Consider the following 55,829-nt stretch of genomic DNA (forward strand, 5'->3'; position numbering starts at 1 on the left):
TCACGGCTCGAGAACTCGCCGGCAGCCAAGGCTGCGGCAAGTTCCGTCAATGTCTTGTCATGCATGGGCGATGGTGCTCCTGAATTACGTGGCCAACGGCGTGTCGCTCGAGTGCTTATTCGACGACCCGGGGAACCAGATAAAGACCGTTTTCGACGGCCGGCGCACAACGCTGGAAACGTTCGCGCTGGTTGGCTTCGGTGACCTCGTCGGCACGCAGGCGCTGGGTGGCGTCCAGCGGGTGGGCTAGTGGCGCGACGCCCTGAGTGTCGACGGCCTGCAGGCGATCCGCCATCTCCAGAATTCGGCTCAAGTCGTCCACATAACGTTCGGCTTCATCATCATTCAGGCCCAGGCGAGCGAGGTGGGCGGCACGCCGCACGTCTTCCTGTTCAAGCGCCATAGCGTCAACTTCCTATATTTGCGTCAACGTTCGGAGTCGCGAAAGCCAACCATGACGAGCGCTGGCGAGGTGTTTGCCCTGTCGGCTCTCATGGCGATACGCGGAAAAAAACGCGTTTCCAGGCGTTGCAGATAGTTTGATGGATCATTCAGTTGCGTATGATGTCCTATCTTCTCTGCGTCGCATGTCTTCAGCGTCGCCTCGTTCGACATGATTGATCAGCGACTCCGGAGGAGGCCGGGCGACCGTCAAGGCTCCGCCCGAGATAAATAGGTGCAAAAGGTATCATAACTTACGGCTGACAGGCATCTTGCTTGCCGCGTCCTGCCCGCGATGATACCGTTTGCCTCCGCACAGGGTTCCGGTCTGGACTAGGTGAAAGACTTCCATGTTTAAACGTTTGAGGGGGCTGTTCTCCAGCGATCTGTCGATCGATCTGGGTACCGCCAACACACTGATCTACGTACGCGGTCGCGGTATCGTCCTGGACGAGCCCTCGGTAGTGGCCATCCGACAGTCGGGCAACATGCGTTCCGTGGCTGCGGTGGGGCTCGATGCCAAGCGTATGCTGGGGCGTACGCCGGGCAACATTACTGCGATCCGACCCATGAAGGATGGCGTGATTGCCGACTTCACCGTCACCGAGCAGATGTTGCAACACTTCATCCGCAAGGTTCACCAGAGCACCTTCCTGACCCCGAGCCCTCGTGTGCTGGTGTGTGTGCCTTGCATGTCGACCCAAGTCGAGCGGCGCGCCATCAAAGAGTCCGCCGAAGGGGCCGGCGCGCGTGAAGTGTTCTTGATCGAAGAGCCAATGGCTGCTGCGATCGGTGCGGGCCTGCCCGTCGAGGAAGCACAAGGTTCGATGGTTGTCGATGTGGGTGGCGGCACGTCAGAGATCGCCATCATTTCGCTAAACGGCGTGGTTTATTCCGAGTCCATCCGTGTGGGTGGCGACCGCTTCGACGAAGCCATCACCGCCTATGTGCGCCGCCACTACGGCAGCCTGATCGGTGAAGCGACTGCCGAGCGAATCAAGGAAGAAATCGGTTGTGCCTATCCTGGGGGAGAACTGCGCGAGATCGACGTGCGTGGACGCAACCTGGCTGAGGGCATTCCGCGCAGCTTTACGCTTAATTCCCATGAAATCCTCGATGCCTTGCAGGATCCCCTGGCCTCGATCGTTGCGGCGGTCAAGAGCGCCCTGGAACAGTCGCCTCCCGAACTGGCGTCGGACATTGCCGAGCGTGGCCTGGTATTGACCGGTGGTGGCGCACTGCTCCGTGATCTCGACAAGTTGATCGCCGAAGAAACCGGCCTGCCGGTTATCGTCGCTGAGGACCCCCTGACCTGCGTAGCGCGGGGCGGTGGCAAGGCCCTCGAGATGATTGACCAGCATACCTTCGAGCTGCTTTCCAGCGACTGATCGACCGTAGTCGCCACGCAGGCCGCCAAGGCTGCGTCGCGGCTGTCGGCCTGCGGGGGGAAGGCCTATCAAACCGCTGTTTTCGCATGGGCCGGTGCCCGGCTATCGCATGCTGTTATGCGCCATCATCGCGTTTGCGTTGATGTTCGCCGAGCAGCGCGTGCCGCGCATGACAGAGTACCGTGCTCATCTCTCTACGCTGGTGGCTCCTGTGCAGTGGGTTGTCAGTCTGCCCAGCGAGGGCCTCACTTGGGGAGCGCTGGTACTTTCCGACCAAGGCGAACTCATCGAAGAGAACCGGCATCTGCGTGAGCAATTGCTGAAGCTGTCCCATCGTGTACAGCGCATGGCCAGCCTCACGGCAGAGAATGTGCGTCTGCGTGAGCTTCTCGGTGCGGCACGGCGTAGCGGCATGCCATATATCACCGCCGAGCTATTGTCGCTGGATTCCGACCCCTTCACCTACCAAATGGTCATCGACCGGGGGCGCAGCGACGGCGTCTATGCCGGGCAGCCGGTCATGGACGCGTCCGGCCTGATCGGTCAAGTCACTTCCGTCTCCGCGTATACCAGCCGCGTGCTGATGCTGGCCGATGCCAGTCATGCCGTACCGGTGAAGATAAATCGCAATGGCTTGCGCTTCATCGTCCAAGGCTCGGGGCGCTATGACTCCCTGGATGTACTGCATGTACCGGATACCGCTGATATACGTGAAGGGGACCTACTGGTTACCTCCGGCTTGGCCGGGCGATTTCCCGAAGGCTATCCGGTCGCTCGCGTTGTCGAGGTCGTCCATGATCCGGGCGAACCTTTTGCGCAGGTCAGGGCCGAACCGGTATCGCAGCCCGAGCGCTCCCGTCATTTCCTGTTGCTATTCCCGCCACCGCCTGCCGAAGTGGCCGACCAGGCACTCGACGCTGCCATCCGACTCGGTAATGAAGCCAACGCGGCCAGTGCGAGTGAGGAGAGTGAGTGATGGCAGCGCATACCTTTCGTGGTCTGTTGATGATCTGGTTGAGCCTGCTACTGGCATTGTGCCTGCAGGTCATGCCGTTACCTGATGCCTGGCTGGTCTGGCGTCCCGATTGGCTGGGGCTGATTCTGGTTTACTGGTGTGTGGTAGCGCCCCAGCGGGCGGGCGTGTTCTATGGCTTCGTACTGGGCTTGCTGCTCGATCTGATTGAAGGATCACCGCTAGGTCAGAATGCCCTGGTGTTTTCATTGCTCGCCTACCTTGCCCTGTTGCTGTATCAGCGCATGAGAGCCTATGCCTTGGTACAGCAGGCCGTAATGGTCTTTATCTTGCTGGGCATCGTACAGCTCGTAGAGCAGTGGCTGCGTACCATTTTCGGGCCGTTTTCCATTAACTTGGCATTTTTGCTATCGGCGTTGATTGGCGCAGTTCTGTGGCCTTGGTTCTTTACGCTGCTACAGGCCGTGCGTCGCCGACTAAGCATCATTTAACGACAAGGAGCGATACGTGTCGTCTGCGCTGCTACGCCTCGCATCGGCGTCGCCACGGCGCCTCGAATTGTTGTCCTCGATAGGCTTCGACGCCGAGCGCGATATAGAAGTCATGCCGGTCGATATCGACGAGACACCGCATGAGGGCGAGTCGCCCGAGGCCTATGTCTTGCGCCTGGCACTAGCCAAAGCGTCAGCGGGCGCTGAGACAACCACATTGCCGACGTTGGGGTCGGATACCGCGGTGGTAGTGGCGGATCGGATTCTCGGCAAACCGACCAGCCGTGACCATGCTCTCGACATGTTGTCGCTTTTGTCGGGCCGTAGCCATGAGGTCATGACTGCCGTGGCAATTAGTGGCCCAGAAGGGCTGCTGACAACCCGTGTCACCACGCGCGTCTTCATGCGCCATATCGAAGCGCACGAAATGGCGGCCTATTGGGCCAGTGGCGAACCTGTCGACAAGGCGGGGGGCTATGCCATTCAAGGGCGAGCGGCGCTCTTTATTGAGCGTGTCGAGGGCAGTCATTCGGCTGTTGTCGGCTTGCCTTTGTTCGAGACGGCAAAATTGCTGGCTCGCCAAGGCGTGTCTCTATGGCGATAGCCTGGATCGTTATCGCCGCCTTCTCTGTGTCATAATCGGATCAACCCCTAGCGGCAAGCCCTAGCGTAACGATAAGGAACCTGCATGAGCGGTGAAGTATTGATCAATCTTACGCCGATGGAAACCCGCGTTGCCGTGGTCGAGAACGGGGTTCTGCAGGAAGCATTTATCGAACGTAGCCGACGTCGAGGCATCGTTGGCAATATCTATAAGGGCAAAGTGGCACGTGTACTGCCGGGCATGCAGGCGGCCTTCATCGATATCGGTCTCGAGCGTGCCGCATTCATCCATGCTCATGAGGTGATGCCGCCCAACACGCCTTCCGATGAGCAGGTGTCCATCAGTCAGTTATTGCACGAAGGGCAGCCATTGGTCGTCCAGGTTACCAAGGATCCGATCGGTTCCAAGGGGGCGCGCTTGACGACCCACCTATCGGTGCCGTCGCGCTATCTGGTCTACATGCCCGACTCGGCACATACCGGGGTCTCGCAACGCATCGAGGACGAAGGCGAGCGTGAGCGGCTCCGTCAGCTAGTCGAAGAGTGCCTGGAAGAGATCGATCACGAGGCGGCAGGTGGCTTCATCATACGCACAGCGGCCGAGGGCGTGGGCAGGGAAGAGCTGCTCACCGATATGCAGTTTCTGCTAAGACTATGGCGCAAGGTCGGCGAACGTAAGCTAAACGCACCTGCGCCGAGCCGTATCTACGATGACCTGCCATTGTTCATCCGCACCCTGCGAGATGTCATGCGCGACGATATCGAGAAGGTGCGTATCGATTCTCGGGAGAATTACCTCAAGTTGATGGAGTTCGCCCAGGAGTTCATGCCTGGCGTAGCCGAGCGCATCGAATACTATCCCGGTGAGCGACCGATCTTCGACCTGTTCAGTGTCGAGGATGAGATCCACAAGGCGTTGGGCCGCAAGGTCCAGCTCAAGTCGGGCGGCTATCTGGTCATCGACCAGACCGAGGCGATGACCACCATCGACGTCAATACCGGTGGGTACGTCGGGCATCGCAACCTTGAGGAAACCATCTTCAAGACCAATCTCGAGGCGGCGACGGCAATTGCCAGGCAGCTTCGCCTGCGCAACCTCGGCGGTATTATCATCATTGATTTCATCGACATGGAGGACCCGGAACATCAGCGCCAGGTCCTGCGTGTACTCGAGAAGGCACTCGAGCGCGACCACGCCAAGAACAAGATGACCGGCGTGACCGAGCTCGGCCTGGTGCAGTTGACGCGTAAACGGACTCGGGAGAGCCTGGAGCAGACCCTGTGCGAATCCTGTCCGACCTGTCAGGGACGCGGCACCCTCAAGACGCCCGAGACGATTTGCTACGAAATCTTCCGTGAAATACTCCGTGAAGAGCGGGCCTATAGCCCTGAAACTTACATGGTGCTGGCCTCGCAATCCGTGGTCGACAGACTTCTCGATGAGGAGTCCGCCGCCGTGGCCGATCTGGAGATTTTCATCGGCAAGACAATCCGCTTCCAGGTCGAGGCTCATTACTCCCAAGAGCAGTACGATATCGTATTGATGTGAGCCGCTCGCGTTATGCCTGCCGGTTCGAGGGCGTCTTGGCGCGGGTCTGCAGAACTTGCGTAGCGTCAACAGGTCTGTCGATCGATTGAGGGGGCAAGGAAGCTGCAGCATGGACCAGGGGGCAGGTAATTGATATGGCAACGCCACGCATCGTGCTGCGGTGGGTACTGACTTTGCTGGCTATCGTTCTGGCGGTGGCAGCAATGCTGATAGGCGGAGTGCGTGTTGCCATGCATCAGAGCGACACGCTGCGCGAAGAACTTGGCGCTTGGTTGACCGGCCAGTTCAGCGCTAGCATGCAACTGGGCCAGCTCAACACCTCCATGCATGGGCTCGATCCTTCCGTGTCGATCGATGACCTGCAACTGATCTCGCATGCCAGCGTCGATCCCTATTCCCTTCTCGATATCAAGCAGTTAAGCCTGCGCCTCGATATTCTGTCCTCGCTGCGTGCTGGCTATCCTGTGCTGGCCGGGGCCCGGGTTGAGGATGCCACGCTACACCTTTATCAAGACCGTCAGGGCAAGTGGTCCTGGCCTGCGCCTGCCAGATTACCGAACGAGATCGTTCCCGATAGCGGTTTTGCGATTGCCGACATCGATCAGGTGACCGAGCTGTTGTTACGCCAGCGGTTGCAGGCCAAGAACCTCCAGGTCGTGCTGCACGGCATTGACGATACTGTGACGATGACGGCGCCACGTGTGGTAATGGCAGGCAGCGACCAGGGCGCCCGCTTGGAAGGAAAAGTCTTCCTCGAGGGGGAAAACCGCTACGCGCTGGAGTTCATTCTGGAAACGGCACCCAGCGACAGGACGCCGGAAGAGTATCAGGCGTCGCTGCAGGTTAGAGCGGACTTGAATAGCCTGTCGCGGCTGGGGCGCTTGGTTACGCAGCCTACGCCGCTCAACTTCGAGGCCGTGCAGGGCTCGGCTGTCTTATGGGGATTCTGGCGTAACGGGCGCCTGCAGGATGCCCGTGCCGAGCTGGACATTATCGAACTCGGTTTCGGCGATCCAGGAGCAGGCGGGTCATTACAGGGCGTCGGTGCTCAAGCGCAGTGGCTGCGCGGCGAGCAGGATAACTGGCAGGCTTGGATTACACCTACCTCATCGGCCTCCGAGACGCCCGGTGCCTGGCCCATGCCTCGGCATCTTTACGCTGAAGGCAACGACCAGAGTTGGACATTACGCAGTTCCTCCTTCGATATTGGTGAACTGGCAGCCTGGAGCCAGCGGTTGGCAGTGTCGACTGGACTGTCTGAAGCTATTGGTGGTCTGGATCCCACTGGTCGGGTAGAAGGTCTGTCGGTGGGCTGGCGCCAAGGGCAATGGCAGTCACATGCCTTACTCGAAAACTTCTCGGTGGATACCTGGCAGGGCGCGCCGGGAGGAGGCCCTTTCGATGCTTGGGTAGAGACAACAGGAAAGCGTGGGCAGGTCACGTTCACCGGTGCACCCGGCATGGCCTTGAACCTTCCCGAGACCTTTGAGGCGCCACTTGAGGTCGACGCCATTGCAGGAGAGGTTTCTTGGATTTATGGCGGTGATGCCTGGCGCATTGGCGGAAAGGATTTGGAGGCGGTCTGGCGAGGCGCCAAGCTTAATGGCGAGTTCGGGTTGGTAACGTCCGGCGAAAGTCCCGGTGAGTTCGAGCTTCGCCTGGATATGGCCAATATCGATGCCATTGAGACGCCGCTCATGGCATGGCTTCCTGCCAAGGTGCTCGGCCCCGACCTGCGTGACTGGTTGGGGCAAGGCATTGCCGGAAGGGTTCCTCAAGGCAATCTCTATGTTCAGCACACGCTAGATGACGACCTCGACACGAGTGAGGCCAGGGAAGATGAGGAATTCGATGGCAAGCTGCGCCTGAATCTCCAGGTTGAAGACGGCCGCCTGCCTTTTGACCCTTTATGGCCAGCGTTGGAACATGTCAGCGGGGAATTGACGGTCAACGGAGAAACCCTTCATGCCGATGTCGCGCACGCCGAAGTCAGCGGTCTGATCAGCGAGGGCGCAAAAGTGACACTACAAGATGATCTGTTGCGCATCGAGGGGCCGGTGAGCGGCTCGAGCCAATCGCTTCTGGATTTTCTGGTGGCCAGTCCACTGGAGGGCATGGACACGTTTGCGAAGTGGCGCAGCGAAGGTCAGGTTAAGGGACAGCTGTCGCTGACGGCGCCGATGGTAGAGGGCAATGAGGTCGAAAATAGTGAGGCGTTGGAGGTCGACGTCAAAGCCAGTCTCGATGTGCCGAGCGTGACCTTGCCACAGTCGGAGCTGACACTGGGTAACCTCAACGGCCAGTTGCATTATCAACATGTAAGGAATGAGGATACGCTGACCGGCGAACTCGGCGCCCGGGTTTTCGAAGGACCGGTGTTGGCGCGCTTCGACGTCGGTGGCAAAGGGGTGACCCTGGAAGGGCGAGCTTTGGCCCGCGGGCTGCTGGAATGGGCCGGCACGCCGGAGCTGGACCACCTGCTGGTAGGCTACTTTCCCTATACTGCGCATCTCGATCTGCAAGGCGAGCAGCCTAATCTGACCCTCGACAGTGATTTGCAAGGATTGGCCATCCTGCTACCCGCGCCATTCGGCAAGCAACTCGACGAGCGGGTGCCCTTGCATGTCGAATCGACGTTGGGCGAACTCATGCGTGTGGACGTAGCCGATCGGCTCAGGGCACGTTGGCGTACGCGTGGAGAGCAAGTCTCGCAGGGGCAGGTTTGGCTGGAGCGTTGGCCGGCGTCGCCGGATTGGCCGAGCGGTCCTGGCTGGGAAGTCATCTGGCGGTCGTCAGGTCTGCCACTGGCACGTTGGAAGAATGCGTTGGCGAGCGTGTCGCTAACCGATACGGCGGAAACGTCGCCTCAGGGCCCATCGGCACTGCGTCGGATCGTGGTCGACACCAACTGCCTGCGATGGGAGCAACGCTGCCTGGGGTCGCTGAATGCCTCACTGGCTCCGGTAGGCGGCGGTTGGCATATCGGCCTGGCCGGCAGCTTGGCGCAAGGCGAAGCAGAATATTTTCCGCAACGCGCGAGGCCGCTGGACATTGCGCTTTCGAGCCTGTCGCTGGACGCTCTGCTGCCTGAGGCGCCCTCACCGGAATCCACCGGGCTGCTTGGCCAAGTCGCGACCCCACCCGAGTCGGCCGCGTTACCGGCGATGTTGGCCCGGCTTCCCTCAGGTCAGGTCAATATTGATTCTCTCCAGTATCAAGGGCGGCAGGTAGGACCGTTCGCGGCCAGTTGGAATGCGACGGCAGAGCGCTTGAGCATCAAGCCGCTGTCGCTGACGCTGGGAGAGGTCATTGCCAAAGGTGAATTGATCTGGGAAAAGTCAGGGATTGAGAGCAGCCTGACCCGCTTGAGGATCGCCTTGTCGGGTGGTGACTTGGGCTCGCTGATCGAGGCGTTGGGGCAGCCTGCCCCCTTGCGTAGTGAGTCGACCCAGGTCCAGACTCAATTGGCATGGCCCGGGGCGCCTTGGCAGTTTGCTCTGGAACGTTCGCGCGGCAGCATCGAGGCGGAACTCGAGGATGGGCGGTTCCTGACGTTGGAATCCCCCTCTGCACGCCTGGTCGGCCTGCTCAATGTCGATAATCTGTTGCGCCGGCTACGCCTGGACTTCTCCGACGTAACAGGGCAGGGCACGGCGTTCGACAGCGTGACCGGGAGTGCGACATTGTATGATGGTCGCCTTGAGACGCGAGGTCCGGTTGAAATCGATGGCCCATCCACTCAGTTTACGCTGAAAGGCAGTGTCAACCTTGCTGCAAGGCAGCTCGACCTGCTTCTGGGAATTACATTACCGGTCAGCCAGAACCTGCCGCTGGCCGCGGTACTTATTGGAGCGCCTTACGTCGGTGGCGCGCTTTTCCTGGCCGACAAGGTATTTGGTGGCTGGATCGACAAGGTCACACGAATTCACTACCGCGTGCAGGGTCCATGGACCTCGCCGCAGATCACACTGGAAAATGCCGAATGACGCAATTGACCGAATCTCCGCTTGACGAGGCCATTGCCACGCTGCTGGCACCGGGAGGCCTGGATGCCGAGGCACTTGAGCCTGGATTGAGCCATGCGCTGGGGCCGGGTATCGATTACGCGGATCTTTACTTCCAGCGCAGTTGGCATGAGAGTTGGGTGCTTGAAGATGGTGAGGTCAAGGATGCCAGCTACAGCATCGATGGCGGCGTGGGGGTAAGGGCGCTAGCTGGCGAGAAGACTGGCTTTGCCTATTCCAATCAGATCACTGCCGAGGCGCTGGCCGAAACCGGCAGAACCGCTTCGGGTATCGCCCGCAGCGGGGCACGCCTAGATCGTGCCCCGGCCAGAATGGTCACAGCGCCGCTGCATTATACCGGCGTTGACCCCCTCTCTGGCCTGACCGCCGAGGATAAGATCGTCATGCTCAAGCAGGCCGATCGCGTGGCGCGTGCTGCCGATCCGGCCGTGACTCAGGTCAGCGCATCGCTGACCGGTGAGCATGAAGTGGTTCTGGTGCGTGCCAGCGACGGGACGTTAGCTGCGGATATTCGCCCTCTGGTACGCCTGAATGTCAGTGTTATTGTCGCGAAGAATGGGCGCCGCGAGCGGGGAAGCGCAGGTGGCGGAGGCCGTTATGCCATGTCGCGGCTACGCGACGAGAATGCCGCCGAGCGCTTCGCCAAGGAAGCGGTACGCCAGGCGCTGGTTAATGTGGAGGCGGTAGATGCGCCGGCCGGCCAAATGCCGGTAGTGCTGGGTTCCGGCTGGCCCGGAATTCTACTCCACGAAGCGGTCGGCCATGGACTCGAGGGCGATTTCAACCGCAAGGGTAGCTCAGCATTTGCTGGGCGCATGGGGCAGCGGGTCGCTGCGCCAGGGGTCACCGTGGTCGACGATGCTACCTTGGCGGATCGCCGAGGATCGATGAGCATCGATGATGAAGGGACGCCTGGGGCTTATACGCCGCTGATCGAAGATGGCATCCTGGTTGGCTACATGCAGGACAAACTGAATGCGCGTTTGATGGGCATGGCACCCACCGGGAATGCGCGCCGCGAGTCTTATGCCCATCTGCCCATGCCACGTATGACCAATACCTACATGCTGGCCGGGCAGGACGATCCCGAAGATATTATCAAGAGCGTGAAGCGCGGACTCTACGCGGTCAGCTTTGGCGGTGGCCAGGTGGATATCACCTCCGGCAAGTTCGTGTTCTCGGCCAGTGAAGCCTACCTGATCGAGGATGGACGTATTACCACGCCGGTCAAGGGCGCCACACTGATCGGCAACGGGCCGGACGCCATGGGCCGGGTATCGATGATCGGCCATGACATGGCGCTAGACACCGGTATCGGCGTCTGTGGCAAGGAAGGACAAGGTGTGCCAGTGGGTGTCGGTCAGCCAACGTTGAAGTTGGATGAGATCACTGTCGGTGGTACTCAATCTTGAAGAGGGAAGCGGCCGCGCTCGACGAGGCGGTGTTGGGGCTGAGTTCGCAATGCTCATTCTTCGCCAACTAGCCTCGTCGTTGCTCGTGACGCTTCCAAAGGCAAATGTGGCTCAGTGGTCCCTGTGCACACTACATGCCCGCTGTGTCGCGGATCAGCTTGAAGAGCTTACGGGCATTAGTCGGCGGCTTGTCGCGTTCACGCTCGTTACGGGCGTTGCGTATCAGTTGGCGCAGTGCCTGGCGGTCGACGTTGGGGTGGTCGGCGATAAACGGTTCGAGGGCCTCGTCATCGTCGATGAGCCGGTCGCGCCATTTCTCGAGGCGGTGAAAGGCGTTGTCACGACGGAGCTTTTCCTGCTCGAACTCGTCGAAGGCAGCCTGGATGCCCGTGATGTCTTCGCGGCGCATGACCTTGCCGACGTACTGCATGTGGCGTCGGCGGCCTTCATGGGAGCGAATGCGTGACGTTTCCTCGACGGCGGCGAGCATGTCCTCGGAGAGAGGCAGTCGCGCTCGCTGGGCGTCGGACAACGCAATGATCTTTTCTCCCAGTTCCTGCAGGGCTTGCATTTCCTGCTTGCGCTGGGTCTTGCTCGGGCGACCATCTTGGTCGGCGGGTGAATCAAATGACATGCCATTACCATCAGCATTGGGAGGTTGGTGCAGTATAACAGCCAGCCTCGCGACAAGGAGAACATCATGACTCAGGCTTTCGATGCCGCTGCACAACAGGCATTGCTGGAGTCGCGTGTCGCTGCCGCCCTTGAGCAGGCACGCAAGTTGGGTGCCGACGCCTGCGAAGTCGGGGCCAGCGTCGACCAGGGGACCGGCGTCAACGTACGTTTGGGTGAAGTGGAGACGGTCGAGCTTTCACGTGACCAGGGCTTTGCCGTGACAGTCTATGTAGGTAAACGCAAGGGCAGTGCCTCGTCATCGGATGCTGGCGAGGACTCGATACGTGCCGCGGTGGAAAGAGCCATGGCGATTGCCCGGTATACGGGGGAGGATCCTGCCTCTGGACTGGCCGATGCTGATCTGATGGCTACGGAATTCCCTGACCTGAAGGTGCATCACCCCTGGCATCTGGATACCGATGAGGCCATCGAACTGGCTCTGGCTTGTGAGGCGGCCGGGCGAGCCGTGCCCGGAATCACCAACTCCGACGGGGCGGGCTTGAGCAGTGGTGAAGGGGTGCGGGTGTATGGCAACAGCCATGGTTTTCTGGCCGGGTTGAAAGGCAGCCGGCACTCCTTGTCGTGCATGCTGATCGCTGGTGACGAGCAGGGCATGCAGCGCGACTACGATTACAGTAGCGTACGCGATCCTGCCCTGCTCGCCTCGCCCGAGTCGATCGGCCAGCGTGCCGCCGAGCGCACCTTAAGCCGTTTGGGAGCGCGCCGCCCGGCAACCGGAAAAATGCCTGTAATGTTTGCTCCCGAGTTGGCCGGTGGCCTGGTTGGGCACTTTCTCAGTGCGATTGCTGGTGGCTCGCTTTACCGCGAGGCCTCTTTCCTGTGCGACAGGCTTGGTCAGCCGCTGTTTCCCGACTGGTTCACACTGATGGAGAAGCCCCGTGAAATCGGTGCTATGGCAAGTTCGCCGTTCGATAATGACGGTGTCTACACTCGGGATAACGTGTATGTCGAGGGGGGGAAGATCGCCAGTTACATGCTCTCGGCCTACAGCGCGCGTCGCCTGGGTATGACCTCTACGGGGAATGCCGGTGGGGCGCGTAATGTGCGCATCGAGGCACCACTCGTTTCGCAGCAACAGTTGCTTGCCCGGATGGATCGCGGTGTACTGGTAACCGAGCTTATGGGTCAGGGAATTAACGGCGTCACCGGCGATTATTCACGTGGGGCGGCGGGCTTCTGGGTCGAGAACGGCAAGATTCAGTACCCGGTCGAGGAATTTACCATTGCCGGGAACCTCAATGCCATGTTCGCCAATCTGCTTGGGGTCGGGAACGACATCGATACGCGCGGCAGCATTCATTCTGGAAGCTGGCTGATCGATGACATGACCGTGGCTGGTAGCTGAATTCGTCGTACTGCGGCCAGCCCTGAATATCAGGGTACTGGTCGTCTTGAAGCTAAAGAGGCCGAGGGTAGGTCAAGGCAGTGGGTATCTCCTGGAAGAGAAAGGTAGCTCACCAGGACGCGTAGACTTTCGGCCGAGACCTGACCTTGGCGTGGTAGCCTGGCCCAATTTACCGTCAAAGGTAAAGAAGCGTCGCCAGGCCCAGAAAGGCCATGAAACCGATGACGTCGGTGACGGTCGTCAGAATGACGCTGCCGGACAGCGCCGGGTCAATCTTGAGTTTCTTGAGGGCAACTGGCAACAGCGTACCGCAGAAGGCGGCGATCAACAGATTGATGACGATCGCCGCTGCGATGATCCCGCCCAAGGCAATATCCTTGAACCACAGTATGGCAACACCGGCGACTACCGCAGCCCATAGCAATCCATTGAGCGCCCCAACGATCAGCTCACGGTTAAGTAGCCAGCGCAGGTTGGAACTTGAAACATGCCCGAGGGCAATGCCTCGAATCAGTACGGTCAGGGCTTGGGAGCCGGCGATACCCCCCATGCTGGCGACGATCGGCATCAGCACGGCCAGCGCCGTGACCTGCTGAATGGTGCCTTCGAACATGCCTATCACAGCAGCGGCCATGAATGCCGTGATCAGGTTGATTCCGAGCCACACCGCACGCCGTCGGCTGGTCCGCCAGGCCGGGGCGAATGTGTCTTCTTCATCGTCGAGACCGGCGAGGCTCATCATGCGGTGCTCCGCCCCCTCGCGTATGACGTCAACGACATCATCAATGGTGATGCGTCCCAGCAGGTGGCCGTCCGTCCCGACAACCGGCGCGGAAATCAGGTCGAACTTCTCGAACAGGTTCGCGACGTCTGCTTCGTGGAGCATGGCAGAAATAGTCACCATGTCGGTGTCCATTACTTCGCGTACCAGCATGGAAGGGTCGGAGACCAACAGGCGATTAATGGGCAGGCTGCCAATCAGCTTATCGCTGCGCGTCACGACCAGCAGGGTGTCGGTGGCCTCCGGGAGGCGCTCGTGGCGGCGTAAATAGCGCAGTACGACGTCCAAGGTGATATCGGGACGAATCGTTAGCGCATCCGTGTTCATCAGGCCGCCTGCCGTGTCCTCTGGGTAGGACAATACGGTTTCCAGGCGTTGGCGCTCCTGGGCCTCCATGGAGGCAAGTACTTCCTGAATGACCGCATTCGGTAGCCGCTGCAGGAGGTCGGCCAGATCGTCTACATCGAGACCTTCGGTCGCCGATACCAACTGCTGCGCATCCATGCGGTACAGGAATTCGGTCTGGACGTCTTCCCCGAGATACTGCAGTACGTCGCCCTGAAGCTCCGGATCGATCAGCTCCCAAAGGACGTTGCGCTCCTTGGGTGGCGATGATTCAAGCAGGTGGGCGACATCGACGGGCGCGAGGCCACGGTTGAGCATCCGGCGAGCCGGCTCCAGCGCACCATTCTCCAGTGCCTCGTTGAGCCTGGCCAGTTTGGGCTGAAGCTTTTCTGGATTATTGCTCATGGCCTTCGGCGCCCTCAGTCCACCCGCGATGGCGCGTATTCTACCATGGTCGCAGCGCTTGATGAGGAAAAGCCGAACAGCGTTTTCTAAACGCTATCAATGTTGGGTACGTACGGCAGCGCGGAACTAGATATCTTCCTCGAAGCGGGATTCGAAAAGGGCTTCAAGGGCATCCAGCACGGCGTTGGCCTCGGGACCTTCGGCCCGCAAATTCAGGACGCTCCCGCAAGGCGCTGCCAGCATGAGCAGGGCCATGATATTGGCAGCATCGGCCTCACGCCGCTGATAAGTAACGATGACACTGGCATCGAAGGGTTGGCAGCATTGAACCAGCTTGGTCGCCGCACGAGCATGAAGCCCGCGCTTGTTGACCAGGGTCAGCTCACGCTGGGGCATCGGCATCGTCCTCTACGGCCGTATGGATTCCTAGCTCGCGGTGACGAAGACGAACCCGATAGTGAGATGAGAAGTGACGTGCCAGGTGTTCGGTAAGATAGACCGAACGATGCTGCCCGCCAGTACAGCCGATCGCGACCGTCAGATAGCTCCGGTTACTGGCCAGATAGGCAGGAAGCCATCGTTCTAGCCAGTCTCGGATATCATTGGCCAGCGCGGTGACATCGGGATAGTCCTCGAGGAATTCGATGATTTCGCGATCACGTCCGTTGAACTTGCGCAGGCGCGGATCCCAGTAAGGATTGGGCAGGCAGCGGGCATCGAAAACCATATCAGCATCCAGTGGCACGCCGCGCTTGAAGCCGAACGACTCGAACGTCAGCATCAGCTGGCCGCTGGAGTGATGCGCGACCTGCTCAGCGATTCGTCCGCGCAGGTCATGCACTGACAACTGTGAGGTGTCGATAACCAAATCGGCGATATCGTGTATTCGGGAAAGCGCGGTTTCCTCGGAGTCGATGGCCTCTGCCAGCGTCATCTCGCTGTCACGGGTCAAGGGATGCCGCCGGCGCGTCGCTGAGTAGCGCTCCAACAGCACCTTGACATCAGCCGTGAGGTAAACCACCTGACACTGAATGCCTCGAGCGCGTATGTCTTCGAGCAGAGATGGAAAGCGCTTGAGGGCAGCTGGCAGGTTTCTGGCATCGATGCTTACCGCGATGCTGGTGCGCTTGGCCTCGCCCTGTTGTAGCTCGTCGATCAGGGCATCGAGCAGCATGGCCGGCAGGTTATCGATGGCATAGAACCCCAGGTCCTCGAGCGCCTGGAGGGCAATCGACTTTCCCGAGCCGGAACGACCGCTGATGATGACGAGCTGCATGAGCGCGGCTCCTTCCTGATGTAATAGATGACGGACTGAGAGTGTGGCGGCAACTTTCGTCTCAGGCGGCTCAGCCGTCCTGATTGCCTGAACCGAGGCGCTGTATGGCCTGGATGAGTACGTCGTAAAGCTGCCGCTGGCTTTCGCTGCGGCGCAACCGAGCCCGGGTCTCGGTGTCGTTCATCACGCTGGCGACCTGTGCCAGCAGGGCCAGGTGCGTTTCGTCTGCGGCTTCGGGAACCAATAGCACAAAGACCAGGTCCACCGGCTCGCCATCGACGGCATCGAAGTCGATGGGTTCCTGAAGCTTTAGGAACCCGGCTATGGGCGCTTTGCAATGAGGATCCCTGGCATGGGGAATAGCCACACCATTGCCGATGCCAGTGCTACCCAGCCGCTCGCGTCCAATCAGGCGGCTGAACACTTCCTGACTATCCAGGCTGGGCGTGTTCTGTGCGATAAATGTACTGAAAAATTCCAGCACGCGTTTCTTGCTTCCCCCGGGCGCCGCGTAAAGGATTCGCTCGGGGGGCAGGATGGATTCCAGATTCATGGGAGTCAGCGGGCATCGGCGCCCTGGGCGCGCGCCTGAGCTTTTTCCTTGTGTTTCACGAGTTGACGGTCGAGCTTGTCGGCGAGCGCATCGATGGCGGCATACATATCGCCATCCTGAGCTACGGCATACAAGTCGGCACCGGCGGCGTGGAGCGTGCAGGCAGCCTGGTGACGTTCTTTCTCGATCGAGAGCGTTACTTGAACATTGGTAATGTTATCGTAGTGGCGCTCCAGACGGGCAAGCTTTTCGTTCACGTAGTCACGCAGTGCGTCGGTCAGTTCGACATGATGACCTGTGATGTTTACTTGCATGTCACGCTCCTGTGTCCTGCAGTTGGCAACTCGATTGTAACCCTTTTTGAAGCGTAGCAAACCCCCGGTAAAACACTCGGTTCGTATCGTGGACGATGCGTTGGATCAAGTCAGGAAGGAGGCACACATCCGTGTGTGCGGTCTTGGGTGATGCGGGTCAGGCTAAACGCTTGCGCTCGCTGGAGGAGGGGATGCCGAGTGCTTCGCGATACTTTGCCACGGTGCGGCGTGCGACCTTGATGCCGTCGGCGGCGAGCAGATCAACCAGCTTACTGTCGGAGAGCGGCTTACGTGGCGATTCCTCGCCGATGAGTTTCTTGAGTTTGGCGCGGATTGCCGTGCTGGAATGGGCGTCCCCCTCGCTGCCGCCGACTTGGCTGGAGAAAAAGTACTTCAGTTCGAATACGCCGCGTGGGGTATGGATGAATTTCTGCGTAGTGACCCGTGAGATGGTCGACTCGTGCATATCTACAACCTGGGCGATATCGGCCAGGATCAGCGGCTTCATGGCTTCCTCGCCTCGTTCGAGAAAGTCGAGCTGGCGCGTCATTATCTCGCGACCCACCTTGAGCAGCGTATCGTTACGACTGGACAGGCTCTTGATCAGCCAACGCGCCTCCTGCAGATGTTGCTTCATGAACGTGTTGTCGTCGCTCTTGTCGGCCCGCCGGATCAGGGCGGCGTAATCCGGCTGAATACGTAAACGTGGCATGGCTTCAGGGTTCAATTCGATGCGCCAGCCTTCACGGGTATGGCGAGCCAGCAGGTCGGGAATGACGTAATCGCTGCTGCTGTCGTCAAATGCCTGGCCTGGGCGTGGATCGAGACCGCGGATCAGAGCGATGACGGTATTCAATTGGTCGTCGTCGAGGCGTAGACGTCGCTTGAGCAGCTTGCGGTCATCTCCGGCCAGGGCCTCCAGGAACTGGCGGACCAGCCGCTTGGCCTGGGGCAGCAAGGGTGTCTCGTCGGGTAGGGCGCCGAGCTGTAGCAGCAGACACTCACGCAGGTTACGCGCACACGCGCCGGTGGGGTCGAACTGCTGAATTTGCACGAGCACCTGTTCGACCTCGGCGGTCTTGAGCCCTGCCAGCCCCTGGTCACGAAGCCCCTCGGTCAGCGTGTCGAGATCGACGTCGAGGTAGCCGGAGGGGCTGACCGCATCGATCAAGCTCTCGGCAATGATCCGATTACGCTCGGAAAGGTCGGTCATGTTCAGCTGCCACATCAGGTGGCCTTGAAGGCTGGCGCCTGCTGTATTGCGTTCGAAGTCGGGACCTTCTTCGCTACTACCGCTACTGCCGACAACATCCTGATAGGTGTCCGACCACTCGCTATCGACAGTGAGTTCGTCAGGTATATCGTCGGCCCAATCATCATCAGCCGGCTCGCTGACAGCCGTTTCGCCGTAGGCCTCCTCGAGCTCCAGCATGGGATTGGAGTCCAATGCCTGCTGAATCTCCTGGCGAAGGTCCAGGGTCGACAGCTGCAGGAGTTGGATTGCCTGCTGCAACTGTGGCGTCATGGTCAGCTGGGTGCCGACGCGGAGCTGCAACGTTGGTTTCATTGCCATAGTGGAAACAGGTTCGAAGACAGGTTGTGTTCGACACGGTATCCCTGGCGAGGTCAGCTTGCAAGTGCAAAAGCAATATTCATGCCACGAATGGAGGGGGTGCCGTCATACACGGGCTTGGGTCGGCTGGGAGTGGCTTGCATAATGAGGGGATTAGAGGCGGAACTCGTCACCAAGGTAGACCTGGCGTACTTTCTGGCTAGCCAGAATAGCTTCCGCATTGCCCTCGGCAATGATCTGCCCATCACCGACGATATAGGCGTTATCGCAGATATCGAGCGTCTCACGGACGTTGTGATCGGTAATCAATATGCCAATGCCACGTGCGCGAAGCTGACGGATGATGCCCTTGATTTCACCCACCGAGATGGGGTCGACCCCGGCGAAAGGCTCATCAAGCAGGATGAATGCCGGGTCGGTAGCTAGCGAGCGGGCGATCTCGACACGCCGACGCTCCCCGCCCGACAGGCTCATTCCCAGGTTGTCGCGAATGTGGGTGATATGGAACTCCTCAAGCAGCCGTTCCAGCTGGGCATGGCGCTGTGTCTTGTCGAGCTCCTTCCGTGTCTCGAGAATCGCCAGGATATTGTCGGCTACCGATAACTTGCGGAAAATCGAGGCTTCCTGGGGCAAGTAGCCGATACCAGTACGGGCTCGTAGATGCATGGCGGCGTGCGTCAGGTCCTGATCGTCAATGCTGACGGTGCCGGCATCCGCTCTGACCAGGCCGACGATCATATAGAAAGAGGTCGTCTTGCCGGCGCCATTGGGGCCCAGCAGGCCCACGATACTGCCTTGGCCTATGGTAAGGCTAATGTCCTTGACCACGCGCCGGTTCTTGTAGCTCTTGGCCAGGTGTCTAGCTGACAAGGTTTTCATCGGTTCGCGTATCCTGTTCGTCACTGGGTGCGCTGAGGTGTCAGGGTCATGCGTACACGTTCGCGCTCACCGTCGCCAGTCTCGGAGCGGGCCTGTACCTGGCGCCGGTCAAGGAAATACTCGACATAGGCGCCACGGAAGGTATCGCCGCCCTGATGCAGTTCCGCCTGATTGATGAGTTCCACGCGACGCTGGTCTGCGTGGTAAATAACGGTACGACCCCACCCTCGGACGATCGGGTCCTCGGGGGCGGGCTTCTGCTCGAGATAGGCTCGCTCGCTCTCGCCAATGGCTGTAACGAGCGAAACTTCGCCTTGCCCGTTGCGTTCGATCTCGACCCGGCCCGCTGTCAGTTTCATGCTGCCCTGCTGCATTTCCACATCGCCGATATAAACTGCAGTACCTGCCCGGTTGTCGAGTTCGAGGCGATCCGCGGCGATCTCTATCGGTGCGCTGGCATCGCTCTCTAAAGCGATGGCTGCAGGGCTGACAAGACCCAGCAGGGCTAGGCCGAGCCCGGCGATGGCTGCTTTGATGGGCAATGAAAGCATCATGATCCTCTTTCCTCATCTATCGGGGGATGGATGCCGCGCACGTTATCGGTCAGGCGCATGCGGTCTTCGTTGAGCCAGGCATCGAAACGGTCACCGCGTACCCGTTGTTCATACTGACGCAACAGCGCCTCGCTCTCGCTCCAGGCATGGCTACTAGCATTGTCGTAGATCAGGGTCTCGGTGTTGAGCCGCCAGCCCTCCGCGGGTGCTTCCAGTTGAGCATCGCCTCGCAGGGTCAAAGGATTGCCGCCAGCGCCCAATGTTCCTGTTTCACCTCGCGCGAACCAGATACGGCCCTCTTCGTCGAAGATTCGGATACGTGGGGTTTCGGCACGCGTCACATCGTCCTCGGGGGTATGCACGAGGCGTGGGGTTTCCAGGCGTTGGTAGGCACGCCCTTGGGCATCGAAGCGCGTCATGCGTGCTCCTTCCAGATAAAAATCCGGCTCGCCTGCTTCGTCATGGGGGACCGGGCCCGGCAAGGAGGCGTCGCGCTGCTCAATGATGGCGAGCACACCACCCAGGGCCAACAATAGCAGGGCCAGCCATACTTTGACGGACGGTTTGCGCAGGCGCCAGGCCATGGTTAATGCTGCCCGTACAGGAAGGTATCCAGGACGGAGGCCCAGTGCCCCTGCATCTGGAGCAAGCCATCACAGATCTCACGGACGGCGCCATCTCCGCCACGGCGAGCGGTGACCCACTCGGCATGCTCACGGATATAGGCAGGAGCATTGGGGACGCTGATCCCCAGGCCGACCTGGCGAATGGAAGGCAGATCGGGAAAATCGTCGCCGCAATAGGCGACTTCGGTAAAAACCATCCCGAGTTGTGCAAGCAAGCTTTTCAGAACCTCCAGCTTATCGTCCCGACCCTGGATAACATGCTCGATACCCAATGCGGCCGCCCGTTGGCTGACCATGGGGGACTCCCGTCCGGTGATGATTGCAACCTTGACGCCTGAGCGCTGCAGCAACTTGATGCCGAGTCCGTCCTGGGTGCTGAAGGCTTTGAGTTCTTGGCCATCTGCCTGGAAATAGAGTTGCCCGTCGGTCATGACACCGTCCACGTCCAGCACCAGCAGGCGAATGTGGCGCGCCCGTTCGATCAGGCCGGGACTGTTGAGACGTGGGTCGAGTACCATGGCATGCTCTCCTTACTAGGCTATCCGTAGTGGCTTAACGAGCGTGACAGGGATCTGTTCCGCTGGCTGAGCTCGTTACAGGCGCGAAGTTTACCTGTTGTGGTCAGGTATTGTGAGGGAGAGAAGGCAAACTTGTCGGCAGTCAGGTCGACAGTTGACTCAGATGACACCGCTGGCAAGAAGGTCGTGCATGTGCAAAGCACCGATTGGATGGTCGTCATCATCAACCACTGCCAGCGCAGTGATGCGGTTGTCCTCCATGATTTTTACCGCCTCGGCGGCAAGCATGCCAGGGCGGACCCGTTTGCCACCCCGGGTCATCACGTCATCGACTCGCAAGCTGCGCAGGTCGCCGTAATGGTCCAGGGTGCGTCTTAGATCCCCATCCGTATAGACGCCTTCCAGCCGGTTGGCATCATTCACGACACAGGTGAACCCTAGCCCTTGGCGGGTAATCTCCAGTAGTGCATCGCGCAGCGGACTGCCGAGCGGGACGCTAGGCAGGCGATCACCGCCATGCATGAGGTCCTCGACCCTGAGCAGCAGACGTCGACCCAGACTGCCGCCCGGATGCGACAAGGCAAACTCCTCGGCGGTAAATCCACGCGCTTCAAGCAGGGCAACGGCCAGGGCGTCGCCGAGCGCCAGGGCAGCAGTCGTCGAAGAGGTTGGGGCCAAATCCAGCGGGCACGCTTCACGCGCCACGCCAGCATCGAGATGTGCTTCGGCATGTCTCGCCAGGGTTGAGCCGGGGCGTCCGGTCATGCTCACCAGAGGGGTGCCCATGCGCTTCAATAGGGGTAAAAGGGCGGTGACCTCACTGGTCTCGCCCGAATTGGATAGCGCAAGTACGACATCTCTAGACGTAATCATGCCGAGATCGCCGTGACTGGCTTCGCCGGGATGAACGAAAAACGCTGGCGTGCCGGTACTTGCTAGAGTAGCGGCGATTTTGCGAGCGATGTGGCCCGACTTGCCCATGCCTGTGACTACGACTCGTCCTTGACATGCCAGTATCAGCCGGCAGGCATCATCGAAATCCTCGGAAAGCTTGGCTGCGAGCGCGGCAACGGCCTGCTGTTCCAGATCCAGGGTACGTCGCGCACTGGTGCGAAAAGCGAAGTCGGTATTGACTGTCATGGTGAAATTGTTGCCCCTTTGGCCTCAAGGCTCAAGCAGAACGGGTCGGACGGGGTAGCGTGTGTCCCGTGTGCCTGCCGTCGGTGAGGCGCCATTAAACGCATTGCATGAGGTGTCTGCAAGCTACGCCCGCACGCCATTGTGGCGATGTCGGTCCTAGTTAGGATACGATGTTCGATAATTTTTCGTGACGGAACCTGTGCATGAGTGATGCGATGCTCGTCGACCTGAAAGGCGTACGCTTTTCTCGTGGCGAGAAGGAGATATTCCGGGGCGTCGATTTGCAGGTACCGCGTGGCAAGATCACGGCCATCATGGGGCCGAGTGGTACAGGTAAGACGACGCTGCTCAAGCTGATCGGGGGGCAGTTGGCCCCTGATTCTGGCAGTGTGTGTATTGCTGGACAGAACGTGCATCGCCTGCCCAGGCGTGAGCTGTTCCGGCTGCGTCGGCGGATGGGCATGCTATTTCAGAGTGGAGCCCTGTTTTCCGACCTCGACGTGTTTGAGAATGTGGCGTTTCCCTTACGCGTACATACCGATCTGCCCGATGCGATGATTCGTGATGTGGTGTTGATGAAGCTTGAGGCGGTCGGCCTGCGCGGTGCGCGACAGCTGATGCCCGCCGAACTCTCGGGCGGTATGTTGCGGCGCGTGGCACTGGCGCGGGCCGTAGCGTTAGATCCCGAGCTTATCCTGTATGACGAACCCTTCGTTGGGCAGGATCCCATTTCGATGGGGGTGCTGGTCCAGCTGATTCGCAAGGTCAACCAGGCTTTGGGTCTTACGGCCGTCGTGGTTTCCCACGATATCAAGGAGACCCTGTCGATCGCCGACTATGTTTATGTGATATCGGATGGGCAGGTCATGGCTCATGGTACGCCTGCGTCGCTCGATGTCGATCAGGATCCCCGTGTCAGTCAGTTCATCCATGGCGAGCCGGATGGTCCGGTGCCTTTCCATTACCCGGCGCCAGATTATTTCAGTGATATCCTGGCCGAGAGGGCAGGGTCATGAATCTGGTGCACCGTATTGCTGCACTGGGGCGAGGTACGCTCTATTTACTCGAGTCCCTTGGGCGGGCTGGCATATTTTTGCTGCAATCGAGCGTCGGCATCCCTTCACGCGAGGGGTGGTACCTTTGGCTACGCCAGATGCACTTCGTGGGCGTGATGTCGCTGGCGATCGTCCTCGTTTCAGGTGTTTTCATTGGCATGGTGCTCAGCCTGCAGGGCTATACCATCTTGGTGGACTTCGGAGCCGAAGAAGCCTTGGGGCAGATGGTTGCGTTGTCGCTGCTTCGAGAGCTGGCGCCGGTGGTAGCCGCGTTGTTGTTCGCGGGGCGCGCCGGGTCAGCATTAACGGCTGAAATCGGCCTGATGAAAGCTACCGAGCAATTGTCCAGCATGGAAATGATCGGTGTCGATCCATTGCGCCGGGTAGTTGCGCCCAGGCTGTGGGCGGGCTTCGTGTCGCTACCTCTGCTGACGGTGGGTTTTAGCGTGGTAGGTATCTGGGGAGGTTACCTGGTCGGCGTGGAGTGGCTGGGGGTCTATGAAGGAGCCTACTGGAGTGGAATGCAAAGCAGCGTGGGCTTCTTTGACGATGTCGGTAATGGCTTGGTCAAGAGTCTGGTGTTTGCCCTCGTCGTGACCTGGATCGCCGTCTTTCAAGGCTATGATCTGATTCCTACTTCCGAAGGTATTTCCCGCGCAACCACACGCACGGTGGTGTATTCCTCGCTGGCCGTACTCGGGCTGGATTTCGTGCTGACGACGCTGATGTTTGGAGAGCTTGGATGAAGCGCAGCAAGATGATGGAGTTTGGGGTCGGCCTGTTCATGCTGGCAGGCATTCTGGGGCTGGTGTTTCTCGGGCTGCGCGTCAGTGGGCTGGGTAACGGGATCAGCGGGGAGACCTTCACCCTTTACGCCGATTTCGCCAATATCGGCGGTTTGAAGCCGCGGTCCAAGGTTACGCTGGCGGGTGTGCAGGTCGGCCAGGTTGCTGATGTCGAGCTGGATCAGGAATGGTTCGAAGCACGTGTCACGCTGAAGCTGGATGCCGATCTGGAGGGCAAATTGCCACGCGACACCACGGCCGCCATCCTGACCTCGGGCTTGCTCGGTGAACAGTACCTCGGTCTGTCGGTGGGAGGCGATCCGGACACCCTGGCCAATGGCGATACGATCCGGGACACCCAGCAAGCGTTAGTGCTTGAAGAACTGATTCAGCAATTCGTGTCCAACATGGTTAGAGAATGAACCGTTTTTCAGGAGTTCGTATGAACGAGTGGACGTCTGTAGTGAAGCGCATCCCGGTACTCCTTTTGTCGCTGTGCCTGGTTCTGTTTGCCTCGCAAGTATCGGCCCAAGCCCCTGAGCAAGTGATTCGCGATAGCATCAAGCAGTTGATGGGGCAGATCGAAGGGCGCAAGGATTATTTTGCCCAGCATCCTGAGGAGCTCAAGAGGTTGGTCGACGAAAGCCTTGAGGGAGCGGCGGACTTTCGTTACATCGGCGCCAGCGTGATGGGGCGCTATTTCCGCAATGCCACGCCCGAGCAGCGCTCGCGCTTTGCCAAGGTGTTCCGCCAGACATTGATCGATACCTATGCCAAAGGGTTGGTTACCTTCGATTACCGCGACCTTCGCGTGCTGGAGGGCACCGGGTCGCGCTATGAGGACCAGACCAGCGTGGACATGGAAGTCGTCGCCACGAACGGCCAAGTCTATCCGGTCAGCTATAGCCTGCGTCAGAATGACGATGGTCAATGGAAAGTCGTCAATGTCATCGTCAATGGCATCAATCTCGGGCTGACTTTCCGCAACCAGTTTGACCAGGCAATGCGCGAGAACAACCGTGATTACGATCAGGTCATCAATGGCTGGGCACCGGAGGTAGGTACCGAGGAGCTGGAGCAGGGCCGCGAAGCATGACCACCCTGCTGCAAGGGATAGCGCGACTTGAGGCGCGCGATAATGTGCTGGTCGCCAGCGGCGAGGCCGGTTTCGATGTGGCGGCAGCTCTGGCCGAGAAAGGTTGTGAGTGGCTCATGCAGCAATCTTCGGGTGGCCAGGTCATTTTCGATCTGAGCGGCGTCGACCAAGCCAGCAGTGCAGCGCTGAGCGTCATGCTCGAGTGGCTGCGCTGTGCTCGCCAATGTCATCTAACGGTGACGGCGGTTCGTTTGTCCGTGCCGCTGTCACGCCTTACTGCCATGGCTGGGCTTGATCGGTTGTTGCCCGAAGTGTATGCCGATACCTCTCTTTGAGGTGTCGGCATCGCCATCGTCCTCGCTTTTCATTACCATGGGGCATCGTGAGTCACTCTTGGCCGCACCTCGGTGTCTGCCGGCGGTGCGTACAGATTATTAATAGGAGCCACCGCAACCCATGCAACCCAATGACGTCAAGGCGCTGCTCGAATCTCGAATCGAGAACTGCGATTTTTATATTCAGGGTGAGGGCTGCAACTTTCAGGTCATTGCTGTCGGCGATGTCTTCCAGGGTCTTGGTCCCGTCAAGCGACAGCAGTTGATTTATGGTGCGCTGTCCGAGGAAATTGCCAGCGGCGCTCTGCACGCAGTCAGCATCAAAACCTATACCCCGGCGCAGTGGCAGCAGGCGCCCGAGAATTCCCAGGCCTGAGCGCAACGGATCCATGGACAAGTTGATCATCACCGGCAATGGCCCCCTCGACGGCGAGGTCTGGGCCAGTGGGGCCAAGAATTCCGCCTTGCCAATCCTGGCCGCGACGCTGCTGGCCGATGGGCCCGTCACTATCGGTAACCTACCGCATCTTCAGGACATTACCACCACGCTGGAATTGCTCGGGCGCATGGGCGTCGAGCCAGTCATGGGCGAGAAGATGACCATCCAGCTCGATGGTTCACAAGTGCATGATTGTCATGCGCCTTACGACCTGGTCAAGAAGATGCGTGCCTCGATCCTGGTGCTGGGGCCGTTGCTGGCCCATTTCGGCAAGGCCGATGTCTCGTTGCCAGGTGGTTGCGCCATCGGTACTCGCCCGGTGGATCTGCATATTCGTGGCCTCGAGGCCATGGGGGCAAAGATTCATGTCGAAGGCGGCTACATTCGAGCGCGTGTCGATGGCCGTCTCAAGGGCGCAACGATCATCTTCGACACGGTGACAGTGACAGGGACCGAAAACCTGCTGATGGCAGCCACCCTGGCCGATGGAACCACTGTGCTCGAGAACGCTGCGCGCGAACCCGAGGTCGTTGATCTGGCAGAGTGCCTGATCGCCATGGGGGCCAAGATCCGTGGCCACGGTACCGATACCATTACCGTTGAAGGCGTCAGACGCCTTAATGGCTGTTATTACGATGTCATGCCCGATCGTATCGAGACCGGCACCTTCCTGGTGGCTGCTGCGGCGACAGGCGGGCGTGTACGTGTGCGCAACACGCGGGCCGATATTCTTGAAGCCGTACTGGCTAAGCTGCAGGAGGCTGGCGCACACGTTACCGCTGGCGAGGGCTGGATCGAACTTGACATGCGGGGCCGCCGACCCAAGGCGGTAAACTTGCGTACGGCGCCGTACCCGGCTTTCCCCACCGACATGCAAGCGCAGTTCGTGGCCCTGAATGCAGTGGCCGAAGGGACTGGGCGGGTAGTGGAGACGATCTTCGAGAATCGTTTCATGCACGTTCAGGAGCTCAAGCGCATGGGAGCAGACATCGCGTTAGAGGGCAATACGGCGTTGGTGACAGGCGTGAAAAGGCTGTCCGGGGCGCCGGTAATGGCGACCGACTTGCGAGCGTCGGCGAGTCTGGTGATTGCCGCGATGGTCGCTGAGGGCGAGACGATGGTCGACCGTATTTACCATATCGATCGCGGCTATGAGTGCATCGAGGAAAAACTACAATTGCTGGGTGCTCGCATCCGCCGCGTGCCGGGTTGATGCCGCCATCGCATTAGTCACCAAGTAGCGACCTACTATGAGCAAGCAACTGATTCTAGCCCTTTCCAAGGGCCGTATTCTGAAGGAAACCCTGCCGCTATTGGCTGATGCCGGCATTGAGCCGGCCGAGAACCTGGACAAGAGCCGCAAGCTCTTGTTCGATACCAACCTCGATGACGTGAAGCTGGTAGTGATTCGTGCTGTCGATGTGCCGACCTACGTACAGCTGGGCGCCGCCGACCTTGGTATTGCTGGCAAGGACGTGCTGCTCGAGCATGGTGCCGAAGGCCTCTACGAGCCACTAGACCTCGAAATCGCCCGCTGTCGCCTGATGACTGCCGGGGTCGTGGGGGCAAAGCCGGCGCGTGCCCGTCGCCGAGTGGCTACCAAGTTTGTCAACGTGGCGCGTCGCTATTATGCCGAGCAGGGCATTCAGGCAGAAGTTATCAAGCTCTATGGTGCCATGGAGCTCGCGCCGCTAATGAACCTGGCCGACGAAATCGTAGATATCGTCGATACTGGAAACACCTTGCGCGCCAATGGCATGGAACCGCGCGAGCTGATCGAAGGCATCAGCACCCGACTGGTGGTCAACAAGGCCGCCATGACCATGAAACACGAGCGGCTTAAACCCCTGATCGAACGCTTGCGCGATGCCGTCGCCATGCGCCGTGCCGACGCTGCCGCTTCCTGATCGAGACGATGAGAAACACCATGGCCGAGACAGCTGCACGCCAGATCAAGATAGCCAGGCTATCGACTGCCGATGCCAATTTCGACGCCTCGCTCGAGGCTCTGTTGTCCTGGGAAGGCGTTTCCGACGCCCAGGTGCAACAGCGTGTAGAGGAGATTCTGCATGCAGTCAGAACGCGGGGAGACACGGCATTAGTCGAAGCCTCGAATCGCTTCGATCGCCTTTCCGTCAGTTCTATGGCGGAACTGACGCTGGACAAGGCGCGGCTGCGTCAGGCCTACGACGGTTTGCCCGCAGAGCAGCGCGATGCATTGGCTGTGGCTGCCGAGCGCATCCGTGTTTATCACGAGCGTCAGAAGCCCGAGTCATGGCAGTATACCGAAGCCGACGGTACGGTATTGGGCCAGAAGGTGACGCCGCTTGATCGCGCCGGTATCTACGTACCCGGCGGCAAGGCAGCGTACCCTTCCTCAGTGCTGATGAATGCGGTTCCTGCCCATGTAGCGGGTGTCAGGGAAATCGTTATGGTCGTGCCTACGCCTGACGGGGTGCTTAACGAGCTGGTCCTGGCAGCCGCTTACCTGGCCGGAGTCGACCATGTATTCACTATCGGTGGCGCCCAAGCCGTAGCGGCATTGGCTTACGGCACTGAAAGTGTCCCGCGAGTCGACAAGATCGTAGGGCCGGGCAATATTTATGTAGCTACCGCCAAGCGTGCCGTTTTCGGGCAGGTGGGTATCGACATGATCGCCGGTCCGTCCGAGATTCTGGTGCTGTCTGACGGCGGTACCGATCCCGAATGGCTGGCGATGGACCTGTTCTCCCAGGCCGAGCATGACGAGGATGCCCAGGCAATTCTCGTGAGCTGGGACGCCGAGCACATCGATGCTGTCGAGGCGGCCATCGAGCGGCTGTTGCCTACTATGGAGCGTGAACCGATCATTCGCGCCTCCCTCGAATCGCGCGGAGCGCTGATTTCCTGTAACAATCGTGAAGAAGCCGTCTCCTTGATCAACCGAATCGCGCCGGAGCATCTTGAGCTTTCTGTCGAAGATCCTGAGGCGCTACTGCCCGATATTCGACATGCAGGGGCCATCTTCATGGGCCGTTACACGGCGGAAGTGCTGGGCGATTACTGTGCCGGACCCAACCATGTCCTGCCAACATCGGGCACGGCGCGCTTCTCGTCTCCATTGGGGGTTTATGATTTTCAGAAGCGCTCGTCGATCATCCACTGCTCATCGGCTGGCGCTTCGACATTGGGGCGCACCGCATCCATATTGGCGCGCGGCGAGTCGCTGACTGCGCATGCTCGTTCTGCGGAGAACCGGATCCGAAACGATTGATTGCCGCGCGGGGATAGTTCAGGCCCACACTGCCATTGGCGATGTGGGCCTTTTTGGTCAGCGCTGCGAAGGTGGTGGGCGCTCGCCGGCCACGATCTCGATCTCGAGAGTATCGCCGTTGCGTACCACCTTGAGGGGCAGTCGCGTTCCAGGCTCGATATCGGCGATGTCGGCCATAGCCACTCGCGGGTCGAGTATCGGTTTGCCGTCGATGGCCAGCAGAACATCTCCCGGCCGCAAGCCCGCTTGCTGGGCAGGGCCGTTCTGCACCACGCTGGACACGATGACGCCTTGGGCGGCATTAAGCCCAAACGAGGCGGCGAGTCCCGAGGTGATTTCCTGAACTTCCAGGCCGAGCCAGCCGCGTACTACCCGGCCATGTTGTACGAGTTCGTCGAGAATCTCGCGAGCCAGATTGACGGGAATTGCGAAACCGATACCCTGCGATCCTCCCGAGCGCGAGAATATTGCAGTATTGATGCCAACCAGGGCCCCATTGGCGTTGATAAGCGCTCCGCCTGAATTGCCGGGGTTGATTGCAGCATCAGTCTGAATGAAATCTTCATAGGCGGACAGGCCGAGATGGTTGCGGCCGGTAGCGCTGATAATGCCCATGGTCACGGTTTGGCCCACGCCGAAAGGATTTCCGATTGCCAGGCTGACATCGCCTACGGCGACGCTCTCGGAGTCTCCAAGGGCGATGGCGGGAAGGCTGTCGAGATTGATCTTGAGTACCGCCAGGTCGCTTTCCGGGTCGGTGCCGATGACATCGGCAAAGGTCTCACGTCCATCACGCAAGGCTACCTGAATCTGGTCTGCTCCGCTGATGACATGATGGTTGGTCAGGACATAGCCCTCGTCGCTGACGATAACCCCCGAGCCCAGGCTGGAGAGCATCCGCTGGCGCCTGGGCATCTCCTCTCCAAAGAACTGACGAAAAAAAGGATCGGACATCAAGGGGTGTTGCTCGCGCTCTACGACGCGTGATGAGTAGACATTCACCACGGCCGGGGCCGCCTTGTTGACGGCAGTTGCATAACTGACCGGTCCGCTCGAGCGCGAAAACGGGACGGCCTCGCGCAACTCGGGGGCCGGCCTCGGCTCGCTATTGGTCTCTCGTTGGATATAGTCGACTACTTGCGTAACCGGCTGCGAAGAACTGAACCATTGGGGAAATAGGTTGAGCAGCAGTACGGCCACGAGTATACCGCTGAGGATGGGCCAGATAAGCGGCTTCAGGTAGCGACGCATGAATGCGTTCCTTGTCGGTGAGGGCGATGGATCCGAGGCCAGAGGTTACAATGGGTAGCATTGTACACCGCAGCTCAACGACTGTCCGGAGGACCCATGATATCCCGTGATCGCTTGGTGCATACCTGCCATGAATTGTTGAAGGCCGATGCCTTCAAGGACTATACCCTCAATGGCCTGCAGGTCGCCGGTAGTGAAACTGTCGGAAAGGTGATGACCGGAGTGACCGCCTGCCAGGCACTCCTTGACGAAGCCGTCGCCTGGGGCGCCGATCTGGTACTGGTGCATCACGGCTATTTCTGGAAGAACGAGCCCGTGGCCATCGCTGGGATGAAACGCCGGCGGCTCGGAACGTTGATGGCGCATGACATTAATCTTCTCGCTTACCACTTGCCGCTGGATGCCCATGCGGCGCTAGGCAACAATGCCAGGCTGGCGACAGAGCTGGGCTTCACTGTCGAGGGCTGTGTCGACGGCGAAATGGGGGAAGGGCTGATCTGGCTTGGGGCGCCGCATGCACCGATGAACAACACTGAGCTTGGGCATCATCTGGCGCAGCGTTTGAAGCGCGAACCCGTGGTGATCGCAGGACATGATCGGCCCATAGAGCGCATCGCCTGGTGTACCGGAGGGGCTCAGGACATGATCATTCAGGCCTGTGAAGCGGGAGCCGATGCCTTTATCTCGGGCGAAATCTCAGAGCGTACGACGCATCTGGCCAGAGAAATGGGGATCAGTTATTACGCTGCGGGACATCATGCAACCGAGCGTTATGGCGTCCAGGCGTTAGGAGAGTGGCTAGCCTCCGAATTCGAGATAGAACATCGCTTCGTTGATATAGACAACCCGGCGTGACGTCCTTGGCGAGCCGCGCAATGGCGCCCGCAGGAACGACTTACTACGGGCGCCAATGAACAGGTTCGTCCGCCTCAATATCGGACCGGCTGAGGCTGCTCCTTTTCACTCGCTTCTTCCTGACGCAGCCCGTAGTCCTCCGCCAAAGTGCCGCGTCCGCCATCGGCATAGTCGCGAGGCATGGAGAGTTCGTCGCTCTCGGTTAAGGGGTCATCTGAGCTGTTGCCGTTCAGGCGTCGCTTAAGCTGCAGGTCGTCGCAGAGACGGTCGGCGCTCTGGTTGAGCTGCTGCTCGAGTTCTTGGCTCTGGCGTTGGATGCTTGCTACCAGATCTGTCGCCTTGGCGAAATGATCGTTGAGCGCATCGCGTACCTGGTTAAGTTCCAGCTCGGTTTCCGCCAATCGCTGGCGCACTTTTTGATTTCGCGCCACGTTGGCATTAAGTAGATGGTAGCCCAAGGCGCCAATGCCAATGCCGGCGAGAAAGCAGGCAATGGCCAGTATCCAGTCGATATTGCTTTCGTTCACGTTGCTCCCCTCTATTCACGCCCAGCCGCAGCGTGGAAAGACCAGGCTGTTATTACCCAGCATGCCACGTTGGTCATGGTCCACATCCAGGCGGCCCATTATATGGGGCATAAGGCAACACAGGTCAACGCGACGGAGTCCATGGCATGCGCAACATCGCTTGCCCGCGTATAATGACCGGCTCATCGACAGCCGTTCGAGGTATGCAAGACGCCCATGTGCGCGACTACGACTTCTCCGCCGAACTCCGCCGCCAAGCCCACTAGTCAGCCCCCTCTCAAGCGCTATCAGGCAGACCTGAAACGTGAGGGCTTCCAGTATGACGAGGCCCAGGAACGGGCCGTCAAGCATCTGCAACGGCTCTACGACGATTTGGTCAACACGCCACGCCGGGATCTGGCGCCGTCATCCGCGGAGCGTGGACTCAAGTCGAAGGTGGCGGGTCTGTTCGGAAAAAAATCGGCGCCTAGTCAGCAGGAACCGGAGACACCGGAAGTGACCGGCCTGTACTTCTGGGGAGGGGTGGGGCGCGGTAAGACTTACCTAGTCGACACCTTTTACGAGTCGTTGCCGTTTCCGGACAAGATGCGCACGCATTTCCATCGCTTTATGCAACGCGTACATACTGAACTGGAGCACTACAAGGGCGAGAAGAATCCATTGACACTGATCGCCGGCAAGTTTGCCAGCGAGGCCAGGGTGATCTGCTTCGACGAGTTCTTCGTCAAGGATATTACCGACGCCATGATTCTCGCCAACCTGCTTGAGGCGTTGTTCAGCAAGGGTGTCGTGCTGGTGGCGACATCAAATATCGTACCCGATGATCTCTACAAGGACGGCTTGCAGCGGGCGCGGTTTCTGCCAGCTATCGATCTCGTCAAGCGCCATTGCGAAGTGGTCAACGTTGACTCGGGGATCGATTACCGGCTGCGAGCGCTGGAACGTGCCGAGATTTTTCATCATCCGTTGGATAACGACGCCGCGATACAACTGGAGCGAAGCTTCCGGGAAATCGCGGGAGACGAGGGTGAGCGTGATGCGCCCATCGAGGTCAATCGTCGTATCCTGACGTCGCGGCGCGTCCACGAGGATGTCGTGTGGTTTGATTTTGGCATGTTGTGTGATGGTCCTCGCAGCCAGAACGACTACATCGAGCTGGCGCGCGAGTTTCATACCGTATTGGTATCCGATGTGCCGCAGATGGGGCGGGGCAGTGATGATCAAGCCCGGCGTTTCATCAATATGGTCGATGAATTCTATGATCGGGGCGTCAAGTTGCTGATGTCGGCCGAAACCGCGGCTGAGCAGCTCTACACCGAAGGCAATTTGACCTTCGAGTTCGAGCGTACGGTATCACGTCTGCAGGAAATGCAGTCACGTGAATATCTGGCCTTGCCTCACAAGCCTTGAGCCAGGCAGGGGAAAGAAGATGGGCAGCGGGTCGGCGTATCCGATGAATTTTCCCTTAACCTGAGCATGGGGCTCATGTACAATGCGCGCTCGCTCGACCGTTGTCGCTCCATGTGGAGGGCAACCAAGAAAAATAGGGATGGTCCTCGTCAACGTATCAAGTGGCGCAGGGCCCAATGTATCAATTGGTGATTGAATCCATGAAGACGTTCAGTGCTAAGCCGCAGTCCGTCCAGCGCGACTGGTTCGTCGTCGACGCGACTGACAAGACGCTCGGCCGTCTGGCTACCGAAATCGCTCGCCGCCTGCGCGGTAAGCATAAGCCGGAATATACCCCGCATGTTGATACCGGCGATTACATCGTCGTGATCAATGCCGAGAAGGTCCACGTGACCGGCAACAAGGCGCAGGCCAAGAATTACTATCGTCACACCGGCTATCCTGGTGGGCTGCGTTCCCTGTCCTTCGAGAAGATGATCGATCATGCGCCGGAGCGTGTTATCGAATCGGCCGTCAAGGGCATGCTGCCGAAAGGGCCGCTGGGTCGTGCCATGTATTCCAAGCTTAAGGTTTATGCTGGCACCGAACATCCGCACGCTGCGCAGCAGCCGCAAGAACTGAACATCTGAGGGATACTTCGCCATGTCACAGCAGTATTATGGTACCGGGCGTCGCAAGACTTCTACCGCTCGCGTCTTCCTGAAGCCGGGTACCGGCAAGATTACCGTCAACAGCCGTGAGCTGAACGAATACTTTGGTCGCGTTACCGCGCAAATGGTCGTTCGCCAGCCGCTGGAATTGACCCAGACCGGTGAGCAGTTCGACGTTTATGTCACTGTGGCCGGTGGTGGTGGCTCTGCACAGGCCGGTGCCATTCGCCACGGCATCACTCGTGCCCTGCTCGACTACAATGAAGAGTTCCGCAAGCCGCTGCGCGATGCTGGCTACGTGACTCGTGATGCTCGTGAAGTCGAGCGTAAGAAAGTTGGTTTGCGCAAGGCACGTCGTCGCCCGCAGTTCTCCAAGCGTTAAACGCGACTTCGCCAAGTGCTTCAAAAGCGCCCAGCCGATACAGGCTGGGCGCTTTTTTTTTCATCAGTGGATTGGGTTTGACGTTAGGTTGGGTCAAAAGCGCGCCAGTTTGTTTTGGCATGACGGAACTTTGTATCCGTGCGTTTCGAGGCGTTATTATCAAAGTGGGTGGCAGCGGGGCAGCAGCGGGTAATTGACGGGAGAAACCATACAATGACAAATAACGGCGTGAATAAAGGGAGGCGCCGTTTCCTTGTCGGCGCAACTACCGTGATTGGTGCGGTAGGCGCTGTTGGGGTGGCGGTCCCCTTTGTGGCTTCTTGGCAGCCTAGCGCAAGAGCACTGGCAGCAGGAGCTCCGGTAAGAGCGGATATTTCCAAGCTGGAAACGGGGCAGCAGATGACGGTCGAATGGCGGGGTAAGCCCGTCTGGGTCGTGCGTCGTTCCAAGGAAATGATCGAGCAGACCCGTAATGTTTCTCCCGAACGCCTGCGCGACCCACAGGCACAGGCCGATCAGCAGCCTAGTTATGCCAGTGGCCCGCTACGTTCCATCAAGCCGGAAATCGCCGTGTTCGTTGGTATCTGCACTCACCTCGGCTGTTCACCGACCTTCCGGCCGGAACCCGGCGCGGCCGACCTCGGCGGTGATTGGCCCGGAGGCTACTTCTGCCCTTGCCATGGCTCGCGCTTCGATCTGGCAGGGCGGGTATTTACAGGGGTGCCGGCACCGTTGAATCTCGAGGTACCGCCACACCGCTACGAGAGCGACACTGTTCTGGTGGTTGGCGAAGACGAGGAGGCGAGCTGATGGGCAACCCCAATCGCATCAAGGCGGAAAAGGGTTTCATGCGCTGGGTCGATGATCGTTTTCCTGCGACTCAGCTGTGGAAGGAACATCTCTCCGAATACTATGCCCCGAAGAATTTCAATGTCTGGTACTTCTTCGGCTCGCTGGCCATGCTCGTCCTGGTGAACCAGATACTGACCGGCATCTGGCTGACCATGAGCTACAACCCCAGCGCGGAAGGTGCGTTCGCCTCCGTTGAGTACATCATGCGTGATGTCGAATACGGCTGGTTGCTGCGCTACATGCATTCCACCGGCGCATCCGCCTTCTTCGTGGTGGTCTATCTACATATGTTCCGTGGCATGATGTACGGCTCCTACAAGGCGCCACGTGAGCTGGTGTGGATTTTTGGCATGTGCATCTACCTGGCCCTCATGGCCGAAGCTTTCATGGGGTATCTGCTGCCTTGGGGGCAGATGTCGTACTGGGGTGCGCAGGTTATCATTTCGCTGTTCTCGGCGATTCCTATCATTGGTGATGATCTGTCTCAATGGATACGCGGCGACTTTCTGATTTCCGGCATCACCCTGAATCGCTTCTTTGCCTTGCATGTCGTGGCTCTGCCGATCGTGATTCTGGGACTCGTCGTGCTTCATTTGATTTCCTTGCACGAGGTGGGTTCCAACAACCCGGATGGTATCGATATCAAGGCCATGAAGGATGAGGCCGGCAAGCCGTTGGACGGTATACCTTTTCATCCTTATTACACTGTCAAGGATCTCGTCGGGGTGGCGGTGTTCCTGTTCGTGTTCTGTGTAGTGCTTTTCTACTTCCCCGAAGGCGGAGGCTATTTCCTCGAGAAGCCGAACTTCGAGCCTTCCGACCCACTGAAGACCCCCGAACACATCGCGCCAGTCTGGTACTTCACACCGTTCTACGCCATGTTGCGGGCCGTCACGTTCAACCTGTTCGGCCTGGATTCCAAATTCTGGGGGGTGGTCGTGATGGGTGCTGCTATCGCGATTCTTTTTGTGCTGCCATGGCTGGACCGTTCGCCTGTCAACTCCATGCGTTACAAAGGCTGGATCTCTAAGGTTATGCTGGCGCTGTTTGCGATCAGCTTCGTGGTCTTGGGCGTGCTTGGGGTTTTGCCTTCTACCGAAGTGCGGACCGTCATCGCCCAAGTCGCCACACTAATGTATTTCGCTTACTTCTTGCTCATGCCGTTCTACACAAGGATTGAAAAAACCAAAATCGTTCCGACAAGGGTGACTGGCCAATGAGAAAGCAATTACTTGCACTGCTTCTTGTGCTGGCGCCCTTTATGGTTATGGCTGCGGGCGGTGAAACGGTACACCTCGAGAAGATGAATCCCGACCTGCATGACAAGCCCTCGTTGCAGCGGGGCATGAAGCTCTATACGAACTATTGCATGGGATGCCACTCCTTGGAGTACCAACGTTTCAGCCGGGCTGCCGAGGACCTGAATATTCCTCAGGAGCTGGTCGAGGAGAACCTGATCTTCTCGGAAGATCTGGCATTCAATGATCAGATGCGCATCGGCATGCCCGCCGACTCGGCAGAAGCCTGGTTCGGGACAGCGCCACCGGATCTCACGCTGATAGCGAGGCTGCGCGGTACCGACTGGATCTATACCTATTTACAAAGCTTCTATCTTGATCCTGAGCGCCCTTGGGGCGTGAACAATAGGGTTTTCCCCGACGTCGGCATGCCCAACGTGTTGGAGCCGCTGCAGGGAACGCAGGAAATGGTCTGTGGACGTACCCAAAAGGCGCTTCCCGAGGCCAAGCTTGACCCGCTGACGGGGCTTTATGAGTCTTGCCACGTGCTGCAGGTTACCGAGCCAGGCACAATGGAGCCCGAAGAATTTGAGCAAGCTGTGTGGGATATGACCAACTTCCTTGCCTATGTCGGCGAGCCGTCAAAACTGAAGGCGCAGTCATTAGGACCTAAGGTATTGATCTTTATTTTTATTTTCGGTGTTATTGCCTACCTGCTCAAGCGTGAATACTGGCGCGATGTGCACTAGCAAATTGCTGATAGGAAATTCGAGGGCGTGAGGTCGTTAGATCGCACGCCCTCGTCTGTTGTGAATCGCTCGGAATCCAACATTCGCGTCACGGTGGCGGCGGATGACATGTTATTATTGTAGACCGAACAGATGCGAGGAAGTATTACATGGGTGTAGTGGCCAAGCGGTCGTCGATGACCTTTTACTCAGGCAGTGAGGATCATTACAGCCACCGCGTGCGTATCGTGCTGGCGGAAAAAGGCGTTGCCGTGGATATCGTGGATGTCAGCGAGGGTAGTCGCCCCGACGAGCTGGCAGATCTCAACCCGTACAACAGTGTGCCCACGCTGCTGGATCGTGACTTGGTGCTCTACGAGTCCAAGGTCATGATGGAATACCTCGACGAACGTTTTCCGCATCCGCCCCTGTTGCCCGTCTATCCTGTGGCGAGGGCGCAAAGTCGGCTATGGATGCACCGAATCGAGCATGAATGGGCGCCGCTTGTCGAAACTATCCTCAGCAACGGTAAAGAAGCAGACAAGGCTCGTAAGGAGCTGCGTGAGAGCCTGGTTGGCATCACGCCTATCTTCGAAGATATGGCTTTCTTCATGAGTGAGGAATTCTCACTGGTTGATTGCTGTATTGCGCCGATCTTATGGCGTCTGCCGGCCCTCGGCATCGAACTGCCCGAGCGCCAGGTCAAGCCGTTGATCACTTACATGGAGCGCCTGTTCGCACGCGATGCCTTCAAGGCCTCTCTATCGGAAGCCGAACGCGAAATGCGTACCTGAATCCACTAGCGACGACCGCGTCGTGCAATAGCCAACGCGCGGTTGCCGCCCAGATCAAGGGAGGCAAGACCATGCTTTCCAGCCGTCCCTACCTTGCCCGTGCCTTGTACGAGTGGTTGCTGGATAACGACCACACGCCTTACATCGTCGTGGATGCCGAGCGTGAAGGTGTTCAGGTGCCGGGGCAGTTTGTGCAGAACGGACAAATCGTGTTGAACATATCGCCTTCGGCGGTGCGTGACCTGTTGATATCCAACGAGGCAATCACCTTCAATGCGCGTTTCGGTGGCCAGCCGATGCAGGTCATCGTGCCCAGCGAGGCATTGATTGCCCTCTACGCTCGAGAGAATGGCGTAGGCATGGTGTTCGGTCATGAGCCGGTCATGCCAGGGTATGATCCGGCCCCGACAGGAGAGGCCGCTACAGATCAGGAGCCTGAGAGGCCCAGTCTTGAAGGTATTGATGGCAATAGTGCCTCGACTGACACCGAGGAACCGGAGGGATCAGAGGAGAAGAAGGACGGTGCGCGCAAAGGTCGTCCTTCGCTACGTGTAATCAAGTAGCGATGCATGAGGAACAAAAAAGCGGGAGGCATAACGCCTCCCGCTTTTTTGCATATGAGGAAGAGGATCAATCGAGGTATTCGAAGACCTTGACGATCCGTTGAACGCCGCCGATCTGGGAAACGACATTAACGACCCGCTCGGCTTCCTGGCGGCTAACCATGCCCATGAGATAGAGCGTGGCGTTTTCGCTGATGACTTCGACATGGCGTGAGTCGATGTTTTCGTTCAGTGCCAGTTCTGTCTGTGCGCGAGTTTCCAGCCAGTTGTCAGTCATACGCTGACTCATCGGCAGATTGGCCGCTACCGTCAGCTCGTTATGAACCTGGCGAACCATGCGTGTGTTCTGTGCAATCTGGCCCGCCTTGTCCTTGAGTTCCTGGCTAGGAACCTGGCCGTAAAGCAGTACAACGCCGTTGTAGCTGTTCACACCGACCCGTGCATCGATGAGACGGGCGTCAGCCTGCTCCATGGTCTTGATGATCTTGGACTCGATGCCCTCGTCCTCGACCTTGGTGCCTTGGGTCCTTACGCTAAAGTCTTCCCCCGCCGGAGTAGGGGTAGTGGCGCTGTTGATGGCAGTGCAACCACCAAGGCCAAGTGTCAGGACCAGCAAGGCTGGAAAGAGCGCTCCGTTTTTCATAGTCATCACTCGTTGCTGCCGAAAAGCTGTTCATCGATCAGGTCGCACAGGCAGTGTATTACCAGCAAGTGGACCTCCTGGATGCGGGCCGTCGATGTCGCAGGTACGCGAATTTCGCAATCGTCCTGGCCCAGCAGTGAGGCCATGTTACCTCCATCGCGGCCCGTCAGGGCGACCACGGTCATGTCGCGGTCATGAGCCGCCTGGATGGCCTGGATGACATTGGCCGAATTGCCACTGGTAGAAATGGCGAGAAGGATGTCACCTGGCTGGCCCAGGGCGCGTACCTGTTTGGAAAAGACTTCATTGTAACTGTAGTCGTTGGCAATCGATGTCAGTGTCGATGTGTCGGTAGTTAGCGCCAGTGCGGGTAAGCTGGGGCGCTCTCGCTCGAAGCGATTGAGTAGCTCCGATGAGAAGTGTTGGCTGTCGCCGGCACTGCCTCCGTTACCGCAGGCAAGAATCTTCCCTTCGTTCACTAGGCACTGGACCATCATCTGGCTGGCGACCTCAATAAAAGGTGGCAGCACCTCGCTGGCGTAGGTTTTGGTATCGATGCTCGCGTTGAAGTGGCCGAGTATGCGTGCTTGGAAATCCATGATGATCGATCGGTCCGTAGCGGTCAGAAGGCATCGAAGGCGGCGCGTACCCAGGTGAACTCCAGGTGCGGAGACGTTCCGGTTACGCCAACGACATCGAAACGACAGGGACATGATAGCCCGTTGCGTAACAGATAAAAACGCGCCGCCTGTATCAGGCGGCGCTGCTTGCTGGTATTGATGGTTTCCAGCGGATGGCCGTGGCGGTCATTGGTCCGGTGGCGAACCTCGACGAAAATCAGGGTATCGGCTTCGCGCATGACCAAGTCGAGCTCGCCTCCCTTGGCATGCTGGTTACGCGCGACAAAGCGCAATCCCTGGGTTTGAAGCCACTCGGCGGTGGCCCGTTCAATCGCTTCGCCCCGGGCCCTGGCGTTACGGCTAAGCACCATCACTGCTACGTCCTGCTCCGGTGGTATCGGGTGCCTCGCTTGGTGGGGCCGTGTCTGGCGTGGCTCGTTCGCCGGCGGGGTCCGGATCACTCGCATTATTGTGCAGCGGCGGCTGCGGTACGCCACCGGAGAACTGTGCCCAAGGCAGCTCTCGGTGAATGCGGCTATCGGTACCTACACTCAACGTACCGGTGGCACCGTAGATCTCGCTGCCGGGCAGGCTCATGAGAAGCGGCAATTTGCGCCCCAGTTCGTACGCATCGACACCCATTGCCTTGAGCTTGAACAGGGCGGGCTCTTCGTCGCTGCGCAGCTTGCGGTAGCTATCCAGGTAGGGCAGTGCCTCCTCGCCCCCTACGGCGGCGTCTGGAATGATCCAGGGAATCTCGACGAACATGACGTTGTTAAGGTCATGATCAACGCGTGGCTGCGGCCGGCCCTCGTAAAGGTGGGATGTAGCATAAATCGGCAGGCCACCTGCGTAGTAGAACTTCAACATGGGCGGGACCTGACGGGCATAGCTCGGCAGTGCGAGCAAAAACAGCATATCCATGTTGCGCTGGGCACGCTCGCCGCGCACATTGAGGAGCGGCTTGACGGCATTGGCTACCGAGGCTTCGGGGTTGTATCTGATCAGGCTGGCGACGTTTCCGCCCAACTCTTGCCAGGCTTGGCGAAACGTTTCTGAAACCCGGGATCCCCAGGGGTTGTCGGGGACCAGCATGCCGGCGCTGCGGTGGCCATCACGCCAGGCGCGCTGGGCTACCTGTCGTGCCTCGTCCTCCGCAGACAGGCCATACTGGAACAAGCCTTCGGCGTGATTGGTGGGGGCTGTGCCATAGTTCAGCGCCAGCGTCGGTAGCGGTACGTCATTGCGTACCTCCAGACGGGATACCTGCTCTTTATCCAGCGGGCCGATGACTACCTGGGCGCCTTCCATCTGGGCGCGGGCATACAGTGCCTGCATATCGACGCCAGTGGTGTCGTAAAAGCTGAGTTGTGGGGTCTGCTCGCCCTGGTCGAGCGCGCTCATGTGGCGTGCCTGGATACCCTCACGAAGTGCCTTGGCGACATTGGCCAGAGGCCCGGACTCCGGCAAGAAGACAGCGATATGGCGCACGTCGCGGCCTCGCAGCTCACGTAGCGCCTGGAGATCGCCAGGGAGGCGTCGTGCCGCCGGATGGTTGGGATAGGTGCTGCGCCATTCTTCGATACGCTCGAAGAGTCGAGCGATGTCACTGCTATTACGGCGCTGCAACTCGAGCAGTGCCAGCCAGCCCTGAACGGCCGGATCCTGAGTGTTGGCGAGTTCTTGCAGCGAAGAGCCGCGCAGGCGGGTCAGCTGCTGCCATATCTCGTCATTAAGCTCGAAGCCGGGATCATCCTTTTGTACCCCGATCAAGGTCTTGGTAGCGGGTAGAGGCTCGCCGACCATGCCTAGTGCGAGGCCGCGCCTATAGCGTAGGGTCAGGGCATCCTTGCGAGGGATCTCGATATTGCCTTCCAGCAAGGAGGTTGCTTCGATAACTAGCCTGCCGTCTTGCTGTGCCAGGCCGAGATAAGAGAGCAGCAGAGCTCGCTCGACACGCTCTGCCGGCGTAAGCAAGGAGGCGTCGATTTCTTTGACGATCTGGATCGCCTGCGCGTTGTCGCCCTGGCGTGCTAGGATGTCAGCGGCCTGCAGTCGGGTACGTGCCGCCTCTGTGCCGCTCTGGTTTTCGGCTTGGCTCAGTAGTTCGGAAGGTTCCTGCCCGTCGGGCAGACGCTCGACGACACCTTGCGGTGCAGCGCAACCGGCCAAAAGAAGTGCCACCAGGCCGGCACTCACCAGGCGGCGCAGCGATTTGTCTATCATTCTTGATTCCTTGTGACTGGCAAAGTTCGGCCAGATGGCGACCCGCTAACGATGACACGGCTTGCCAAAAGCCGGCCCGGCAATGGCGAGGCGACACTTCCCTGTATGAGATCAGCACATGACCGAGTCTAGCAAGGGCACATTGTACGTGGTGGCAACGCCGATTGGTAACCTTGAGGATCTGTCGCCACGTGCTGCCGGGATATTGGAAAGCGTAGCCGTGATTGCCGCCGAAGATACCCGGCATACGGCACGACTGCTCAAGCATCTGGGAATCGAGTGCTCCCTGCTGTCGTTGCATGAGCATAACGAGGCGGGTCGTGTCGGCCAGCTCGCCGCCAAGCTTGATAGCGGCGAGGATGTCGCATTGGTCAGTGACGCGGGAACGCCGTTGATCTCCGATCCAGGATTCGTGCTGGTGCGTGCCTTGCGCGAAGGAGGCCATCGGATCGTTCCAGTGCCGGGGCCCTGCGCCTTGGTTGCGGCGTTATCCGCGGCGGGGCTGCCGACCGACCGCTTCGTGTTCAATGGTTTCTTGCCGGCCAAGCGAGGCGCGAGGCGCAGCAGCCTGGAAACTCTGAGCGAGCGGGGCGAGACTTTGGTTTTCTACGAGTCCCCGCATCGCATTCGCGATAGCCTCGAAGATATTGCGGCCGTACTTGGCGATCGCCGGGTCGTCCTGGCACGGGAGTTGACCAAGACCTTCGAGACCTTTCTTGACGGAACTGCCGAACAACTCTTGTTACTCATGGATCAGGACCCTGACCAGTCGCGTGGCGAGTTCGTCATAATGGTGGCTGGCGCGCCGCCACGAGATATCGATACCGCTAGTCTGGATGGGAAGGCGATTCTTCAAGCCCTGCTGGCGGAAGGCGTTGGGGTGAAGCAGGCCGCTGCCGTCGTGGCGCGCCTGCTCGGTGGTCGCAAGAAGGCGTGGTACGAGAAAGCACTGTCGCTGAGGGCCGACGGTTGAGGGGCGGCTTAGGCGCTGGTATTCTTGCGCGCTTGGGAGTTGGCCAGACAGTCGCCGCCGGGCTCGTTTCGATGAGTGCCGGGGGAGGAAAGTCCGGGCTCCGTAGGGCAGGGTGCCAGGTAACGCCTGGGCGGCGCGAGCCGACGGAAAGTGCAGCAGAGAGTAGACCGCCTAAGCAGCGCAAGCTGCCGGCAAGGGTGAAAGGGTGCGGTAAGAGCGCACCGCACGGCTGGCAACAGTCCGTGGCATGGTAAACCCCACCCGGAGCAAGACCGAATAGGCCCCCGATGCTGTGGCCCGCAGTGGGGGCGGGTAGGTCGCTTGAGCCCAGTGGTAACGCTGGGCCTAGATGAATGACTGTCCGCGACAGAACCCGGCTTATCGGCCGACTCCCATCCCACAATTTTCGCTTCGCCGTATCGAGACCCGCATGCCGCATCGTGCCAACGCTTCGTCTTCGCCCGACTACCGTCATGCCAGTGTTCTGCTCGATGGCGCCGTCGATGCGCTGATTCACGATCCCGCCGGGATCTACCTCGACGGCACGTTCGGGCGCGGCGGGCATTCCCGCGCGATTCTCGAACGGCTGTCGCCTGAGGGCCGTCTGGTCGCTATCGATCGCGATCCGCAGGCACTCGCGGAAGCCCGTCGTATCGATGACCCTCGTTTCTCGATCCATGCCGACACCTTCGGCCGCCTTGGTGAACTGGCCGAGACATTAAGCGTACACGGACGTCTCGCTGGCGTACTCCTCGATGTTGGGGTGTCATCGCCACAGCTCGATGACCCTGAGCGCGGCTTTAGTTTTCTGCGTGACGGTCCGCTCGACATGCGAATGGATCCTACCCAGGGTGAGACTGCCGCCGAATGGCTGTCTCGGGCCAAGGAGGCCGACATTGCCTGGGTATTCAAGACCTACGGCGAGGAGCGTTTCGCCAAACGCATGGCGCGTGCCATTGTCGAGCGTCGTCGAGAAACTCCAATCACTCGAACCGGTGAGCTGGCCGAGCTGCTCAAGGCTGCCCATCCCGCCTGGGAGAAGGGTAAACACCCAGCCACTCGAGCCTTTCAGGCGATGCGCATCCACATCAATCGCGAACTGGATGAGCTTGATACCGCGCTTGGCGCTGCACTGGAAGCCCTGATGCCGGGTGGCCGCTTGGTAGTGATCAGTTTCCACTCCTTGGAAGATAGGCGCGTCAAGCGCTTTATACGCGACCATGTGCGTGGCGATACCCACTTGCCCCGGGGCATGCCGATTCGCGAGGATCAATTGGCAAAGCGTCTGGAGACGCTGGGTAAGGCCCAGCGCCCCGGGCCGGCTGAGGTCGACGCCAACCCCCGCGCGCGCAGTGCCGTCATGCGTGCGGCGCGCAAGATCGCTTGAGGTCAGCATGGCGAATGCAGGCAAGCCATCGGCAAGTCGACATATCAAGCTGTTCGGGTGGCGTCAGCTGCTGGTCATGATATTGGTTGGACTGGTACTGGCCAGCGCCTTGGCCGTCATTACCAGTGCGCACATGACGCGCGTGCAATACGCCCGCCTACAACAGCTCGAACGTCACAAGGACAAGCTACAGACCGAGTGGGGACAATTGCTGCTCGAGGAGAGCACCTGGTCGGCGCCGTCGCGCATCGAGCGACTGGCTAGCGAGCGCCTCGACATGCATGTTCCTGAACTCAGCGAAATCAAGGTGATACGCCCATGAGTGCGGCAGGAGGCAGCTCGCCTACCCGGGCTCAGGTCGCTCCGCTGGGCTCAGGGCGCTACCGCTTTATGGTCTGCGTGGTGCTGGTTGCCCTGGCCGTTCTGGTGGGGCGTATCGTCGATTTGCACGTCATCGACCGCCTGTTCCTGCAGGGGCAGGGCGACGCCCGTACCCTGCGTGTCGAGACTATTGACGCACACCGCGGTATGGTCACAAGTCGGCATGGCGAGCCCTTGGCAATTTCTACGCCGGTCGTGAGCCTATGGGCCAACCCGCAGGAACTGCCGGCCGATGACATTCAGCGCATGATGTTGGCTCGAGCGCTCGGCATGGATCTTTCCGAACTCAACACCCGTATCGGGCGCTATGCCGAACATGAGTTTATGTATCTGCGTCGACGCATGACGCCTGCCGATGCGCAACCCATTCTCGACATGCGTCTGCCCGGGGTTTATGCGCAGCATGAATACAAGCGCTATTACCCGTCTGGTGAAGTGACCGCCCAGTTGGTTGGTGTCACCAACATCGATGACAAGGGGCAGGAAGGGGTTGAGCTCGCCTATAACAGCTTCCTGGCTGGCCAGCCTGGCAAGCGTCGGGTACTCAAGGATCGCAAGGGGCGTCTGGTTCGCGACCTTCACCTTCTCAAGGAAGCCAAGCCGGGAGGCAACCTGGCCCTCTCCATCGATCTGCGCCTGCAGTACATGGCCTATCGCGAACTCAAGGCGGCGGTGGACGAGAACAATGCCGACGGTGGCACGTTGGTGATGATGGATGCGCGGACCGGGGAAGTCCTGGCGATGGCTAACCTGCCGTCCTATAACCCGAACAATCGTGCCGAGCTCGATGCCAACGGCCTGCGCAACCAGGCAATTACAGACGCTTTCGAGCCGGGCTCGGTCATGAAGCCACTGGCCATGTCTGCAGCGCTTGAGACCGCCAAGTTTTCACCTGAGACAGTCATCGACACGTCGCCGGGCTGGATGCGGGTCGACAATTTCACCATCCGCGACTTCCGCAACTACGGTGATCTGTCGATGGCTGGCATCTTGCTGCACTCATCGAATATCGGCATGTCGCGGGTCGTCCTGCAACTCGACGAGGATGCGGTGTGGAATCGTTATCATGCGCTGGGTCTCGGCCAGACGCCGGGGACCGGTTTCCCCGGTGAGACGACCGGCAGCCTGCCCACCCCTTACGACTGGTCGGATAGCAAGCGGGCTTCCATGTCTTACGGTTACGGTGTCGCCGTATCCGCTTTGCAGCTGGCCAGTGCCTATACAGCGATCGCCAATGAAGGCAAGCGTATGCCGCCTTCGCTGCTTAAATTGCCGTCACCGCCCGAAGGGCAACAGGTCATGGCGCCTCAGGTCGCCGACGATCTGCTGCACATGCTCGAAGCTATCGTACAGCCCAATGCGGGAGGCTCGCGCGCCGTGGTGCCGGGCTACCGGATTGCCGGCAAGACGGGGACGGTGCGCAAGGTCACCCAGGCCGGCTATCAACAAACGGCGTATCGTTCGCTGTTTGCCGGTATTGCACCGGTCACTGATCCGCAAATTGTCACCGTGGTGATGATCGATAACGCCAAGAATGGCGATTACTATGGCGGTCTGGTTGCTGCACCGGTATTTGCCCGTGTGGTGGGCAAGGCTTTGCGCCTGCTCGATGTTCTGCCCGACAAGAAGGAGGCGGTAGAGTGATTCAGGTTGACGGTAACCGCCTGTGGCAATCGATCGCCGAACTATGGCCCGGTACGCACATGCCAGATACTGGCCGGATGCGGTCTGCTTCGGCGTTGCGCCTGTGCCAGGACAGTCGTGAGGTGGCGTCAAGCGAGGTCCCGGCAATCTTCGTGGCCGTCCCCGGGGTCAACGTCGATGGTCGCCGCTACGTGAGTCAGGCATTGGCCGATGGCGCATATTTGGTGCTGGCCGAAGCATATGCAACGGGAGCCGGGACCGATGCGCCGCCGCTGCCTACCGATGAGCGGGTATTGGCGCTTCCGGACCTGGGGCGCCGGCTGGGGGAGTTAGGCAAGCACTTATTCAGTGTTCCCGAGTTGCTGGAACTTATAGGAGTGACCGGCACCAACGGCAAGAGCTCTGTCACGCACTACATCGCCGAGCTCAGCGAGTCGCTGGGTCGCCCAACCGGTGTTGTTGGCACGCTGGGCTGGGGACGGCCAGGACAGCTGACCGACAGCGGGCTTACTACCCCTGGCGCGCTCGAACTGCAATGGATGCTGGGGCAGATAGCTGCCGGTGGTATCCGGCGTGTGGCCATGGAGGTTTCTTCGCATGCCTTGATGCAAGAGCGTCTGACCGGGTGTCGCCTCGAAACGGCCGTGTTCACCAATCTGTCTCGCGATCACCTCGATTATCACGGCAGCATGGCGGCCTATGCGGCGGCGAAGGCGCGCCTGTTCCGACGCCCTGAGCTCAAGCTGGCCGTAGTCAACGGTGACGATGCGTTAACAAGACTGATGCTGGCTGGACTACCCGAGGGCGTGCGTGTACTGGCCGCCGGGCGTCAGGAAGCAACGACACTACGGGTTCTCGATTGGCAACCGCATGCTACGGGGCAGCGTGTCCTGATCGCTACCCCCGATGGTGAGCGCGCCCTGGAACTTGGTCTGATGGGCCGGTTCAATCTGGATAACGTACTGCTTGCCATAGCAACACTATACGGCTTGGGCGAGCCGCTGGAAGCCCTGTGCGAGGCGGCGAATGCACTGACTCCCGTCCCTGGCCGAATGCAGATGATAACCAAGCCGGGGCTGCCTAGCGTTATTGTCGACTATTCCCATACCCCCGACGCATTGCATAACGCCTTGTCGGCCTTACGTGACCATTTGCCCCGGCAGGGGAGGCTATGGTGCCTGTTTGGCTGCGGCGGCGATCGCGATGCCGGCAAGCGCCCGCTGATGGCCCAGGCCGTCGAGCCGTTGGCCGATCGCATCGTGATTACCGATGACAATCCACGCAGCGAGAACCCCGCAGCCATCCGGGCTCAGGTCATGGCGGGGCTATCGCCTGCCGCGAAAGCACGTGTCTGGTGTATCGACGGGCGTGGCGAGGCTATTGCAAATGTCATTGCCGAGGCCGAGCCGGAGGATGTAATCCTTATCGCCGGCAAAGGCCACGAGGCCTACCAGGAAATCCAGGGGCGTCGCCTGCCGTTTTCGGATACCGAGTGTGCCGAGGCAGCCCTGCAAGTACGTGAGGAGAGCCATGAGCAATAGCGGACTAGGCAGCCTGGCCGCAATTGCCGCAGTGCTGGGGGGAGTGTGGCGTGGCAAGGATCGGCAAGCTGGTGCCGTGACGACCGACACGCGTTCCCTAAAGCCCGGCGACATATTTCTGGCCCTGTGTGGCGAGCGCTTCGATGCCCACGACTTTCTAGCCCAGGCCCGTGAAGCCGGCGCTGTGGCAGCGATTGTGTCGCGACCGGTCGACGACCGGCTGCCCCAGATCCAGGTTACCGATACTCGTCTGGCGTTAGGCATTCTAGGGCAGGCTCGCCGCCTGGCCTGGGGTGGGCCGCTGGTGGCGGTGACTGGCAACAGCGGCAAGACGACGGTCAAGGAGATGGTGGCCGCTATCTTGCGACGGCGCGGCGAGACGTTGGCGACGAAAGGGAATCTCAATAATGACATCGGAGCGCCTCTCACCCTGTTGGGGCTCAGCCCGGCCCATCGACATGCGGTGATCGAATTGGGCGCCAATCATCTGGGCGAAATTGCATGGACCACGATGCTGGCTCGTCCTCAAGTAGCTGTGATCACCAACGTAACCGGAGCTCACGTCGGTGAATTCGGCGGCATGGGCCAGATTGCCCAAGCCAAAGGGGAAATCCTGGCCGGACTGGCGTCCGATGGTGTGGCGGTACTTAACCGCGACGATGTTTTCTATCCATTCTGGCAACGCCTCGCCGGCCAGCGGTGTGTCTTGGATTTCGGGCTATCGGCAGATGCACGAATCCAGGCGCGCGATATGGTTAACGACGAGGTCGGGCGTTATGCTTTTACGCTGGTTCAAGATGGGAAGCCTCTGGGCAGGGTGCTGCTCGGCCTGTTCGGAAAGCATAATGTGCGCAATGCGCTTGCGGCCGCGGCAGCGGCGTTGGCGCTCGAGGTGCCCGCCGAGGATGTGATAGCAGCCCTGAGCGAACTCCAGGCCATGCCCGGCAGGCTGGCCATGGTCGAAGGACTACGCGGCAGCAGGCTTCTGGATGATACCTACAATGCCAATCCCGGTGCCGTGAAGGCGGCATTGGATGTGCTGGCGCAGATGCCGGCGCCGCGCTGGTGTTTCCTGGGGGCAATGGGGGAACTCGGCGAGGCGGCTGGTTCGCTACATGCCGAGGTCGGGCATTATGCCCGTGAACGTGGTATCGATTTTCTCGGGACTCTGGGTCCCCTAGCCGAGCCAGCGGCTCGTGCCTTCGGTGAGCCAGGGTGTCATTTTACGAACTGGGACGCGCTTTTGCGCCATGCCCAAAACCATCTGCCGTCAGGGGCCAGCGTGCTGGTCAAGGGCTCGCGCAGCGCCGGTATGGAGAGACTGGTGGCCGAGCTGCGTGCGGATGCATCAAGGTGAACGCTATAACATGCTGCTTTATTTGGCTGAATTTCTTGCTCAGTATCAAAACGCTTTTACCGTCTTCGATTACCTGACCCTTCGCATCATTCTGGGCACGCTGACAGCATTGCTGTTGTGCCTGTGGTTTGGGCCGATGATGATTCGTCGACTGGTCGAGCGCCAGATCGGTCAGGCCGTGCGCGACGATGGTCCGCAGTCACACCTTTCCAAGGCGGGCACGCCGACCATGGGCGGTGCAATGATCCTGCTGGCCATGGCGATCAGTACGCTGCTATGGGGAGATCTGGGCAACCATTATGTCTGGCTGGTGCTGGTCGTGACGCTGGGCTTCGGCGCGATTGGCTGGGTTGACGACTATCGCAAGGTCGTAGAGAAGAATCCGCGCGGTTTGCCGGCACGCTGGAAGTATTTCTGGCAAACCGTGCTCGGCATCGGTGCAGCGGTGGTTCTCTACTACACCGCGGCCAGTCCGGTGGAGACCAGCTTGATCGTGCCGCTTTTCAAGGAAGTCGTGATTCAGCTCGGTCTGTTCTACATCGTGCTGACGTATCTGGTCATCGTAGGTAGTTCCAATGCCGTCAATCTCACCGATGGGCTCGACGGGTTGGCAATTATGCCCACCGTCATGGTGGCCATGGGCCTGGCAGTGTTCGCCTATGCCAGCGGTAACGCGGTATTTGCTGACTACCTGCACATTCCCATGGTTCCCGGTGCGGGCGAATTGGCAGTATTCTGCGGCACCATAGCGGGGGCGGGCCTAGGCTTTCTATGGTTCAACACATACCCGGCGCAGGTGTTCATGGGCGATGTGGGGGCCCTTGCCTTGGGGGCGGCTCTCGGCGTCGTGGCGGTCATCGTGCGCCAGGAAATCGTGCTTTTCGTGATGGGCGGCGTCTTTGTCATGGAAACCGTGTCGGTAATCCTTCAGGTCGGCTCCTACAAGCTGACCGGACGGCGCATTTTCCGCATGGCGCCGCTGCATCACCATTTCGAACTCAAGGGCTGGCCTGAGCCTCGTGTCATTGTCCGTTTCTGGATCATTACCGTGGTGCTGGTACTGATGGGACTGGCGACTCTGAAGATCCGTTGATACCTGGCCCCGTTGCGTACGGCAGCGCGCATGGTGCTTTTCCTTTCCGAACTGATCGCTTGAGGTGTAATGCTGGTGGCGCGCGGACAAACCCTAGTCGTCGGGCTTGGCGTATCAGGGCGGGCGATAGCCCGCCACTTGGTACGTGAAGGTGCTTCCTTCACGGTGGCCGATACCCGAAAGATCCCGCCGGGGCTCGATGAATTCCGAAACGAGTTCCCACAGGTGAGGGTGCATTGTGGTCCTCTGTCCGAGATCGATCTCGAATCGTTCGAAGAAATTGTGCTGAGCCCCGGCGTGGATCCTCGCTCACCCGGACTGGAGAGCTTTTGGGAACGGTCTCGACAGCAAGGTTCTGCGCTGAGCATCGTGGGTGAAATTGCATTGTTCACAAGAGCCTGCAGCGCGCCGATTGCGGCGATTACCGGGTCCAATGCCAAATCCACCGTCACCACGCTGCTCGGCGAGATGGCTCACGAGGTGGGGCTCAATGCCGCGGTGGGGGGGAACCTGGGGACTCCCGCCCTCGATCTGTTGCATGCCCAGCCCGATGCCGAACTCTTCGTTCTTGAACTATCGAGTTTCCAGTTAGAGACGACCCCCTGCCTGGGGGCGACGACCGCAGCTTTTCTCAACCTGTCGGAAGATCACCTGGACCGGCACGGCGACATGGCCGGCTACCGTGCCGCCAAGCTCGGCATCTTTCGCGGAGCGAAGCATGTCGTCGTCAATGCCGAAGACAACATGACGTGGCCCGATGACAAGGACTTGCCGGTCGATTGCTTCACCATAAAGCCGCCTCAGGGGCCGCAGTGGGGCATTGCCGTCCATGATGACGGTGGCGGCAAGGCACCTTGGCTGATGCATGGCTCCAGGCCATTGATGGCTGTGGATGAGTTGCGTTTGCCAGGTCGACACAATCAGGCCAACGTGCTGGCGGCACTGGCCATGGGGACACGCCTCGGATTCCCTCTGGAAGCCATGCGGCGTGTGCTAGCTCGCTTCCCGGGCCTGCCTCACCGCGGGCAACTGGTGGGGGCAGTCGACGGTGTGCGCTGGGTCAACGATTCCAAGGGCACCAATGTTGGGGCTACCCTGGCGGCGATCGATGGCTTGGGCGCCACTCTCGAAGGAAAGTTGATCTGGTTGGGTGGTGGAGTCGGTAAGGGGGCAGACTTCACGCCCTTGGCTGAGCCGCTGGCTCGCCATGCGCGAGAGGCCATCGTCTTTGGTGCCGATGCGCCGCGCCTTGTCGAATCGCTTTCCCCCAGTGTCCCTGTCGTTCGGAAAGACTCCCTGGAGCAGGCCCTCGAGCGAGCAGCCTCCATTGCGCGACCCGGGGATTGCGTTCTTCTGTCACCTGCCTGTGCGAGTCTCGATCAGTTCGCCAACTACATGGCTCGGGGTGAGGCCTTCTGCGAATGGGTGGAACGCCACCTTGAATTCCGGGAGAAGGGCGCATGACATTGGGACGTTTGCAGCGCATTAGGCAGCGCCTGTCCACCCAGGGGCAACCCTTTGATGGCTGGCTGCTGCTGGCTGCCGTAGCGCTGCTGCTGATCGGGCTGGTCATGGTCACGTCGGCCTCGACCGAGGTGGCAACAGGGTTGACGGGCAATCCTTTTTATTATGGTCTCCGGCATGGGGTGTTCGTACTCATCGCTAGCCTGGTGGCGGTGGGGGTGCTCTATGTGCCTTTGTCGGCATGGCAACGCAATGGTCCTTGGTTACTTCTGGCTGGGCTCTTCCTGCTGATCGCGGTATTAATCATCGGTACCGAGGTCAACGGCAGTAAACGCTGGATTCCGCTGGGACCAATCAATATTCAGGCCTCGGAAGTAGCCAAGCTCTTTCTCATTGTTTATGTCGCGGGCTATCTGGAGCGATTCCTTCCCGGCGTACGTAAGTCCTGGTGGGAGTTTCTCAAGCCGCTGATCATCCTGATGCCGATAGGCATACTGTTAATCCTCGAGCCCGATTACGGCGCCCTAGTGGTAATGACCGGCTGTGTCATGGGGATGCTGCTGCTAGCGGGAGCTCCAATGATCCGCTTCATCCTGTTGCTCAGCGTAGTGCTGGCGCTGGGCGTGTACGTGGCTATCGCCGAGCCTTACAGGCTCGAGCGCATCACCAGTTTTGCCGACCCTTGGGCCGACATGTATGACTCGGGATATCAGCTGACCCAGGCGCTGATTGCCTACGGACGCGGCCAATGGTTGGGATTGGGGCTAGGTGACAGCGTCCAGAAACTGTTCTATCTGCCCGAGGCCCACACCGATTTCGTATTCGCCGTGATTGCTGAGGAGTTGGGGCTGGTCGGGGCGATTACCGTCGTCGGCCTGTTCGCCTTGCTGGTTTATCGCGCGTTGCATATCGGCAGGCAGGCGGAACTGCAACGATTGCCGTTTGCTGCGTATCTCAGCTACGGTATCGGGCTGGTCTTCGGCGCCCAGGCGTTCATTAACATCGGGGTGAGTACCGGCATACTGCCCACCAAGGGATTGACTTTGCCCTTGTTGAGCTATGGAGGATCCAGCCTGGTCGTCAGCTGTGTCATGGTGGCGTTGTTACTGCGTGTCGACAACGAGACGCGTCGGCGTCGACAAGCGCCGGCTCCGGCTCCGGCCAAACGACTACAAGGAGCGGCTTCCCAGTGAAATCTCAGGCAGTCCAGTCGCGTCGGGCATTGATCATGGCTGGCGGAACCGGGGGGCACGTCATCCCGGCCTTGTCGCTGGCACGTGCCTTGCAAACGCGGGGTATCGACGTTGAGTGGCTGGGAAGTCCACGGGGTATTGAAAACCGTCTGGTTCCCGAGGCGAACATTCCTCTGCACTGTATCGATGTCGCCGGATTACGTGGCAATGGGGCAGCGGGGTGGCTAACCGCTCCCTGGCAGCTTGCCCGCGCTATCGGACAAGCGCGCCGTGTCATCCAGCGCTACGACCCACAGCTTGTGGTGGGCATGGGGGGATTCGCAAGCGGGCCTGGAGGTTTGGCAGCCTGGCTGTCCCGGCGACCATTGGTCATTCACGAGCAAAATGCGGTGGCCGGCATGACTAACCAGGCCTTGTCCCGCCTGGCAACGCGAGTCTACGCCGCTTTTCCCGGGGCCTTTCGCAAGGCAGGCAAGTCGCACCGGGAAATCATCATCGGCAACCCCGTGCGTGATGAGATCGCAACCTTGGGTGTCACGCCGCGACAGGCCGATGCCATGCAGGGGCGGCGCTTGCGTCTGTTGGTGGTAGGAGGGTCGCTGGGCGCTGTAGCGCTTAATGAATGCCTGCCCCAAGCGCTGGCATTAGTGGCTGAAGCGCAGCGCCCCGAAGTACGTCATCAGGCCGGTCGCGGTAAGGAGGAGGTCACTCGCCAAGGCTATGATACCGCCAACGTCGAAGCCGAGGTCAGCGACTTCATCGTCGACATGGCAGCCGCCTACGATTGGGCCGATGTGGTAGTGTGCCGAGCCGGTGCGTTGACCGTCGCCGAACTTGCTGCCGCTGCGAAACCGGCGCTTTTTGTCCCGTTTCCGCATGCCGTCGACGATCATCAGACGGCCAATGCCCAGCATTTGGTCAATGCCGGTGCAGCGCACCTGATACCCCAGACTACTCTGAGTGCGGAGGGCCTCGCCATGTCGTTGACCTCCATGCTCGATCCTGACGTTCTTGCCACCATGGCCGGTGCCGCACGCGCCTGTGCTCATCTGGACGCGGTTGAGCGCCTGGTGGCGGGTTGCTTGGAGATAGGTTTTGAGCGATAGCGAATTTCCTTCCGTGCCGGGCCAGGCACGCCGCAACGGGCTGGGTATGCGCCGTATCCAGCGTATTCATTTTGTCGGTATTGGCGGTGCCGGGATGTGCGGTATCGCCGAAGTGCTGGTCAACCAGGGCTATCAGGTCAGTGGTAGTGACCTCAAGGAGTCGGTCGTCACTACCCACCTGCGCGATTGCGGCATTAGGGTCGATATCGGGCATGCGACAAGCAATGCCGAGAATGCCGATGTAGTTGTAGTGTCGACTGCGGTCGATGCCAGTAACCCTGAAATCGCCTGGGCGCGTAAGCATCGCGTGCCGGTCGTGCGACGGGCGGAAATGCTGGCCGAGCTGATGCGCTTCCGGCATGGTATCGCCGTTGCCGGCACCCATGGCAAGACAACCACGACAAGTCTGACAGCCACCTTGCTCGCAGAAGGTGGGTTCGACCCCACATTCGTCATCGGGGGCAAACTGACCAGTGCCGGGACCAATGCGCGCCTAGGTGAAGGCGATTACCTGGTTGCCGAGGCCGACGAGTCAGACGCCTCCTTTCTGCATCTGCAGCCTATGGTATCGATCGTTACCAATATCGATGCCGACCATATGGCGACCTATGCCGGAGATTTCGCCAAGCTGAAGGATACCTTCATCGAGTTTCTGCATAACCTGCCATTCTACGGTATGGCCGTGTTGTGTCTCGACGACGACAATGTGCGTAACCTGCTTCCCCGCGTGCAGCGTCAGTTCGTCACTTACGGTTTCAGTCAGGATGCAGATTACAGGATCACCGAGTTCGTTCAGGAGGCGGGAGAGGTCCGATTCACCGCAGTGCGGCCCGAGGGTTATGCTCCCTTGGCGGTACGCTTGGCCATGCCCGGCGAGCACAACGCTCTGAATGCGTTGGCAGCCATTGCAGTGGCGACCGATGCGGGCGTTGACGACGACGCCATCCAGCAAGGGCTGGCCGGCTTTGCGGGTGTCGGGCGTCGCTTCCAGGTACATGGCGATTATGCACTGCCGCATGGCGCAGGCGAGGTCATGCTGGTCGACGACTATGGACATCATCCACGCGAAGTCGAGATGGTGATTCGAGCCGTTCGTGCGGGTTGGCCAAAGCGTCGCCTGGTAATGCTCTATCAGCCGCACCGTTACTCCCGTACCCACGATCTCTACGAAGACTTCGTACGTGTGCTGTCCGGCGTCGATACCTTGCTGCTGCTCGATGTCTATAGCGCAGGTGAGTCGCCCATTCCCGGCGCCGAGGGGAGAACTCTGGCGGGGTCGATTCGCCAGCGCGGCCAGGTGGATCCGATTTTTGTCGAGCATAAGGACGAACTACCCAGACTACTTGCGCATGTACTGCGTGATGGCGATATCCTGATCACGCAGGGTGCCGGAGATGTCGGTGGTATTGCTATTTCGCTGGCAGCGAGCCGGCTTAGGCTTGATGAGGTGGAACTATGAGCCGCAACCTGCATGAAAGTAATGCATTGGGCCCGTCTCAGTTCGGTCGGGTAATTGTGCTGTATGGTGGCGACTCGGCAGAGCGGGAAGTGTCCCTGGTCAGTGGTGCCGCCGTTCTGGCCTCTCTGCAGCGCAGTGGCATCGATGCTCGCGGGTACGACCTGGCAGCAGGTGGGCTGAGTGGTCTCGAGGCGCTGGCCCCAGATCGGGTTTTCATAGCCATGCACGGCAGGGGTGGGGAAGACGGCACCTTGCAAGGGGCATTGGAGCTGCTGGGTATCCCCTATACAGGCAGTGGCGTGCTGGCCTCGGCACTCGGCATGGACAAGCAGCGTACTAAGCAGGTCTGGCAAGCGATGGGCTTGCCGACCCCGGAAAGCATTACGCTGTCTTCAGAAGCAAACTGGGAGGCAGTCGTCGAGCGACTTGGCCTGCCGATGATCGTCAAGCCAGTGCATGAAGGCTCGACCCTTGGCATCACGATTGTCGATGATCTCGAGGCGCTAAAATCCGCCTACCAGGAAGCCGCACGCTATGACGCGGCGGTGATGGCTGAGCGCTTCATCCGTGGTGAGGAATATACCGTCTCGTTGCTCGGCGATGACGAATTGCCTGCCATTCGTGTCGAAGTTCCCAGTGGTT

General features: G+C 59.6%; 58 protein-coding genes and 1 other RNA gene (2 of these 59 running past the window's edge). 39 read left to right on the forward strand and 20 right to left on the reverse strand.

Annotated elements, in window-relative coordinates:
* Positions 1–65, reverse strand: partial view of an Asp-tRNA(Asn)/Glu-tRNA(Gln) amidotransferase subunit GatA gene (gene gatA, locus F568_RS0107685; RefSeq protein WP_019018137.1) — the 5' portion only. The gene continues 1,396 nt to the left of window position 1, outside the view; only the first 65 of its 1,461 coding nucleotides appear in the window; the start codon lies at positions 63–65; its stop codon lies beyond the left edge, outside the window.
* A 50-nt stretch (positions 66–115) separates the two neighbouring features.
* Positions 116–403, reverse strand: a complete 288-nt coding sequence (gatC, locus tag F568_RS0107690) for an Asp-tRNA(Asn)/Glu-tRNA(Gln) amidotransferase subunit GatC (RefSeq protein ID WP_019018138.1) — start codon at positions 401–403, stop codon at positions 116–118.
* Between the two features lie 388 nt (positions 404–791).
* Between gatC and F568_RS0107700 the strand changes: the two genes are divergently transcribed.
* The 7 genes from F568_RS0107700 to tldD all read left to right on the forward strand — a co-directional run bounded on the left by F568_RS0107700 (position 792) and on the right by tldD (position 10,882).
* Positions 792–1,829 (forward strand): rod shape-determining protein, encoded by a 1,038-nt coding sequence (locus F568_RS0107700; protein WP_019018140.1) that lies wholly within the window; start codon positions 792–794, stop codon positions 1,827–1,829.
* A gap of 67 nt (positions 1,830–1,896) precedes the next feature.
* Positions 1,897–2,805: a rod shape-determining protein MreC gene (mreC, locus tag F568_RS0107705; protein ID WP_268247012.1), complete on the forward strand. Its 909-nt coding sequence runs from the start codon at positions 1,897–1,899 to the stop codon at positions 2,803–2,805.
* Positions 2,805–3,293, forward strand: a complete 489-nt coding sequence (gene mreD, locus F568_RS0107710; RefSeq protein WP_019018142.1) for a rod shape-determining protein MreD — start codon at positions 2,805–2,807, stop codon at positions 3,291–3,293. The genes mreC and mreD overlap by 1 nt, the downstream gene beginning before the upstream one ends.
* A 16-nt stretch (positions 3,294–3,309) precedes the next feature.
* Positions 3,310–3,897, forward strand: a complete 588-nt coding sequence (locus F568_RS0107715) for a Maf family protein (RefSeq protein WP_019018143.1) — start codon at positions 3,310–3,312, stop codon at positions 3,895–3,897.
* 84 nt (positions 3,898–3,981) lie between these two features.
* Complete coding sequence (gene rng, locus F568_RS0107720; protein ID WP_019018144.1) at positions 3,982–5,445, forward strand: ribonuclease G; 1,464 nt, start codon at positions 3,982–3,984, stop codon at positions 5,443–5,445.
* A gap of 134 nt (positions 5,446–5,579) precedes the next feature.
* Positions 5,580–9,431 (forward strand): YhdP family phospholipid transporter, encoded by a 3,852-nt coding sequence (locus F568_RS0107725; protein WP_019018145.1) that lies wholly within the window; start codon positions 5,580–5,582, stop codon positions 9,429–9,431.
* Positions 9,428–10,882, forward strand: coding sequence for a metalloprotease TldD (tldD, locus tag F568_RS0107730; protein WP_019018146.1), 1,455 nt, complete (start codon positions 9,428–9,430; stop codon positions 10,880–10,882). The genes F568_RS0107725 and tldD overlap by 4 nt, the downstream gene beginning before the upstream one ends.
* Before the next feature lie 130 nt (positions 10,883–11,012).
* Here tldD and yjgA read toward each other — a convergent pair whose 3' ends face one another.
* Positions 11,013–11,516: a ribosome biogenesis factor YjgA gene (gene yjgA / locus F568_RS0107735; RefSeq protein ID WP_019018147.1), complete on the reverse strand. Its 504-nt coding sequence runs from the start codon at positions 11,514–11,516 to the stop codon at positions 11,013–11,015.
* A gap of 66 nt (positions 11,517–11,582) precedes the next feature.
* On the opposite strand from yjgA, the gene pmbA reads away from it, so the two are divergent.
* Positions 11,583–12,923 carry a metalloprotease PmbA gene (pmbA, locus tag F568_RS0107740; RefSeq protein WP_019018148.1) on the forward strand — a complete coding sequence of 447 codons (1,341 nt, stop codon included), beginning with the start codon at positions 11,583–11,585 and terminating at the stop codon, positions 12,921–12,923.
* 175 nt (positions 12,924–13,098) lie between these two features.
* Here the strand turns inward: pmbA and mgtE are convergent, their stop codons facing one another.
* From mgtE to F568_RS0107795, 11 genes are all read right to left on the reverse strand, one after another.
* Positions 13,099–14,454: a magnesium transporter gene (gene mgtE / locus F568_RS0107745; RefSeq protein ID WP_019018149.1), complete on the reverse strand. Its 1,356-nt coding sequence runs from the start codon at positions 14,452–14,454 to the stop codon at positions 13,099–13,101.
* A 126-nt stretch (positions 14,455–14,580) separates the two neighbouring features.
* A complete protein-coding gene (locus F568_RS0107750) occupies positions 14,581–14,850 on the reverse strand; it encodes an HPr family phosphocarrier protein (RefSeq protein ID WP_019018150.1) in 270 nt (89 codons plus the stop codon).
* Complete coding sequence (gene rapZ / locus F568_RS0107755; protein ID WP_019018151.1) at positions 14,837–15,730, reverse strand: RNase adapter RapZ; 894 nt, start codon at positions 15,728–15,730, stop codon at positions 14,837–14,839. The genes F568_RS0107750 and rapZ overlap by 14 nt, the downstream gene beginning before the upstream one ends.
* Positions 15,731–15,800: 70 nt before the next feature.
* Positions 15,801–16,283 carry a PTS IIA-like nitrogen regulatory protein PtsN gene (gene ptsN / locus F568_RS0107760; protein WP_019018152.1) on the reverse strand — a complete coding sequence of 161 codons (483 nt, stop codon included), beginning with the start codon at positions 16,281–16,283 and terminating at the stop codon, positions 15,801–15,803.
* A 5-nt stretch (positions 16,284–16,288) separates the two neighbouring features.
* Complete coding sequence (gene hpf, locus F568_RS0107765) at positions 16,289–16,597, reverse strand: ribosome hibernation-promoting factor, HPF/YfiA family (RefSeq protein ID WP_019018153.1); 309 nt, start codon at positions 16,595–16,597, stop codon at positions 16,289–16,291.
* 157 nt (positions 16,598–16,754) lie between these two features.
* Positions 16,755–18,170, reverse strand: coding sequence for an RNA polymerase factor sigma-54 (locus F568_RS0107770; RefSeq protein ID WP_026300397.1), 1,416 nt, complete (start codon positions 18,168–18,170; stop codon positions 16,755–16,757).
* A gap of 153 nt (positions 18,171–18,323) precedes the next feature.
* Complete coding sequence (lptB, locus tag F568_RS0107775; protein WP_019018155.1) at positions 18,324–19,049, reverse strand: LPS export ABC transporter ATP-binding protein; 726 nt, start codon at positions 19,047–19,049, stop codon at positions 18,324–18,326.
* 20 nt (positions 19,050–19,069) lie between these two features.
* Positions 19,070–19,600 carry a lipopolysaccharide transport periplasmic protein LptA gene (gene lptA / locus F568_RS0107780; protein WP_019018156.1) on the reverse strand — a complete coding sequence of 177 codons (531 nt, stop codon included), beginning with the start codon at positions 19,598–19,600 and terminating at the stop codon, positions 19,070–19,072.
* Positions 19,600–20,187: an LPS export ABC transporter periplasmic protein LptC gene (gene lptC, locus F568_RS0107785; RefSeq protein ID WP_019018157.1), complete on the reverse strand. Its 588-nt coding sequence runs from the start codon at positions 20,185–20,187 to the stop codon at positions 19,600–19,602. The genes lptA and lptC overlap by 1 nt, the downstream gene beginning before the upstream one ends.
* A 2-nt stretch (positions 20,188–20,189) precedes the next feature.
* A complete protein-coding gene (locus tag F568_RS0107790; protein ID WP_019018158.1) occupies positions 20,190–20,747 on the reverse strand; it encodes a KdsC family phosphatase in 558 nt (185 codons plus the stop codon).
* A gap of 159 nt (positions 20,748–20,906) precedes the next feature.
* Positions 20,907–21,887, reverse strand: coding sequence for a KpsF/GutQ family sugar-phosphate isomerase (locus F568_RS0107795; protein ID WP_019018159.1), 981 nt, complete (start codon positions 21,885–21,887; stop codon positions 20,907–20,909).
* A gap of 203 nt (positions 21,888–22,090) precedes the next feature.
* Between F568_RS0107795 and F568_RS0107800 the strand changes: the two genes are divergently transcribed.
* The 9 genes from F568_RS0107800 (at position 22,091) to hisD (ending at position 28,850) form a co-directional block, all read left to right on the forward strand.
* The gene (locus F568_RS0107800) at positions 22,091–22,903 is read left to right on the forward strand and encodes an ATP-binding cassette domain-containing protein (protein ID WP_019018160.1); all 813 of its coding nucleotides are present in this window, start codon (positions 22,091–22,093) and stop codon (positions 22,901–22,903) included.
* Complete coding sequence (gene mlaE / locus F568_RS0107805; protein WP_019018161.1) at positions 22,900–23,688, forward strand: lipid asymmetry maintenance ABC transporter permease subunit MlaE; 789 nt, start codon at positions 22,900–22,902, stop codon at positions 23,686–23,688. The genes F568_RS0107800 and mlaE overlap by 4 nt, the downstream gene beginning before the upstream one ends.
* Positions 23,685–24,149 carry an outer membrane lipid asymmetry maintenance protein MlaD gene (gene mlaD, locus F568_RS0107810; protein WP_019018162.1) on the forward strand — a complete coding sequence of 155 codons (465 nt, stop codon included), beginning with the start codon at positions 23,685–23,687 and terminating at the stop codon, positions 24,147–24,149. The genes mlaE and mlaD overlap by 4 nt, the downstream gene beginning before the upstream one ends.
* A gap of 20 nt (positions 24,150–24,169) precedes the next feature.
* Positions 24,170–24,823, forward strand: coding sequence for an MlaC/ttg2D family ABC transporter substrate-binding protein (locus tag F568_RS0107815; protein WP_019018163.1), 654 nt, complete (start codon positions 24,170–24,172; stop codon positions 24,821–24,823).
* A complete protein-coding gene (locus F568_RS0107820) occupies positions 24,820–25,158 on the forward strand; it encodes an STAS domain-containing protein (protein ID WP_019018164.1) in 339 nt (112 codons plus the stop codon). Before F568_RS0107815 ends, F568_RS0107820 begins: the two co-directional genes overlap by 4 nt.
* A 121-nt stretch (positions 25,159–25,279) precedes the next feature.
* Positions 25,280–25,534: a BolA family protein gene (locus F568_RS0107825; RefSeq protein WP_019018165.1), complete on the forward strand. Its 255-nt coding sequence runs from the start codon at positions 25,280–25,282 to the stop codon at positions 25,532–25,534.
* Positions 25,535–25,547: 13 nt separating this feature from the next.
* Complete coding sequence (murA, locus tag F568_RS0107830) at positions 25,548–26,810, forward strand: UDP-N-acetylglucosamine 1-carboxyvinyltransferase (RefSeq protein WP_019018166.1); 1,263 nt, start codon at positions 25,548–25,550, stop codon at positions 26,808–26,810.
* 37 nt (positions 26,811–26,847) lie between these two features.
* On the forward strand, positions 26,848–27,504 hold the full coding sequence (gene hisG / locus F568_RS0107835; RefSeq protein ID WP_019018167.1) for an ATP phosphoribosyltransferase: 657 nt from the start codon (positions 26,848–26,850) through the stop codon (positions 27,502–27,504).
* A 20-nt stretch (positions 27,505–27,524) separates the two neighbouring features.
* Positions 27,525–28,850, forward strand: a complete 1,326-nt coding sequence (hisD, locus tag F568_RS0107840; protein ID WP_019018168.1) for a histidinol dehydrogenase — start codon at positions 27,525–27,527, stop codon at positions 28,848–28,850.
* Positions 28,851–28,907: 57 nt separating this feature from the next.
* On the opposite strand, the gene F568_RS0107845 is transcribed toward hisD, so the two are convergent.
* Complete coding sequence (locus tag F568_RS0107845) at positions 28,908–30,101, reverse strand: Do family serine endopeptidase (RefSeq protein WP_019018169.1); 1,194 nt, start codon at positions 30,099–30,101, stop codon at positions 28,908–28,910.
* Between the two features lie 96 nt (positions 30,102–30,197).
* Between F568_RS0107845 and F568_RS0107850 the strand changes: the two genes are divergently transcribed.
* A complete protein-coding gene (locus F568_RS0107850) occupies positions 30,198–30,956 on the forward strand; it encodes a Nif3-like dinuclear metal center hexameric protein (protein WP_019018170.1) in 759 nt (252 codons plus the stop codon).
* A 74-nt stretch (positions 30,957–31,030) separates the two neighbouring features.
* Here F568_RS0107850 and F568_RS0107855 read toward each other — a convergent pair whose 3' ends face one another.
* Positions 31,031–31,483 (reverse strand): Z-ring associated ZapG family protein, encoded by a 453-nt coding sequence (locus F568_RS0107855; protein WP_019018171.1) that lies wholly within the window; start codon positions 31,481–31,483, stop codon positions 31,031–31,033.
* Positions 31,484–31,699: 216 nt separating this feature from the next.
* Between F568_RS0107855 and zapE the strand changes: the two genes are divergently transcribed.
* The 8 genes from zapE (at position 31,700) to F568_RS0107895 (ending at position 38,100) form a co-directional block, all read left to right on the forward strand.
* Positions 31,700–32,893 (forward strand): cell division protein ZapE, encoded by a 1,194-nt coding sequence (gene zapE, locus F568_RS0107860; RefSeq protein WP_019018172.1) that lies wholly within the window; start codon positions 31,700–31,702, stop codon positions 32,891–32,893.
* A 200-nt stretch (positions 32,894–33,093) separates the two neighbouring features.
* Entirely contained in the window at positions 33,094–33,522 is a 429-nt protein-coding gene (rplM, locus tag F568_RS0107865) for a 50S ribosomal protein L13 (protein ID WP_026300401.1), read from the forward strand.
* 13 nt (positions 33,523–33,535) lie between these two features.
* A complete protein-coding gene (rpsI, locus tag F568_RS0107870; RefSeq protein ID WP_019018174.1) occupies positions 33,536–33,925 on the forward strand; it encodes a 30S ribosomal protein S9 in 390 nt (129 codons plus the stop codon).
* 213 nt (positions 33,926–34,138) lie between these two features.
* Positions 34,139–34,735, forward strand: a complete 597-nt coding sequence (gene petA, locus F568_RS0107875) for a ubiquinol-cytochrome c reductase iron-sulfur subunit (RefSeq protein ID WP_026300402.1) — start codon at positions 34,139–34,141, stop codon at positions 34,733–34,735.
* Positions 34,735–35,997, forward strand: a complete 1,263-nt coding sequence (locus F568_RS0107880; RefSeq protein WP_019018176.1) for a cytochrome b — start codon at positions 34,735–34,737, stop codon at positions 35,995–35,997. Before petA ends, F568_RS0107880 begins: the two co-directional genes overlap by 1 nt.
* Complete coding sequence (locus tag F568_RS0107885) at positions 35,994–36,764, forward strand: cytochrome c1 (protein ID WP_019018177.1); 771 nt, start codon at positions 35,994–35,996, stop codon at positions 36,762–36,764. The genes F568_RS0107880 and F568_RS0107885 overlap by 4 nt, the downstream gene beginning before the upstream one ends.
* 149 nt (positions 36,765–36,913) lie before the next feature.
* Entirely contained in the window at positions 36,914–37,537 is a 624-nt protein-coding gene (gene sspA / locus F568_RS0107890; RefSeq protein WP_019018178.1) for a stringent starvation protein SspA, read from the forward strand.
* Between the two features lie 71 nt (positions 37,538–37,608).
* Positions 37,609–38,100, forward strand: coding sequence for a ClpXP protease specificity-enhancing factor (locus tag F568_RS0107895; protein WP_019018179.1), 492 nt, complete (start codon positions 37,609–37,611; stop codon positions 38,098–38,100).
* 67 nt (positions 38,101–38,167) lie between these two features.
* Here F568_RS0107895 and F568_RS0107900 read toward each other — a convergent pair whose 3' ends face one another.
* Genes F568_RS0107900 through F568_RS0107915 form a run of 4 tightly spaced genes read right to left on the reverse strand, consistent with a single transcriptional unit; the run spans position 38,168 to position 41,589 of the window.
* Positions 38,168–38,743: a BON domain-containing protein gene (locus tag F568_RS0107900; protein ID WP_019018180.1), complete on the reverse strand. Its 576-nt coding sequence runs from the start codon at positions 38,741–38,743 to the stop codon at positions 38,168–38,170.
* Between the two features lie 5 nt (positions 38,744–38,748).
* On the reverse strand, positions 38,749–39,342 hold the full coding sequence (locus tag F568_RS0107905; protein ID WP_019018181.1) for a phosphoheptose isomerase: 594 nt from the start codon (positions 39,340–39,342) through the stop codon (positions 38,749–38,751).
* 23 nt (positions 39,343–39,365) lie between these two features.
* A complete protein-coding gene (locus tag F568_RS0107910; RefSeq protein ID WP_019018182.1) occupies positions 39,366–39,734 on the reverse strand; it encodes a YraN family protein in 369 nt (122 codons plus the stop codon).
* Positions 39,724–41,589 carry a penicillin-binding protein activator gene (locus F568_RS0107915; protein ID WP_019018183.1) on the reverse strand — a complete coding sequence of 622 codons (1,866 nt, stop codon included), beginning with the start codon at positions 41,587–41,589 and terminating at the stop codon, positions 39,724–39,726. The genes F568_RS0107910 and F568_RS0107915 overlap by 11 nt, the downstream gene beginning before the upstream one ends.
* 118 nt (positions 41,590–41,707) lie before the next feature.
* On the opposite strand from F568_RS0107915, the gene rsmI reads away from it, so the two are divergent.
* From rsmI to F568_RS0107975, 13 genes are all read left to right on the forward strand, one after another.
* A complete protein-coding gene (rsmI, locus tag F568_RS0107920) occupies positions 41,708–42,562 on the forward strand; it encodes a 16S rRNA (cytidine(1402)-2'-O)-methyltransferase (protein ID WP_019018184.1) in 855 nt (284 codons plus the stop codon).
* 35 nt (positions 42,563–42,597) lie between these two features.
* Positions 42,598–42,959, forward strand: an RNA gene (gene rnpB / locus F568_RS23850) — RNase P RNA component class A.
* Positions 42,960–42,992: 33 nt separating this feature from the next.
* Positions 42,993–43,949: a 16S rRNA (cytosine(1402)-N(4))-methyltransferase RsmH gene (gene rsmH / locus F568_RS0107925; protein ID WP_019018185.1), complete on the forward strand. Its 957-nt coding sequence runs from the start codon at positions 42,993–42,995 to the stop codon at positions 43,947–43,949.
* 7 nt (positions 43,950–43,956) lie between these two features.
* Positions 43,957–44,271: a cell division protein FtsL gene (ftsL, locus tag F568_RS0107930; RefSeq protein WP_019018186.1), complete on the forward strand. Its 315-nt coding sequence runs from the start codon at positions 43,957–43,959 to the stop codon at positions 44,269–44,271.
* Positions 44,268–45,974: a peptidoglycan D,D-transpeptidase FtsI family protein gene (locus F568_RS0107935; RefSeq protein ID WP_019018187.1), complete on the forward strand. Its 1,707-nt coding sequence runs from the start codon at positions 44,268–44,270 to the stop codon at positions 45,972–45,974. Before ftsL ends, F568_RS0107935 begins: the two co-directional genes overlap by 4 nt.
* A complete protein-coding gene (locus F568_RS0107940; RefSeq protein ID WP_040476061.1) occupies positions 45,974–47,515 on the forward strand; it encodes a UDP-N-acetylmuramoyl-L-alanyl-D-glutamate--2,6-diaminopimelate ligase in 1,542 nt (513 codons plus the stop codon). Before F568_RS0107935 ends, F568_RS0107940 begins: the two co-directional genes overlap by 1 nt.
* Positions 47,505–48,872, forward strand: a complete 1,368-nt coding sequence (locus F568_RS0107945; RefSeq protein WP_019018189.1) for a UDP-N-acetylmuramoyl-tripeptide--D-alanyl-D-alanine ligase — start codon at positions 47,505–47,507, stop codon at positions 48,870–48,872. Before F568_RS0107940 ends, F568_RS0107945 begins: the two co-directional genes overlap by 11 nt.
* A gap of 10 nt (positions 48,873–48,882) precedes the next feature.
* Positions 48,883–49,965: a phospho-N-acetylmuramoyl-pentapeptide-transferase gene (mraY, locus tag F568_RS0107950; RefSeq protein WP_026300403.1), complete on the forward strand. Its 1,083-nt coding sequence runs from the start codon at positions 48,883–48,885 to the stop codon at positions 49,963–49,965.
* 69 nt (positions 49,966–50,034) lie between these two features.
* Positions 50,035–51,429, forward strand: coding sequence for a UDP-N-acetylmuramoyl-L-alanine--D-glutamate ligase (gene murD / locus F568_RS0107955; protein ID WP_019018191.1), 1,395 nt, complete (start codon positions 50,035–50,037; stop codon positions 51,427–51,429).
* Complete coding sequence (gene ftsW / locus F568_RS0107960; RefSeq protein ID WP_019018192.1) at positions 51,426–52,622, forward strand: putative lipid II flippase FtsW; 1,197 nt, start codon at positions 51,426–51,428, stop codon at positions 52,620–52,622. The genes murD and ftsW overlap by 4 nt, the downstream gene beginning before the upstream one ends.
* Before the next feature lie 35 nt (positions 52,623–52,657).
* Positions 52,658–53,728 carry an undecaprenyldiphospho-muramoylpentapeptide beta-N-acetylglucosaminyltransferase gene (murG, locus tag F568_RS0107965; protein WP_040476062.1) on the forward strand — a complete coding sequence of 357 codons (1,071 nt, stop codon included), beginning with the start codon at positions 52,658–52,660 and terminating at the stop codon, positions 53,726–53,728.
* Positions 53,729–53,774: 46 nt separating this feature from the next.
* A complete protein-coding gene (murC, locus tag F568_RS0107970; protein WP_051087943.1) occupies positions 53,775–55,187 on the forward strand; it encodes a UDP-N-acetylmuramate--L-alanine ligase in 1,413 nt (470 codons plus the stop codon).
* Positions 55,184–55,829 carry the 5' portion of a D-alanine--D-alanine ligase gene (locus F568_RS0107975; RefSeq protein WP_019018195.1) on the forward strand. 302 nt of this gene lie beyond the right edge of the window, so only the first 646 of its 948 coding nucleotides appear in the window; it begins with the start codon at positions 55,184–55,186; the stop codon falls past the right edge of the window. Before murC ends, F568_RS0107975 begins: the two co-directional genes overlap by 4 nt.

The sequence above is a fragment of the Modicisalibacter luteus DSM 23508 genome, from assembly GCF_000378505.1.
GTDB lineage: Bacteria > Pseudomonadota > Gammaproteobacteria > Pseudomonadales > Halomonadaceae > Modicisalibacter > Modicisalibacter luteus.

Bases quoted from the DNA above. Each gene is read 5' to 3' on its own strand.
- gatC (WP_019018138.1), bottom strand. From the start codon at position 403: ATGGCGCTTGAACAGGAAGACGTGCGGCGTGCCGCCCACCTCGCTCGC.
- F568_RS0107700 (WP_019018140.1), top strand. From the start codon at position 792: ATGTTTAAACGTTTGAGGGGGCTGTTCTCCAGCGATCTGTCGATCGAT.
- mreD (WP_019018142.1), top strand. From the start codon at position 2,805: ATGGCAGCGCATACCTTTCGTGGTCTGTTGATGATCTGGTTGAGCCTG.
- rng (WP_019018144.1), top strand. From the start codon at position 3,982: ATGAGCGGTGAAGTATTGATCAATCTTACGCCGATGGAAACCCGCGTT.
- F568_RS0107725 (WP_019018145.1), top strand. From the start codon at position 5,580: ATGGCAACGCCACGCATCGTGCTGCGGTGGGTACTGACTTTGCTGGCT.
- tldD (WP_019018146.1), top strand. From the start codon at position 9,428: ATGACGCAATTGACCGAATCTCCGCTTGACGAGGCCATTGCCACGCTG.
- yjgA (WP_019018147.1), bottom strand. From the start codon at position 11,516: ATGTCATTTGATTCACCCGCCGACCAAGATGGTCGCCCGAGCAAGACC.
- pmbA (WP_019018148.1), top strand. From the start codon at position 11,583: ATGACTCAGGCTTTCGATGCCGCTGCACAACAGGCATTGCTGGAGTCG.
- mgtE (WP_019018149.1), bottom strand. From the start codon at position 14,454: ATGAGCAATAATCCAGAAAAGCTTCAGCCCAAACTGGCCAGGCTCAAC.
- F568_RS0107750 (WP_019018150.1), bottom strand. From the start codon at position 14,850: ATGCCCCAGCGTGAGCTGACCCTGGTCAACAAGCGCGGGCTTCATGCT.
- rapZ (WP_019018151.1), bottom strand. From the start codon at position 15,730: ATGCAGCTCGTCATCATCAGCGGTCGTTCCGGCTCGGGAAAGTCGATT.
- ptsN (WP_019018152.1), bottom strand. From the start codon at position 16,283: ATGAATCTGGAATCCATCCTGCCCCCCGAGCGAATCCTTTACGCGGCG.
- hpf (WP_019018153.1), bottom strand. From the start codon at position 16,597: ATGCAAGTAAACATCACAGGTCATCATGTCGAACTGACCGACGCACTG.
- F568_RS0107770 (WP_026300397.1), bottom strand. From the start codon at position 18,170: ATGGCAATGAAACCAACGTTGCAGCTCCGCGTCGGCACCCAGCTGACC.
- lptB (WP_019018155.1), bottom strand. From the start codon at position 19,049: ATGAAAACCTTGTCAGCTAGACACCTGGCCAAGAGCTACAAGAACCGG.
- lptA (WP_019018156.1), bottom strand. From the start codon at position 19,600: ATGCTTTCATTGCCCATCAAAGCAGCCATCGCCGGGCTCGGCCTAGCC.
- lptC (WP_019018157.1), bottom strand. From the start codon at position 20,187: ATGGCCTGGCGCCTGCGCAAACCGTCCGTCAAAGTATGGCTGGCCCTG.
- F568_RS0107790 (WP_019018158.1), bottom strand. From the start codon at position 20,747: ATGGTACTCGACCCACGTCTCAACAGTCCCGGCCTGATCGAACGGGCG.
- F568_RS0107795 (WP_019018159.1), bottom strand. From the start codon at position 21,887: ATGACAGTCAATACCGACTTCGCTTTTCGCACCAGTGCGCGACGTACC.
- F568_RS0107800 (WP_019018160.1), top strand. From the start codon at position 22,091: ATGAGTGATGCGATGCTCGTCGACCTGAAAGGCGTACGCTTTTCTCGT.
- mlaE (WP_019018161.1), top strand. From the start codon at position 22,900: ATGAATCTGGTGCACCGTATTGCTGCACTGGGGCGAGGTACGCTCTAT.
- mlaD (WP_019018162.1), top strand. From the start codon at position 23,685: ATGAAGCGCAGCAAGATGATGGAGTTTGGGGTCGGCCTGTTCATGCTG.
- F568_RS0107815 (WP_019018163.1), top strand. From the start codon at position 24,170: ATGAACGAGTGGACGTCTGTAGTGAAGCGCATCCCGGTACTCCTTTTG.
- F568_RS0107820 (WP_019018164.1), top strand. From the start codon at position 24,820: ATGACCACCCTGCTGCAAGGGATAGCGCGACTTGAGGCGCGCGATAAT.
- F568_RS0107825 (WP_019018165.1), top strand. From the start codon at position 25,280: ATGCAACCCAATGACGTCAAGGCGCTGCTCGAATCTCGAATCGAGAAC.
- murA (WP_019018166.1), top strand. From the start codon at position 25,548: ATGGACAAGTTGATCATCACCGGCAATGGCCCCCTCGACGGCGAGGTC.
- hisG (WP_019018167.1), top strand. From the start codon at position 26,848: ATGAGCAAGCAACTGATTCTAGCCCTTTCCAAGGGCCGTATTCTGAAG.
- hisD (WP_019018168.1), top strand. From the start codon at position 27,525: ATGGCCGAGACAGCTGCACGCCAGATCAAGATAGCCAGGCTATCGACT.
- F568_RS0107845 (WP_019018169.1), bottom strand. From the start codon at position 30,101: ATGCGTCGCTACCTGAAGCCGCTTATCTGGCCCATCCTCAGCGGTATA.
- F568_RS0107850 (WP_019018170.1), top strand. From the start codon at position 30,198: ATGATATCCCGTGATCGCTTGGTGCATACCTGCCATGAATTGTTGAAG.
- zapE (WP_019018172.1), top strand. From the start codon at position 31,700: ATGTGCGCGACTACGACTTCTCCGCCGAACTCCGCCGCCAAGCCCACT.
- rplM (WP_026300401.1), top strand. From the start codon at position 33,094: ATGAAGACGTTCAGTGCTAAGCCGCAGTCCGTCCAGCGCGACTGGTTC.
- rpsI (WP_019018174.1), top strand. From the start codon at position 33,536: ATGTCACAGCAGTATTATGGTACCGGGCGTCGCAAGACTTCTACCGCT.
- petA (WP_026300402.1), top strand. From the start codon at position 34,139: ATGACAAATAACGGCGTGAATAAAGGGAGGCGCCGTTTCCTTGTCGGC.
- F568_RS0107880 (WP_019018176.1), top strand. From the start codon at position 34,735: ATGGGCAACCCCAATCGCATCAAGGCGGAAAAGGGTTTCATGCGCTGG.
- F568_RS0107885 (WP_019018177.1), top strand. From the start codon at position 35,994: ATGAGAAAGCAATTACTTGCACTGCTTCTTGTGCTGGCGCCCTTTATG.
- sspA (WP_019018178.1), top strand. From the start codon at position 36,914: ATGGGTGTAGTGGCCAAGCGGTCGTCGATGACCTTTTACTCAGGCAGT.
- F568_RS0107895 (WP_019018179.1), top strand. From the start codon at position 37,609: ATGCTTTCCAGCCGTCCCTACCTTGCCCGTGCCTTGTACGAGTGGTTG.
- F568_RS0107900 (WP_019018180.1), bottom strand. From the start codon at position 38,743: ATGAAAAACGGAGCGCTCTTTCCAGCCTTGCTGGTCCTGACACTTGGC.
- F568_RS0107905 (WP_019018181.1), bottom strand. From the start codon at position 39,342: ATGGATTTCCAAGCACGCATACTCGGCCACTTCAACGCGAGCATCGAT.
- F568_RS0107910 (WP_019018182.1), bottom strand. From the start codon at position 39,734: ATGGTGCTTAGCCGTAACGCCAGGGCCCGGGGCGAAGCGATTGAACGG.
- F568_RS0107915 (WP_019018183.1), bottom strand. From the start codon at position 41,589: ATGATAGACAAATCGCTGCGCCGCCTGGTGAGTGCCGGCCTGGTGGCA.
- rsmI (WP_019018184.1), top strand. From the start codon at position 41,708: ATGACCGAGTCTAGCAAGGGCACATTGTACGTGGTGGCAACGCCGATT.
- rsmH (WP_019018185.1), top strand. From the start codon at position 42,993: ATGCCGCATCGTGCCAACGCTTCGTCTTCGCCCGACTACCGTCATGCC.
- ftsL (WP_019018186.1), top strand. From the start codon at position 43,957: ATGGCGAATGCAGGCAAGCCATCGGCAAGTCGACATATCAAGCTGTTC.
- F568_RS0107935 (WP_019018187.1), top strand. From the start codon at position 44,268: ATGAGTGCGGCAGGAGGCAGCTCGCCTACCCGGGCTCAGGTCGCTCCG.
- F568_RS0107945 (WP_019018189.1), top strand. From the start codon at position 47,505: ATGAGCAATAGCGGACTAGGCAGCCTGGCCGCAATTGCCGCAGTGCTG.
- mraY (WP_026300403.1), top strand. From the start codon at position 48,883: ATGCTGCTTTATTTGGCTGAATTTCTTGCTCAGTATCAAAACGCTTTT.
- murD (WP_019018191.1), top strand. From the start codon at position 50,035: ATGCTGGTGGCGCGCGGACAAACCCTAGTCGTCGGGCTTGGCGTATCA.
- ftsW (WP_019018192.1), top strand. From the start codon at position 51,426: ATGACATTGGGACGTTTGCAGCGCATTAGGCAGCGCCTGTCCACCCAG.
- murG (WP_040476062.1), top strand. From the start codon at position 52,658: ATGGCTGGCGGAACCGGGGGGCACGTCATCCCGGCCTTGTCGCTGGCA.
- murC (WP_051087943.1), top strand. From the start codon at position 53,775: ATGCGCCGTATCCAGCGTATTCATTTTGTCGGTATTGGCGGTGCCGGG.